Annotated in this window: 47 protein-coding genes and 1 tRNA gene; 22 read left to right on the forward strand and 26 right to left on the reverse strand. The window is 62.3% G+C overall.

All coding sequences use genetic code 11. The annotated features are described in order from the left end of the window. Positions 1-134 precede the first annotated feature (134 nt). Positions 135-860, forward strand: coding sequence for an SDR family oxidoreductase (locus AUR66_RS06795; protein ID WP_058571718.1), 726 nt, complete (start codon positions 135-137; stop codon positions 858-860). On the opposite strand, the gene AUR66_RS06800 is transcribed toward AUR66_RS06795, so the two are convergent. Then, positions 857-1,678, reverse strand: a complete 822-nt coding sequence (locus tag AUR66_RS06800; RefSeq protein WP_058571719.1) for an NAD(+)/NADH kinase — start codon at positions 1,676-1,678, stop codon at positions 857-859. The two genes, AUR66_RS06795 and AUR66_RS06800, sit on opposite strands and share 4 nt — an antisense overlap. 144 nt (positions 1,679-1,822) lie before the next feature. Here AUR66_RS06800 and AUR66_RS06805 point away from each other — a divergent pair, with 144 nt between their 5' ends. Continuing rightward, complete coding sequence (locus AUR66_RS06805) at positions 1,823-2,926, forward strand: KaiC domain-containing protein (RefSeq protein WP_058571762.1); 1,104 nt, start codon at positions 1,823-1,825, stop codon at positions 2,924-2,926. Positions 2,927-3,741: 815 nt separating this feature from the next. On the opposite strand, the gene AUR66_RS06815 is transcribed toward AUR66_RS06805, so the two are convergent. From AUR66_RS06815 to AUR66_RS06830, 4 genes are all read right to left on the reverse strand, one after another. Then, positions 3,742-4,593: a hypothetical protein gene (locus AUR66_RS06815; RefSeq protein ID WP_058571721.1), complete on the reverse strand. Its 852-nt coding sequence runs from the start codon at positions 4,591-4,593 to the stop codon at positions 3,742-3,744. A 156-nt stretch (positions 4,594-4,749) separates the two neighbouring features. Next, the gene (locus tag AUR66_RS06820; protein WP_058571722.1) at positions 4,750-5,421 is read right to left on the reverse strand and encodes a nitroreductase family protein; all 672 of its coding nucleotides are present in this window, start codon (positions 5,419-5,421) and stop codon (positions 4,750-4,752) included. A 130-nt stretch (positions 5,422-5,551) separates the two neighbouring features. Further along, positions 5,552-5,986, reverse strand: coding sequence for a universal stress protein (locus tag AUR66_RS06825; protein WP_058571723.1), 435 nt, complete (start codon positions 5,984-5,986; stop codon positions 5,552-5,554). A gap of 87 nt (positions 5,987-6,073) precedes the next feature. Beyond that, positions 6,074-7,957: an ATP-binding protein gene (locus tag AUR66_RS06830; protein ID WP_058571724.1), complete on the reverse strand. Its 1,884-nt coding sequence runs from the start codon at positions 7,955-7,957 to the stop codon at positions 6,074-6,076. Positions 7,958-8,109: 152 nt separating this feature from the next. Between AUR66_RS06830 and AUR66_RS06835 the strand changes: the two genes are divergently transcribed. Continuing rightward, positions 8,110-8,466 carry a DUF7113 family protein gene (locus AUR66_RS06835; RefSeq protein ID WP_058571725.1) on the forward strand — a complete coding sequence of 119 codons (357 nt, stop codon included), beginning with the start codon at positions 8,110-8,112 and terminating at the stop codon, positions 8,464-8,466. A 1-nt stretch (position 8,467) separates the two neighbouring features. On the opposite strand, the gene AUR66_RS06840 is transcribed toward AUR66_RS06835, so the two are convergent. Next, positions 8,468-9,742: a DNA double-strand break repair nuclease NurA gene (locus AUR66_RS06840; protein ID WP_058571726.1), complete on the reverse strand. Its 1,275-nt coding sequence runs from the start codon at positions 9,740-9,742 to the stop codon at positions 8,468-8,470. A 109-nt stretch (positions 9,743-9,851) separates the two neighbouring features. On the opposite strand from AUR66_RS06840, the gene AUR66_RS06845 reads away from it, so the two are divergent. After that, complete coding sequence (locus AUR66_RS06845; protein WP_058571727.1) at positions 9,852-10,511, forward strand: HAD family hydrolase; 660 nt, start codon at positions 9,852-9,854, stop codon at positions 10,509-10,511. Here AUR66_RS06845 and AUR66_RS06850 read toward each other — a convergent pair whose 3' ends face one another. Further along, a complete protein-coding gene (locus AUR66_RS06850) occupies positions 10,512-10,949 on the reverse strand; it encodes a hypothetical protein (protein ID WP_058571728.1) in 438 nt (145 codons plus the stop codon). 60 nt (positions 10,950-11,009) lie between these two features. After that, positions 11,010-11,456 carry a DUF2240 family protein gene (locus AUR66_RS06855; protein WP_058571729.1) on the reverse strand — a complete coding sequence of 149 codons (447 nt, stop codon included), beginning with the start codon at positions 11,454-11,456 and terminating at the stop codon, positions 11,010-11,012. 129 nt (positions 11,457-11,585) lie between these two features. Between AUR66_RS06855 and AUR66_RS06860 the strand changes: the two genes are divergently transcribed. Next, complete coding sequence (locus tag AUR66_RS06860) at positions 11,586-11,963, forward strand: 30S ribosomal protein S8e (RefSeq protein WP_058571730.1); 378 nt, start codon at positions 11,586-11,588, stop codon at positions 11,961-11,963. A gap of 155 nt (positions 11,964-12,118) precedes the next feature. Here the strand turns inward: AUR66_RS06860 and AUR66_RS06865 are convergent, their stop codons facing one another. Then, positions 12,119-13,120 (reverse strand): phosphate uptake regulator PhoU, encoded by a 1,002-nt coding sequence (locus tag AUR66_RS06865; protein ID WP_058571731.1) that lies wholly within the window; start codon positions 13,118-13,120, stop codon positions 12,119-12,121. 343 nt (positions 13,121-13,463) lie between these two features. On the opposite strand from AUR66_RS06865, the gene AUR66_RS06870 reads away from it, so the two are divergent. The 5 genes from AUR66_RS06870 (at position 13,464) to phoU (ending at position 18,921) form a co-directional block, all read left to right on the forward strand. Continuing rightward, the gene (locus tag AUR66_RS06870; protein WP_058571763.1) at positions 13,464-14,513 is read left to right on the forward strand and encodes a PstS family phosphate ABC transporter substrate-binding protein; all 1,050 of its coding nucleotides are present in this window, start codon (positions 13,464-13,466) and stop codon (positions 14,511-14,513) included. A gap of 62 nt (positions 14,514-14,575) precedes the next feature. Further along, complete coding sequence (pstC, locus tag AUR66_RS06875) at positions 14,576-15,535, forward strand: phosphate ABC transporter permease subunit PstC (protein ID WP_058571732.1); 960 nt, start codon at positions 14,576-14,578, stop codon at positions 15,533-15,535. Between the two features lies 1 nt (position 15,536). Beyond that, positions 15,537-17,165, forward strand: coding sequence for a phosphate ABC transporter permease PstA (pstA, locus tag AUR66_RS06880; protein ID WP_058571733.1), 1,629 nt, complete (start codon positions 15,537-15,539; stop codon positions 17,163-17,165). Between the two features lie 51 nt (positions 17,166-17,216). Continuing rightward, positions 17,217-18,068, forward strand: coding sequence for a phosphate ABC transporter ATP-binding protein PstB (gene pstB / locus AUR66_RS06885; protein WP_058571734.1), 852 nt, complete (start codon positions 17,217-17,219; stop codon positions 18,066-18,068). Between the two features lie 172 nt (positions 18,069-18,240). Continuing rightward, positions 18,241-18,921, forward strand: a complete 681-nt coding sequence (gene phoU / locus AUR66_RS06890) for a phosphate signaling complex protein PhoU (protein WP_058571735.1) — start codon at positions 18,241-18,243, stop codon at positions 18,919-18,921. Between the two features lie 96 nt (positions 18,922-19,017). Here the strand turns inward: phoU and AUR66_RS06895 are convergent, their stop codons facing one another. After that, a complete protein-coding gene (locus AUR66_RS06895; protein ID WP_058571736.1) occupies positions 19,018-21,246 on the reverse strand; it encodes a CDC48 family AAA ATPase in 2,229 nt (742 codons plus the stop codon). 198 nt (positions 21,247-21,444) lie between these two features. Between AUR66_RS06895 and larC the strand changes: the two genes are divergently transcribed. After that, the gene (gene larC, locus AUR66_RS06900; RefSeq protein WP_058571737.1) at positions 21,445-22,899 is read left to right on the forward strand and encodes a nickel pincer cofactor biosynthesis protein LarC; all 1,455 of its coding nucleotides are present in this window, start codon (positions 21,445-21,447) and stop codon (positions 22,897-22,899) included. A 15-nt stretch (positions 22,900-22,914) separates the two neighbouring features. Here larC and AUR66_RS06905 read toward each other — a convergent pair whose 3' ends face one another. The 3 genes from AUR66_RS06905 to AUR66_RS06915 all read right to left on the reverse strand — a co-directional run bounded on the left by AUR66_RS06905 (position 22,915) and on the right by AUR66_RS06915 (position 25,170). After that, positions 22,915-23,319 (reverse strand): VOC family protein, encoded by a 405-nt coding sequence (locus AUR66_RS06905; RefSeq protein ID WP_058571738.1) that lies wholly within the window; start codon positions 23,317-23,319, stop codon positions 22,915-22,917. A 53-nt stretch (positions 23,320-23,372) separates the two neighbouring features. Further along, positions 23,373-24,296, reverse strand: a complete 924-nt coding sequence (locus tag AUR66_RS06910) for an alpha/beta fold hydrolase (RefSeq protein ID WP_058571739.1) — start codon at positions 24,294-24,296, stop codon at positions 23,373-23,375. A gap of 136 nt (positions 24,297-24,432) precedes the next feature. After that, positions 24,433-25,170: a hypothetical protein gene (locus AUR66_RS06915; protein WP_058571740.1), complete on the reverse strand. Its 738-nt coding sequence runs from the start codon at positions 25,168-25,170 to the stop codon at positions 24,433-24,435. Between the two features lie 136 nt (positions 25,171-25,306). On the opposite strand from AUR66_RS06915, the gene radB reads away from it, so the two are divergent. Next, on the forward strand, positions 25,307-25,996 hold the full coding sequence (radB, locus tag AUR66_RS06920; protein ID WP_058571741.1) for a DNA repair and recombination protein RadB: 690 nt from the start codon (positions 25,307-25,309) through the stop codon (positions 25,994-25,996). A gap of 48 nt (positions 25,997-26,044) precedes the next feature. Here the strand turns inward: radB and AUR66_RS06925 are convergent, their stop codons facing one another. Further along, complete coding sequence (locus AUR66_RS06925; RefSeq protein ID WP_058571742.1) at positions 26,045-27,187, reverse strand: CBS domain-containing protein; 1,143 nt, start codon at positions 27,185-27,187, stop codon at positions 26,045-26,047. Between the two features lie 378 nt (positions 27,188-27,565). Here AUR66_RS06925 and AUR66_RS06930 point away from each other — a divergent pair, with 378 nt between their 5' ends. The 6 genes from AUR66_RS06930 (at position 27,566) to AUR66_RS06955 (ending at position 37,028) form a co-directional block, all read left to right on the forward strand. Then, complete coding sequence (locus AUR66_RS06930; protein WP_058571743.1) at positions 27,566-29,674, forward strand: type II/IV secretion system ATPase subunit; 2,109 nt, start codon at positions 27,566-27,568, stop codon at positions 29,672-29,674. Then, the gene (locus tag AUR66_RS06935; RefSeq protein ID WP_058571744.1) at positions 29,664-31,808 is read left to right on the forward strand and encodes a type II secretion system F family protein; all 2,145 of its coding nucleotides are present in this window, start codon (positions 29,664-29,666) and stop codon (positions 31,806-31,808) included. Before AUR66_RS06930 ends, AUR66_RS06935 begins: the two co-directional genes overlap by 11 nt. A 4-nt stretch (positions 31,809-31,812) precedes the next feature. Further along, positions 31,813-34,092 carry a hemagglutinin repeat-containing protein gene (locus AUR66_RS06940; RefSeq protein WP_058571745.1) on the forward strand — a complete coding sequence of 760 codons (2,280 nt, stop codon included), beginning with the start codon at positions 31,813-31,815 and terminating at the stop codon, positions 34,090-34,092. An 11-nt stretch (positions 34,093-34,103) separates the two neighbouring features. After that, a complete protein-coding gene (locus tag AUR66_RS06945) occupies positions 34,104-35,810 on the forward strand; it encodes a hypothetical protein (protein WP_058571746.1) in 1,707 nt (568 codons plus the stop codon). A 73-nt stretch (positions 35,811-35,883) separates the two neighbouring features. After that, the gene (locus tag AUR66_RS06950) at positions 35,884-36,567 is read left to right on the forward strand and encodes a haloacid dehalogenase type II (RefSeq protein ID WP_058571747.1); all 684 of its coding nucleotides are present in this window, start codon (positions 35,884-35,886) and stop codon (positions 36,565-36,567) included. An 89-nt stretch (positions 36,568-36,656) separates the two neighbouring features. Then, positions 36,657-37,028 carry a hypothetical protein gene (locus tag AUR66_RS06955; RefSeq protein WP_058571748.1) on the forward strand — a complete coding sequence of 124 codons (372 nt, stop codon included), beginning with the start codon at positions 36,657-36,659 and terminating at the stop codon, positions 37,026-37,028. A gap of 138 nt (positions 37,029-37,166) precedes the next feature. On the opposite strand, the gene AUR66_RS22560 is transcribed toward AUR66_RS06955, so the two are convergent. The 6 genes from AUR66_RS22560 to AUR66_RS06985 form a co-directional block, all read right to left on the reverse strand. Further along, entirely contained in the window at positions 37,167-38,624 is a 1,458-nt protein-coding gene (locus AUR66_RS22560) for a DUF7282 domain-containing protein (RefSeq protein ID WP_058571749.1), read from the reverse strand. Positions 38,625-39,054: 430 nt separating this feature from the next. Next, positions 39,055-39,129: transfer RNA gene (locus AUR66_RS06965), tRNA-Val, on the reverse strand. A gap of 77 nt (positions 39,130-39,206) precedes the next feature. After that, positions 39,207-39,464 carry a hypothetical protein gene (locus AUR66_RS06970; RefSeq protein WP_058571750.1) on the reverse strand — a complete coding sequence of 86 codons (258 nt, stop codon included), beginning with the start codon at positions 39,462-39,464 and terminating at the stop codon, positions 39,207-39,209. Positions 39,465-39,743: 279 nt separating this feature from the next. Continuing rightward, entirely contained in the window at positions 39,744-39,929 is a 186-nt protein-coding gene (locus AUR66_RS06975) for a MarR family transcriptional regulator (protein WP_058571751.1), read from the reverse strand. Between the two features lie 215 nt (positions 39,930-40,144). Continuing rightward, entirely contained in the window at positions 40,145-40,678 is a 534-nt protein-coding gene (locus AUR66_RS06980; protein WP_058571752.1) for a cob(I)yrinic acid a,c-diamide adenosyltransferase, read from the reverse strand. Continuing rightward, positions 40,675-40,917, reverse strand: a complete 243-nt coding sequence (locus tag AUR66_RS06985) for a glutaredoxin family protein (protein WP_058571753.1) — start codon at positions 40,915-40,917, stop codon at positions 40,675-40,677. The genes AUR66_RS06980 and AUR66_RS06985 overlap by 4 nt, the downstream gene beginning before the upstream one ends. A 145-nt stretch (positions 40,918-41,062) precedes the next feature. Here AUR66_RS06985 and AUR66_RS06990 point away from each other — a divergent pair, with 145 nt between their 5' ends. Genes AUR66_RS06990 through AUR66_RS07000 form a run of 3 tightly spaced genes read left to right on the forward strand, consistent with a single transcriptional unit; the run spans position 41,063 to position 43,946 of the window. Further along, complete coding sequence (locus AUR66_RS06990) at positions 41,063-42,148, forward strand: metal ABC transporter substrate-binding protein (RefSeq protein WP_058571754.1); 1,086 nt, start codon at positions 41,063-41,065, stop codon at positions 42,146-42,148. A gap of 5 nt (positions 42,149-42,153) precedes the next feature. After that, a complete protein-coding gene (locus AUR66_RS06995) occupies positions 42,154-42,936 on the forward strand; it encodes a metal ABC transporter ATP-binding protein (protein ID WP_231727790.1) in 783 nt (260 codons plus the stop codon). Continuing rightward, positions 42,936-43,946 (forward strand): metal ABC transporter permease, encoded by a 1,011-nt coding sequence (locus AUR66_RS07000; protein WP_058571756.1) that lies wholly within the window; start codon positions 42,936-42,938, stop codon positions 43,944-43,946. The genes AUR66_RS06995 and AUR66_RS07000 overlap by 1 nt, the downstream gene beginning before the upstream one ends. A 7-nt stretch (positions 43,947-43,953) precedes the next feature. Here the strand turns inward: AUR66_RS07000 and AUR66_RS07005 are convergent, their stop codons facing one another. Further along, complete coding sequence (locus tag AUR66_RS07005; RefSeq protein ID WP_058571757.1) at positions 43,954-44,607, reverse strand: DUF7504 family protein; 654 nt, start codon at positions 44,605-44,607, stop codon at positions 43,954-43,956. Beyond that, positions 44,604-45,497 carry a GAF domain-containing protein gene (locus AUR66_RS07010; RefSeq protein WP_058571758.1) on the reverse strand — a complete coding sequence of 298 codons (894 nt, stop codon included), beginning with the start codon at positions 45,495-45,497 and terminating at the stop codon, positions 44,604-44,606. Before AUR66_RS07010 ends, AUR66_RS07005 begins: the two co-directional genes overlap by 4 nt. Before the next feature lie 280 nt (positions 45,498-45,777). On the opposite strand from AUR66_RS07010, the gene AUR66_RS21835 reads away from it, so the two are divergent. Beyond that, complete coding sequence (locus AUR66_RS21835) at positions 45,778-45,954, forward strand: DUF7838 family putative zinc beta-ribbon protein (RefSeq protein WP_197409697.1); 177 nt, start codon at positions 45,778-45,780, stop codon at positions 45,952-45,954. Between the two features lie 16 nt (positions 45,955-45,970). On the opposite strand, the gene gcvPB is transcribed toward AUR66_RS21835, so the two are convergent. The 4 genes from gcvPB to AUR66_RS07030 all read right to left on the reverse strand — a co-directional run. Next, positions 45,971-47,392 (reverse strand): aminomethyl-transferring glycine dehydrogenase subunit GcvPB, encoded by a 1,422-nt coding sequence (gene gcvPB, locus AUR66_RS07015; RefSeq protein ID WP_058571759.1) that lies wholly within the window; start codon positions 47,390-47,392, stop codon positions 45,971-45,973. Next, positions 47,392-48,735, reverse strand: a complete 1,344-nt coding sequence (gene gcvPA, locus AUR66_RS07020) for an aminomethyl-transferring glycine dehydrogenase subunit GcvPA (protein WP_058571760.1) — start codon at positions 48,733-48,735, stop codon at positions 47,392-47,394. Before gcvPA ends, gcvPB begins: the two co-directional genes overlap by 1 nt. Before the next feature lies 1 nt (position 48,736). After that, positions 48,737-49,117 (reverse strand): glycine cleavage system protein GcvH, encoded by a 381-nt coding sequence (gcvH, locus tag AUR66_RS07025; protein WP_058571761.1) that lies wholly within the window; start codon positions 49,115-49,117, stop codon positions 48,737-48,739. Next, positions 49,117-49,311: glycine cleavage T C-terminal barrel domain-containing protein (locus AUR66_RS07030; protein ID WP_331456986.1), on the reverse strand; the 195-nt coding region annotated here is incomplete at its 5' end. The genes gcvH and AUR66_RS07030, both read right to left, overlap by 1 nt.

A 49,311-nucleotide genomic window follows, 5' to 3' on the forward strand; every position in this document is an offset into this window, starting at 1 on the left:
GGGGCCAGTAATCGGTCACCACTCGACGCGAACGACCCTCCTTTTCGACCGCCGAACCCGCTGACGTGTGGTTCGTCTGACCTGACTTTTGACGCCTTCACGAAGGTTATTGAGGTTGGCCGCTATGCGCAGGTATGACACGGAAGCGCGGCCGCGTCCTCGTCGCCGGAGCGACGGGTCGGACCGGCCGATTCGTCCTCGACACACTGGCGGAGACGCCGTTCGTCGTCAGGGCGCTCACCCGCGACTCCGACGCGGAAGCGACACTCCGGGCACAGGGTGCGGACGAAGTCGTCGTCGGTGACCTCCTCGACAGAGACGACGCCCGAGAGGCGGTCCTCGACGTCGACGCCGTCGTCTCGGCTGTCGGTGTCGCCTTCGGCCTCGAGACGATTCGCGGTGACCTCGTCGATGGCACTGGTATCGAGAACCTCGTCGACGCCGCGACTGCCGCTGGCGTCCAACGGTTCGTCCTCACGTCGTCTATCGGCGTCGGCGACTCGAAAGACGGCCTCCCGCTGTCGCTCCGCGCGATTCTCACTGCCGCCGGCGTCCTCTCGGCGAAGGCACGAAGCGAAGAGCGACTTCGAGACGCGCCACTCGACCACACCATCGTTCGACCGGGTGCACTGACCGACGCACCGGCGACCGGCGAGGTTCTCGTCGGCGAGGGTGGAGACTCCGTCTGTGGCAGTATCCCGCGAGCGGACGTGGCAAACGTCCTCACGAGTTCGCTGTTCACGGAGACGACGGAGAATCGGACGTTCGAAATCGTCTCACGGCCGGGACTTCGCGGCCGACCGAACAACGTCGTCGATATCCAGTGGCAACCAGTTCCGCGGGTCGAACCCGCCGATTAGTCGAGTTTCCCCAAGGCTTCGAAGAAGTCGGAGGTCGGGCCAGCGAGTCGAACCGGCGAGTCAGACTGTTCGATGCGAATCTCGGTCGGTGTCGAGACAGTTCTGCGCGTCCGTCCATCGCCGACGACGACGGCCGAGTCGGCCTCTGTGACCGTCACGGTCACCGTCGCATCCAGTGGGACGACGAGCGAGGGCATCCCCTCGCGCGCGGCCATCTCGGTGACGACGAGTCCGTCGACCCCGGGGTGGACGAGTGGCCCGCCTTCGCTGAGGTTGTAGGCCGTACTCCCCGCTGGCGTCGTGACGAGGACGCCGTCTGCGTGGCCGCCAGAGTAGAGTGACCCGTCGACGCGAACCTCCAATCCTGCACCACCGCCGTGGCCTCGCCGGGGGCCGTGGACGACGACTTCGTTCATCGAGGGGTCCATCTCCCAGTCGTCGCCACGGGCGACGATGCGGGGCACCTCGCGGACCGACGGCGTGCCCTCGCGGAACGCGGAGACGGCGCTCAACACCTCGTCGATGGCGTCGTCGGGTGAGACGGCGTTCAGGAAGCCGACTTCACCGAGATTCACGCCGAGGATGGGGACGCCGTTCGCCCCTCTCGCGGCGTAGAGAAACGTTCCGTCGCCGCCGATGCTCACCACGAGGTCACACGCGTCGAACGCCTCGACAGGAATCCCGGTGACGTCCAACTCCTCGGCCGTCGCGTCGTCGACGACTGCTTCGACATCGACGGCCGCGAGTGCCTCGCACATGTCTGCGGCGAGGTACGCGGCCCGACTATTGCCCTTCTGCGCGACGATGCCGACCTTCATAACCCGCGGTTCTACGTCACCGGCCAAAAGCCCACCGTCACGTCACCAGGTGACGCAGCCACGGGAAACGTTCATGGGGGCCCCTGCCGACGTTGAAGTGATGGCAGGCACGGGCGTCGACCTTCCGAACCAACGGTGGTCTCCGTGAGCGACGACGACTGGTTCGAGCGGGCGCTCCGCGAGGAGGACGACGCGGAGGCCGAGCCAACCGATGCGGAGACCGAGACACCGGGCGAACCAACCGAACAGGGAGGTGAGTCTGCTGACGACGGTGATACCGAGCACCGCGAAGCCGGCACCGACACGGGCACCGCGTCCGCGAGTAGGTCGTCCGACGACTCACCGGAGGACGACTTCGCTGCCGACGTGAGTGACGAGCCGTTCGCGACGAACTTCGCCGAGGCGTTCGAGAACGCCCCGATGCCGGATATCGACGGCACCGATGGCGAATTCGGCGGCCCCTCGGGTGGCGGAGTAGATGACGACTTCTGGAGTAGTTCTGGCTCGCAGCGACAGTCGCCGCAGTTCGACGACGAGGAGTTCGAGTCGGACATCGACCGTATCGACATCGGCGTCGACGGCCTCGACGAGATGATTCTCGGTGGTGTCCCGAAGCGGTCGCTCATGGTGACCATCGGCAGCGCCGGGACGGGGAAGACGACGTTCGGCCTCCAGTTCCTCTACAAGACGCTTCGAGACGGCGGCAGCGGCGTCTACATCACCCTCGAAGAGAGTCGCCGACGTATCCTCGACACCGCCGACGAGAAGGGGTGGGACTTCAGTGGCTACGAGGCCGACGGAAAACTCGCCATCGTCGACTTGGACCCCGTCGAGATGGCGAACAGTCTCTCCAGCATCCGAAACGACTTGCCGCGTCTCGTCGAGGACTTCGGTGCGGACCGCCTCGTCCTCGACTCGGTGTCCCTTCTGGAGATGATGTACGACCACCCCTCGAAGCGCCGCAGTGAGGTGTTCGACTTCACTCGCTCGTTGAAAGACGCCGGCGTGACGACGATGCTCACGTCCGAGGCGGACCAGACGAATCCCTACGTCTCTCGGCACGGCATCGTCGAGTACCTCTCTGACGCGGTGTTCGTCCTCCAGTACGTTCGCCCGGACGACTTCCGCGAGACGCGACTCGCAATCGAGATTCAGAAGATTCGCGACGCCAACCACTCTCGGGAGACGAAACCGTACGAACTCACCGACGACGGTATCAGCGTCTACCGGCAGGCGAATATCTTCTAATCCACCTTTTTTCACAGGGTCTTCGGCGACTTCGTCGCCTCAAACCCTGCCAAAAAATCTGGACCAAAAAAGGCCGAACCGAGCGAAGCGAGGTTCGGTACAGTACACTCGTCGGTGGTCGGTAGACGCGGCGAATTCTGTTGAAATACTCTGTCGACGACAATCCGTCGAGGTCGTGCTGAATACAGCGCCTGAGTCGGTCATAGAACTTGCCTTGCTCTATCGCCACATACAGCGTGCATCGCCAACAACGAATCCCTGTGTTGTAGGAGCGAACGGAGTAGAAAATCCAGTCACACTGCGAGGTTTTAATGCGATTTAAGCCAGATTGACACTAATGAGCCAAGTGAGTATCCAACAACATTTTTCGAACCGAGGATGGTGGAAGATACTCTTCTTGGTACCCTTACTGTTGCTTCTTCATCAAGTCCTTTTCGTGCTGAACAATTTCGTCGTGTTCGATTATAGCGTCGGTCTATCTGGATACATCATAACTCTCCAAGAGTGGTTAATCATCGCAAACGTTGCTGTTTCCTTTTATTCACCAGTGGTCATCTACCACGACCGTAAATTCCTCGCAGAACACACAGACTGGACGCCAAATATTTTGTACGTCATTTCGTTCATCCCGCTCGTGAATGTGCTGACTGTAAGTGCGTATCTCGTTCAACGTCGCCGGGCTATCGAGCAAGTAAGCACGTGAAACGAACAGCAACCGCGTGCTGAACTCACCCGCTCTATTCAGCACACAATCTCTCTCACCTTTCCAGTATCTCGACAGCGCCACTCGATGCTATCGACGCCCACCAACGCAGTCAGGCCGCCTCCCCTACTTCCTCGGCCACCCGGGAGCGCCTCTCCCGCGGAATCGCGAAGACGAACTTGATGGCGAGCGTCGCGGCGATAGCGGCGGGGAGAATCGTGAACACGGCGACGAGCACCGACACAGTAACCTCGCCTTCGGTGAAGAGGAGGAACGTCGCGAGCGTCAGCGTCGGCGCGAGAACCGCACCGAACACGAGACTGACACCAGCGAGGGTGTAGCCCCACTGTCGGCCCTGCCAGAGCCAGATTCCGCTGACGACGAGTGCCGGAACGACGACAGAGAGGTCGAGGAAGTGCGATATCGTCGCCTGTGGGCCGACCTCCTCGACGAGGAGTGGCGGCGTCCCAGAGAGCGTCGCGGGGATGATTTCGGAGAGCCACAAGAACGCGAGTCCGAGCGCAATCACGAGCAAGAACACACCGTAGACGCGCTCTGAGATGTGTCCCGATAGCTTGTCGTGAATCTCCGTCGCGTCGGTGGTCACGACGCCGCCCACGAACGTGAACAACGAGAGTGAAAAGAGGGCGACGTACCCGAGGAAGAACTCGTTGAACGTCACTTGCAGGCCAATCGACGCCCACATGTACGTCGTGTACGCGAGCGACCCAAGCCACACGATTCGTCCCCGGAGCGACCCACGCATCGTGAACCAGAGTCCGAGTACCAACACGGGGGCGCCAACTGCGAGCATCATCAGGTCCTGTGCGAAGTACGTCGGGAGCAGTGCGGGTGCGTCGTTGTAGTGCCCCGGTCTGAAGAGTCCGAGGAGGGCCGAGACAGTCGAAAGCACGACGATAGCGCTCGTCGTGAGGACCTGCCAGCGTCGAATAGATGTCGTCATCGGTGAACCACCAGTGAGAGATACGTCGAAGAACAGGATAACCCAGTTCGGCGGTCCCCGGAGCGTGAGAACGTCGGCGCAGCGGAGCGGTCCGCTGACGGTGAAATCCGGCTGGAAAAGAGGGTGGGAACGTGTCCGAGGGTGGTGTCCCCCTGCTCAGTCGTCAGCAGGGACGGCAGGTGCCTCGCGCTCCGGCGCGAACTCTTCGTAGTGGACGACTTCGTCGACTGGGCGACGGTACTTGGCCTCGGCTTGCAGTTCGCCGGCATCTTCGGCGGGGATACCCATCGTCATGAGCATCACCGGTTCGTACTGCTCGCCGTCGATGTCGAACGCGTCGAGGACGGCGTCGGGGTCGAATCCACCGATTGGGCAGGTGGCGACGCCTTCGTCCCACGCGGCGTGCATGAGTGCCATCGCGACCAGCGACGTGGAGCGGACGGTCCAGACGCGGCGTTCTTGTTCCGGCAGGTCGGCCATGCCGGCGACGTTTTCGAGGATACTGTCGCGAACCTCTTCGTTCGGGAGGTAGCCCTTTTCGAGCATGTCGTCGGCGACGGTTTCGGCGTGTGCCTCGGGGTCCTTGTTACCGAGGACGATAACCGACGCGGCGGCACCAGTGACGTGTTCTTGGTCGTAGGCAGCCTCGCGCAGGGCCTCCTTGGTCTCGTCTTCCCTGAGGACGACGAATTCCCACGGCTGAAGGTTGTAGCTCGACGGCGCCTGAATCGCGTTCTCGAAGATTGTTTCGAGCGTCTCGTCGTCGAGTGGTTCGTCAGCGTATTCGTGGACCGAACGGCGGGACGTTACGACCTCTGTGAAGTCCATCGGTACCCTCCAAGGACGACACGATAATAGCGCGTTGCAATGCGGGCGAAACCGCCGATTCCAGTGTGCTCGCAGCCCTCATTCCACTGATTTCACCTGGTGACACTCGTGTCACTTGGGCCGGAGAGCTTCACCGGACAATCGTCACTGGAACCGGCGCGCGACGGACGACTTCTTCGGCGACGCTCCCGAGGACGATTCGCGAGACGCCAGTCCGTCCGTGACTCCCCATCACGACGTGGTCGTAGTCCGCATCGTCGCTACTCAACACGTCCACGATGGTCTTCGCAGGATTCCCAACGTCGATGAGGTCGGCGACCATCCGGTCGTCGTCGACGAGGCCGACTTCTGCTTTTACCTCGGCGAACGTCTCGCGCGCCTCGCGCTTCTCGTCTTGGTACCACTCCTCGGACCCGCTGAGTGCTCGCTCTCGATAGTCGGCGTCTGCGGGGTTGATGACTTTCAAGAGCGTGAATCGGGCGTCCGGCCACTCCGAGACGGCGAACCGAAGCGCAGCGACCGACTGCGGCGACCCATCGACGGGAACGAGGACGTGTTCGGCCATATCTTCGCCTACTCGGTAGGAGGACAAAAACCGCCCGGCGAAACGGGTACTGAATCGCTGCCACGGGGACGCGGCGTCGTTCTATCGTCAGTCTCCGTGCCTCGTCACACAGGTCGACAGTCCCTTCAGTTCGACCGGTTCGGAGTTATCGGGCGAGTAGACGACCATCTGGCCTTTCTCCATGTACGGCACTTTGTCTTCGAGGTTCGGCGGGATGTTGACGCTCTTGATGGCGTCTTCGTCGCCGAGGTTGAGGACGACTTTGGTGTTGATTTGCTTGAACACGGAGTCGGCGATGTCCTGTGGGTCCTGCGTGATGAGGAACAACCCGAGTCGCTCTTTGCGGCCCTGTTTGGCCGCCTCGGTGAACTTCTCGATGACCTTCCGCGCCTGCACGGTGTCGGCGTTGGTCAAGAAGTTGTGCGCCTCGTCCATCCCGAGGACCAGCGGCGTCTCCTTGATTCGTTCGCTGGTCGGGTCGTTCGAGAGTTTGTCGTCGATGAGGAGTGCGGAGACGGCGAGGACGAACAGTTCCTTCGCGCGACTCGACGAGAGGTGGTACGTCGGAATGACCGTCAACCCGCCGGGGCGGACGAGTTCGTGGTCGAGGTCCGTGATGGGTCGCGCATCCTGGTCGAACACGCCGTTCGGGACGCCGCGAACCCGGCGTTTCACCGCGTCGAAGGTGGCCTCGTGGACGCGACCCGATTCGTCGAGTTCCTCTTTGAGCGCGGGGTCGTCGAGGAACGTCAGGAACTCGCGGTAGGTTCCGCTGTCGCCGTAGTTGCGGAAGAAGCGATTGAGGAGTTCGAGCAGTGCCGGGTACTGGTTGTCGTTGAGGCTACTGCCGGCGACCAACCACGGGAGGTCACGGGCCATCGAGAAGGGGATGGTGAACTCCAACTGCTCCGCCCTGTGGTTCGACCCGGGATACGACGACCCGGCCATCTTCGGGACGAGTGCGAGCGTGTCGTCGTGCCCGCCGTGGACGATACCTTCGCGCTCGTAACGTCGGGCAGTTTCGTCGTCCATGTCCGGGTTGTCGTCGTGCATCTGGGCGTACTCGTCCTGCGGGTCGAACTGGACGACTGCGGTCTGGACGTCGCGTCCATCGTCCATCTCGTAGGTGCGCTCCGCCGAGAGGTACTGCCGAAGCATGTTCTTCGACCCGTGAGTCTTCCCGGACCCCGTGCCACCGGCGACGAGTGTGTGCCGGAAGACGAGTGGGTCGCCGTCGGTGTAGTCGTCTTTCAGTCGGTAGTCGATGGTCGGCGGTTGTGCTGCCGTCCGGACCTTCTCGCCACCGACGGAGAGGTGGCCGAGGAAGACACCCTCCTCGGGAATCTTCAGGCCCGTCTTGATTTGCGTCGCGTCGTCTGCTTCACCGACCGTCGCACCGGGTTTGGGGACGCGGTCGACCATCCGGCGCTTGAGGTCACCGCGGTCCGAAAAGAGGACGGCGATGGGTTCGAGTTCGGCCATGAACTTGTAGTCGCGCTCTTCGAACTCGTCGGATGGGCGGCGCATCGCGCGCCGCGCGTGAATCTCGGTTGCGTCGTCGGCCTGGAACTCCTGGGCGTATTCGAGGCCGACGATGCGGCAGAACAGCAGTTCGTCGTCGGGGTAGGGGACGATGAGGTACTTTCCGAGACGGACGTGCTCGCGGTTTCCAGCCGTGACGAACGCACGGAGCGTCGTCCGTTCGTGGTCTTCGGAGACGCGAAGACCCTGTGAGACGGCGATTGCGCCGACACCGCGTTCGGTGCCGACGGGGTCGGCGTCGTACTCTTCGAACTGGAGGTCACTGCCAGCGTCCGCGCCTGCCTCGGCAGTGGACGACGCGGACTCGCTGTCCGTCTGGTGGGTCTCGGTGTCGTCGTCACCCGAGGGGCGTCGGCCCTCGCGTTCGTCTCGGTCCGTCCCGTCGGTGTCGTCGCCGACGTAGTCGTTGAAGTCCCCCAGGTCGGTCATGTTCCAACGCTTGCAGGCGGTGTGTAAAAATCCTCACGTCGCCGAGGCGGCCCGGTCGCGTCGCGCGTTCGACCCCCGGTATCGACGTGCACTCTCGTGATTGTGTCACGTTCCCGCGGACGACTTTTCTGTGTCGCCCACCTAGAACGCCTATGCTTCTCGTCCGCGGTCACGGTGGTGGGACAGCGCTCACCGGAACCATCTTCGAACGAGGTGAGGAAGCGCCGACCTACCGCGGTGCACCCAACGAAGATGCGCCCTACGTCTGGGTCTGCGACGAGTTCTACCAAGTCGAAAGCGGTGGGAGTGAGACGGTCATCGACGGCCAGACCATTCGGGTCGCGTTCGACACGCCACTCCCACGCGGGTTCGATACCCGCGAACAAGCGCTCGTGGCCGCAAAAGAACACATTCGCACCCAGTTCGCACGCGTCGGCGTCGACAGCGACGCCGTTCGAATCGAGGTCATCAGACCCGACGAAGAAGGGCGACCGGAGGAGACGACGTGACTTACTCGTCTTCGTCCACCCAGCGGATGTTGTCGTAGCTTTTCATCTGGTCCGACCCGAGTTTCTCCGAGAGTTTTCGTCTGAGGGCGGCCTTCTCGCCGACGCTCACCCGCGCCAGTTCGTCGGCTTTCTCGACTGCGAGTGGCGGTCCACGCGTCGCCGCGACGTCGCGGACGACGTGGCGCATCAGTTTCTCGCGCATGGCTTCGTCCTTGGTGAACGCGTAGGGTGCTTCGACGCGGTAACAGACGTCGGTTCGCGGGTCGTACAGCACGAAGAACGTGACCGTGTAGTCTTTCGGGTCGAGGTGTCGTTCGACGCCGAACGCGTCCCCGTCGGCGCTCATCTGGCGGTCCGACCCGCCGCGAGAGACGAACCAGTTCGTAAACGTCAGCGCCTCGGTCCGCCTGTCGTCTCGGTCTGGCCCCTCACGTCGTTCGAGGAGTCTGACGAAGAACGAGGCGTCGTCGACCCACGGCACGTCGCCCGACCCGTTCTCGCGGAAGTGTCTCTGCACCGTACGGACGATGTGTTTCGCACCGGGGTTCTTGACGAACCCAGTGATGGGAACGTCGCGTTCGACGAATCGCTCGACGAGGCGGACGTAGTTCTCGACGATAGCTCTCGGTTTCGCGTCGCGGGCGAGGTCCTTGAGTTCCGCGTCGCGGTCCCGCCAGTTCAAGAGTTGCTTCGGATAGAGTGGGCCGTCGAGGACGAGGAGGTCGGACACCTCGTCGGCGTGTTCGAGTGCGTGGGCGCTCTCTGCGAGGTACAACGAGAGCGCGTGGACGACGCCCTCGGCGTAGCGGTTGACGCGGGGTGCGCGGAGAATGCGCCTGCGGGCGTACCCCTCGTCGGACTTGTGCCACCCGTCGGTATCGAAGACGGACAACGAGTCGCGGGTGTGGACGGTCATGACGATAGACCGCGAGCGGTGGAGGTCGAGGTCGGACGGTTCGGCCGCCATCGCGGCGTGGGCAACGTCGAGGACGAGGCCGTTCTTGAACGTCGTCGGGTTGATAGTCCCCGAGTCGAGGCCGTGGACCGTCGGAAACGGTGCGTCGACGAGTGCGACGTCGTCGATGGCCGCCGCGTGGAGGCGTTGCTCGCCGACCGGTTCGACGATTGGATTCTCACCATCGACCGGCACGAGTGGGTCTAACCACGATTCCCAGACCGTCCGTGCGAGGTCCTCGTAGTCGGTGTCGTCGACCGAGTCGGCGATGGAACTCGCCATGGAGGCGATGTCGTCCACGTGGACGGGGTCGAGAGTCATACCTCGGCGTCGTCGCCGACGGTGAAAAATCCGCCCGTCTTCTGACCTGTGGGACGATAGCTCGGTCCCGGCACGCTCATATCACTTCGTTTCCAAGCTTTCGGTGACGATGTCAGTCAGCGCGGTCGGGTTCGACCTCGACTACACACTCGCTGTCCCCACGAGGGACCGCGAGACAATCCTCTCTGAGGCCGCGGCAGCGGCGGGTGCACCGCCACTCTCTCGAGAGGCGTATCTCCGGGCACACCAAGAGAACCTCACGCGCGAGACGCGCGCGCCGATTTTCGAGGACTTGCTCGCCGAACACGACTCTCCCGTCGACCCGGAACACGTCGCGACGGCGTACCGTGAGCGCATCACGGATGCAGTCGTCCCTGTCGGCGGCGTCGAAGCGATGCTCACCGGCCTTCGGACGACCTACCGGGTGGGTCTCTTGACCAACGGCCCAGTCGTCGCACAGGAGGACAAAATCGACAAACTCGGGTGGCGCGACCACTTCGATACGGCGCTCGTGACCGGGGCACTTCCCGCGGGGAAACCGGACGTTCGGTCCTTCGAAGCACTCCTCGACGGCCTCGATACCTCACCCGAAGAGACCGTCTACGTCGGCGATAGCGTCCACCACGACATCGCCGGCGCACACGACGCCGGGATGCTTCCGGTGCAAGTCGTCGGTGAAGACTGTGACGACCCGGACCCGCGGGCTATCGCACACATCCCGCGTGACGCACTGCCGACCAGACTCCCAGAACTCCTCGCAGACCTGTAATCACGCCGGTTCGGCGTGGTCGGTATCGCTGTCTTCTCCCGTCTCGTCGCCGTCACCGTTCCCTTCGAGCGCTGCGACCAGCGCGCGGAAGGCAGGAAGCGTCCACTTGACCTGCGCGCCGTCTTCGACGAACACGAGCGTTCGCGGCGGGCGGACGGCCTTGGGTCGAACCCGAAGGCCCTGTTCACCGGCCGCCTCGGCGGTCACGTCGGGGTGCGTCATGAATTCGATGCGTGCCCGGTCGGGTTGGACGTACACGTCGGCGACGCGCGTGTCGTTCGCTGCAACCCCGTACGCGAAGGCACCGTCGTCTGTCGGTTCCACGTCGGGGTCGGCATCCACCACCGAGAGCATCGCGAACGTCTCTTCGTGGCCAGTCAGTTCGGAGGCGAGTAGTTGCGCGATGCGTGTCCCGTCGGCGAGTCTGTCGACGACCATACGCCTCGTTCGGCGGCGAGTGGTTTCGGGGTGTCGCTTCGAGAGCAGTGTAACGCGCGGCTATTGGGACAGTCCGCGCTTCGCCTTCGACGCCGCTTCGTCCACGTCCACGTCGTTCTCGCGGGCGAAGAGGACGGCGGCGGCCTCTGCGGTCACGCCGAGGTTCGACTGGCGTTCGTTGATGCCGGCGACGGCCGCCTGCTTTTCGATGCCGGCGGCGACGCAGGCGTCGAGAATCTGCTCGAAAGCCGACTGCTCGCGGAGGACGGAGGCGTCGGGTTCGAACTCTTCGGGAATCTGGATATCGGCGGGGTCGAATGCTGCGACCACGTCGCCGTCGTCGCGTTCGACGAGGCCACGGCCTGCGGCGAGGTCGATGAGGCGCTTGGCCTGGTCGGGTGAGAACCAGTCGCGGTCGAGGGACAGGGCGACGACGAACTCGCCTTCGCCCAGTCGAGTCGACCCGTGCTGACGGAAGGGGACGGCGACGGTGACGTCGAGACTCATCGGTTCGACGGCGGGCGCGGGCGAACTAAACGGTTTGTGTTGCTCGCGGCGGTCTCAGCGCGTGCTGTGGCACCACCTGACGAGAGTTGATTCGAGCGATTCAAGTAGTCACCGAGGTTTTTACCCCGTATGAAGGACCAAGGACGCTCCAAGCGGAAGCGGACCGGTGGACGGCTCAAGCCGTCTTCGAACAAGAAGCGCTACCAGCTGGGTCGAGAACCCGCCGCGACGACGGTCGGCGAACCCCGATTCCAGGTCATCGACTCCCGCGGTAACAACGAGAAGCTCCGCATGCTCTCGACCAACGTCGCGCAAGTCGCCGACGGTGCCGAGGTCACGGAAGCAGACATCGAAGGCGTCGTCGACAACCCGTCGAACGTCAACTACGCTCGCCGGAACATCATCACGAAGGGCTCCATCATCGACACGAGCGCCGGTCGCGCCCGCGTCACGTCCCGCCCCGGACAGGACGGTCAGGTCAACGCAGTTCTCGTCGACGAAGCGTAATCCTCTTTCACCGCGTCGAGATTCGACGCGGCCCCGTTTTTTCTGGCAGAGCCACAGCCATGTCTACACATGGTGTCTGTGGGGAGGACGAACGGATAACGCAGTGAAAAGAACGGACACCAAACCGAGGTGCCGTGGGGAGCTGTGGCGCCTGTTCAGGGCGTCGGTGCGGCCTTCTGAAGTGCCGTCTCGGCGATGTTGCCACCGTAGTCGGCGCTCCGGGAGACAGAGTCGACGATGAGGCCGAGCAGTTGGGCACGGGCCGGGTCGAGGTCACGGAGCAGTTCGTCGATTTTGCGGGCGCGTTCGTCGATTTCTTGAACCGACTCGCGGGACTCGTTTGCGAGCCGAGTCGCCTCGTTGCTGTCTTCGGCGAAGAGTGCGTCCATACCGCCGTTGACGACTTTCTTGGACTCTTCGAACAGTTCCTCGATGGCCGCGATAATCTCCTCGCTCACCGGTTGTTCGAAGTTCAACGAGAGGTGTGCAATCTTCGTCGCGTGGTCGCCGATGCGTTCGAGTTGGCGCGCCGCGGACTGGTAGTCGAAACAGACCTCACGGGGGAGGCCGAGTTCCTCGGCGGCCTTCGGGGTGCGGAGCGTCGCACGGAAGATACGGGAGACGACCATCCAGAGGCGGTCCACGTCGTCGTCGCGTTGGATGACGTCGTGGGCGAGGTCCTCGTCCATCTCCGCGATGGCGGCGATGGCGTCTTCGAGCATCGAGAGGGCGATGAGTCGCATGCGCGTGACTGCGTTGTGGATGGAGAGTTCCGACGAGTCGAGGAGGTCACGGATGACGACGCGGTCACGAGTCTCTTCGAGGACTTCCAGGCCGACGAGGCTCTGGGTCGCCTCACGGATGGTCCGGCGCTGGTCGGTCGTGATTCGTCCACTCTCCAGCGCGATGATGTCGAACCCGCTGACGTACATCGTCATGACCGCACGCGTGAGTTCGTCGCCTTCGAGGTTCGAGATGTCGAGCGTCCCTTCGGTTCGTTCCTCTTCGGACCGTGGCGTCAAGAACAGTGAGTCGCCCTCGGGATAGAACTCGACTTCGCTCCCGGCGGAGACGCCGTTCTCGGTCGCCCAGTCTTTGGGAATAGAGACAGTGTAGGTGGAACCGCCCGTCACCTGCACCTTTCGGGTTTCGACCATGGGCGTCTCTGGACCTCATCACACAATAAAACTGTCTATACCTATATACTGTTTGAGGTGATTACCATGAGAGTGAGGGATCGGCCGAAATAGACCGACAAATCCCCGCTGTACCGACGACTCTGGAGTCGAACGTGCTCCTTCATATCCCTCGACAGAGGCACGTGCGACACCGACAGTGATGGCAGTTCACACTCGACACCCCGGTATATTTCGGGCCGCGACGACTGGCCCACCTACGGACTGACTGGAGACGTTTGCATCCGTGCCACACATATCAGAACATACCACTATATATTTGTCATAGCAGGGTATTTACCCACAAATCGACTCGAAATCGATGATGACGAGCAACACGGATGATGTCCTGTCTCGGCGTAAATTCCTGATCGCTTCCAGCGCAGTCGGCGTCGCTGGCCTCGCTGGATGTACCGAGAACAACTCCGGCGGTTCGGAGGGCGGCGACTCCGGTGGGTCGGAAGGCGGCGACTCCGACTCCAGTGGCGACGGGAGTGAGGAACTCTCGGGTGCCATCGACATCGCAGGCTCTTCGACCGTGTTCCCGCTCGCAACCGCGATGGCCGAGCGCTTCCAGAAGGAGAACTCCGGCGTCAACATCAACATCCAGTCCACTGGCTCCGGTGGTGGCTTCGCGAACTACTTCTGCCCCGGTGACACCGACTTCAACAACGCCTCGCGCCCAATCAAGGGCGAAGAGGAAGACCAGTGTGCGAACAACGACATCACCCCCGTCGAACTCAAGGTCGCGACCGACGCGCTGACGGTCATCGTCAACAACGACAACGACTTCATCGGCGAGGGACTCACCGTCGAGCAACTCCAGACCATCTTCTCTGCCGAAGAAGCGCCCACCACGTGGTCTGACGTGAACTCCGAGTGGCCCGACGAGGAAATCGAAATCTTCGGTCCCACTGACGCGTCCGGTACGTACGACTACTTCATCGAGGCCATCATCGGCGAGGAAGGTCCGGGCCACCGCCAGGACTACTCCGCGACCGAACAGGACCGCACCATCGTCCAGGGTGTCGAAGGCTCTGAGTACGCGATCGGCTACCTCGGCTTCGCGTACTACAGCGAGAACACGGACTCCGTGCAGGCCGTCCCCGTCGAGAACGACGAAGGAAACTACGTCGAACCGTCGCTCGACACCGCGCTCTCCGGCGAGTACAACCCGCTCTCGCGCCCGCTGTTCACGTACCCCGCACAAGAGTCCCTCGCCGAAGAACACGTGGCTACGTTCGCCCGCTACTGGATGGAGAACTCCACGAGCAAGGAAATCGTCGCCGACGAAGTCGGATACGTCCCACTGGGTGACGACGAACAGCAGGAGATGCTCGACAAACTCAACGCGGCCATCGAAGAGGCTAACTGAACCTCTATTGGCAGAATAGACTAACGAAGCGTTTTTTCATAACCCACGATTCATACAATCCAATGAGCACAGATGACCTCGAAACCGACCTCACGCGGAAGACGGAGAATTCGCCGCGTGAGTTGCTGACGCGGTCGTTCTTTTTCTTGTGCGCGGCGTTGTCCGTCGTGACGACCATCAGCATCGTCGCACTCCTCGTCACCGAGGCGGCGAAGTTCTTCACACTCACCGCCCCACTGATGGGTGTCACGGGAGAAACGGCCTCGATAGTCGACTTCCTGACGGGAACGACCTGGCAAATCCACAACAAGGAGTTCGGTGTGCTTGCACTCGTCTCGGCGACGCTGATGATTACCATCGGGTCGGCAATCATCGCCCTCCCACTCGGTGTCGCGACGGCGATTTACCTGAGCGAGTACGCGAGCAAACAGGCTCGCTCAGTTCTCAAGCCCGCCCTCGAAATCCTCGCCGGTGTCCCCACCGTCGTGTACGGCTTCTTCGCGCTCATCTACATCACGCCCGCGATTGGTGTCGTCTTACCCGGCATCGGGACGTTCAACATCCTCTCGGCGAGCATCGTCGTCGGTATCATGATTATCCCCATGGTCGCGTCCATCAGTGAAGACGCGATGTCTGCCGTCCCCGACGACCTCCGTCAGGCAGGGTACGGCATGGGCGCGACGAAGTTCGACGTGTCCACCGGCATCGTCGTCCCCGCCGCACTCTCCGGTATCTTCTCGTCGTTCATCCTCGCCCTCTCGCGCGCCATCGGTGAGACGATGGCCGTCACCGTCGCCGCGGGTGCGCAGGCGAAGTTCCTCAACCCCCTCGACCCCTCGTCGTACCTCGAAGGTGCACTGCCGATGACCGCAGCGATGGTCCAACTGCTCACCGGCGACATCACCGGTGGCGGTCTGGCCTACCGCAGTCTGTTCGCAATCGGTCTCGTCCTCTTCGTAATCACGCTCATCATGAACATCATCAGCGACTACGTCGCACAACGCTACCGGGAGGCGTACTGAGATGGCAACCCAAAGCGACACCGACCAGATACAAGGGTTCGGCCAAGTCAGCCGAACGACCGGCGTCATCTTCCGGTACCTCCTCATGGGCGCGACGATGTTCGGTATCGTCACGCTGGCCATCCTCCTCGTCTACGTCGCCAACGACGCGATTCAACCGCTCACCGCGGACGCTGGATGGTATCTCGTCTTCTTCGTCACGTTCGTCGCTCCGACGACGCTCGTCGGCGCGTATCTGTATCGGACGAACGTCGACGCACTCAAACTCGGCCTGTTAGTCGTCGGGATGCTCGCGGTGACGCTGATGTTCAGCGGTGGCGTGGCCATCGTCTTCGTGGACATCGTCCCGCCACTCGTCAGTCTCTCGTACGCGATTGGACTCCTCGTCCCCTTCGCCGCCGTCGTCCTCATGACCAAGTACGAGGACGCGATTCCGTTCACTGCGCGCGTCGCGGCGACAGGCGCCATCTTCTTCCTGTCGCTGTTCGGGATTCCGGGCTACTACCACAGCATCCCCGAGATGGTCCAGAAGATTCCTGTCGTCCCGACAGAGTGGGTCATCATCACGCTCGTCTTCGGCGGCGTCGTCGCTGTCGTCGTCGGCCAATACTTCGCCCGGATTCGTGAGAACACCCGAGCAGGTGTCGTCGCTGGTGTCGCCGCCCTCGCAGCGACTGGCGCCGCCGCAGTATCCGGGATGTTCACCGGCGTCAACCCGACTGCACTCGCTGTCGTCGCGGCCGGTGCGTTCGTTCCGACTGCCGCCTACGCTGGCGGTGCAGCACTCACCCGCGAAGAGGAGCGAATCGGTCTGCTGCTCGCTGCCGTCGTCATCGGCGGGTCTCTCGTCGGTGCCGGTATCGTCGACGTACTCGGCTTCGCCGGCCCACAGTCGTGGGTCGACTGGCAGTTCCTCACGAGTTCGCACAGCGGAACCGCCGAGAACGCGGGACTCTATCCCGCTATCGGTGGGTCCATCCTTCTGATGGTCACCGTCGCGGCACTGTCGTTCCCACTCGGCGTCGGTGCTGCGGTGTACCTCGAAGAGTACGCCCCGGACAACGTCTTCACGCGCTTTATCGACGTCAACATCTCGAACCTCGCCGGTGTCCCCTCTGTCGTGTACGGTCTGCTCGGACTGGGTGTGTTCGTCACCTACCTCGGCCAACCGACGGGGACAGTCCTCATCGGCGGTGCGACACTGGCACTGCTCATCTTGCCTATCGTCATCATCTCCTCGCGCGAGGCGATTCGCTCCGTCCCACAGGACATGCGGCAGGCGTCCTACGGGATGGGTGCGACGCGGTGGCAGACCGTCAAGAACGTCGTCCTCCCCGAGGCGTTCCCCGGTATCCTCACCGGGACCATCCTCGCACTGGGTCGGGCAATCGGTGAAACCGCGCCGCTCATCATGATTGGCGCACCGAACGTCCTGTTCAACTTACCGACCGAACTCAGTTCGAAGGTCAGCGCGATGCCACTGCAGGTGTACGCGTGGTCGAGTCTCTTCGCCAGCGAGGACTTCTACACGAAGGCCGTGCCGGCGGGTGTCGTCGTGTTGCTCGCGGTCTTACTCGCGATGAACTCCGTCGCTATCGTCCTCAGGAACAAGTTCGAAAGCGAAAGCTAATACAAGTACATGAGCCATAAAGAGAACACAGCAGAGGTTGAATCTTCAAACATGACCGGGACAGAGGACCCGACGAACGACGAGATGCTCGTCCAGACGGACGTTAGCGATGGCCTGTCGGCGTCGACGTCGGTGTCGGAGACGACGAACGCGGAGACGATTATCCGCGCAGACGACATCAACGTCTGGTACGGTGACGAACAGGCACTCCAGAACATCTCGATGGAGATTCCCGAAAACAGCGTGACCGCGATGATTGGTCCGTCGGGATGTGGGAAGTCGACGTTCCTCCGGTGTATCAACCGGATGAACGACCTCATCGACGTCGCTCGCGTCGAAGGGGAACTGACGCTCCGCGGCAAGAACGTCTACGACGACGACGTGGACCCGGTCGCACTCCGCCGCCGTGTCGGGATGGTCTTCCAGAAGCCCAACCCGTTCCCGAAGAGCATCTACGAGAACGTCGTCTACGGCCTGAAGATTCAGGGAATCGAAGGCGACTACGACGAAATCGTCGAAGAGTCGCTCAAGCGCGCCGCACTCTGGGACGAGGTCAAAGACCGCCTCCACGAGTCGGGCCTCGACCTCTCCGGCGGCCAACAACAGCGTCTCTGTATCGCCCGCGCTATCGCGACGGACCCGGAAGTCCTCCTGATGGACGAACCGGCGTCCGCGCTCGACCCGGTCGCAACCTCGCAAATCGAAGACCTCGTCGAGGAACTCGCCGAGGACTACACCGTCGTCATCGTCACGCACAACATGCAGCAGGCCGCGCGTATCTCGGACAAGACCGCCGTGTTCCTCACGGGCGGTGAACTCGTCGAGTTCGACGACACCCAGAAAATCTTCGAGAACCCCGAGAGCCAGCGCGTCGAAGACTACATCACCGGGAAGTTCGGGTAACACCTCGGACCCACCTGTTCGTCGGCCTTGGTCCCGGCCTTCGGACCTCTTTCTCCCGTCATCTGTCTGTCACCCTCGATAGTGAACGTCTCGACACTGTCTTGCGTTTGGCTGACGCCGTGTCACTTGCACCATCACAAGGAATTTGATGGTTCCTCTCGGAGAATTAGACATGGCTAGAACCGAGTACCAAACTCGACTCAAGGAACTCGAAGAAGACGTCTCTTACCTCGGTGAGTTGGCGGCAGAGCGCGTCCGACACGCGCTCGACGCCCTCGACGAGAAAGACGAAGAACTTGCACAGCGCGTCATCGAGGGCGACGGTGAGATAAACCGCCTCTACCTCGACCTCGAACAGGACTGTATCGACCTGCTCGCCCTCCAGCAACCGGTCGCAGGCGACCTCCGGTTCGTCGCCGCATCGTTCAAAATCATCACCGACCTCGAACGCATCGCCGACCTCGCGGTGAACCTCGCCCAGTACGCCCTCGACGCCGAACAGGACGTGTACACTGAGGTCGACATCCAGCGTATCGGTGACGCCGCCCTCGACATGGTCGACCAGGCGATGGACGCCTACTCGACCGAAGACTCTGACCTCTGTCGCTCTGTCGCCTCCCGTGACGACGACCTCGACACGATGTGTGACGAGGCGTCCCAGACCATCGTTCGGGACCTCATCACCGGTGGCGACTTCGAAGGCGACGACGAACTGGACGCCGAAGAGTCCCTCGTCGACGTGCGTCGTCTCCTCCTCACCGTCCGTGACCTCGAACGCATCGGCGACCACGCCGTCAACGTGGCGGCGCGGACGCTCTACATGATCGACAACGACGACGAACTGCTCTTCTAATCGGTAGACTGCGGTTTCTTTTCGTCCATTGTCGTTTCGCACTGCTCGCCGTGGATAGCGACGCGATAAAATACGTCCGAGACGACGGTTCGCGGCTTACTGGAAGCCGAGACGGCCGTCGCGGGTGTCGGGCGAGAGACCCTCGCGGGCACCACCCTTGAACTGGTCTTGAATCTGTTCGTAGTAGTTCATCAGGTCCTCGGTGATGGTCGGACGGACCGACTCCATCGCCTTGCGGAAGTGGCGCATCTCTATCTCCTCGGCGTCGCCGTTCTCCCGGAGTGCCTCGATGGCGGCCTCGCGACAGATGGATTCGAGGTCAGACCCGACGTAGCCGTCGGTAATCTCCGCGATTTCGCGGAGGCTCACGTCGGGCGCGAGCGGACTGGCCTGCGTGTGGATGTCGAGAATCTGCTCGCGGCCCTTCTCTTCGGGTTGGCCGATGAGGACGAGACGGTCGAAGCGACCCGAACGGATGAGGGCGGGGTCTATCATGTCCGGGCGGTTCGTCGCCGCGATGACCATGACGTTCCCGGCGTCTTCGAGGCCGTCTAACTCCGTCAGGAGTTGGTTGACGACGCGTTCGGAGACGTTGTTACCGACGTCGTTGCCGCGGGCGGGCGCGAGTGCGTCCAACTCGTCGAAGAAGATGATGGTCGGCGAGACTTGCCGCGCCTTGCGGAACGTCTGCCGAATCGCCTTCTCCGACTCACCGACCCACTTCGACAGCAGTTGCGGCCCACGCACCGAGATGAAGTTCGCGTTCGTCTCGTTGGCGACGGCTTTGGCGATGAGGGTCTTCCCCGTGCCGGGCGGACCGTAGAGGAGGACGCCTTTCGGTGCCTCGATGCCCATGCGCTCGAACTTCTCGGGCGTGGTCAACGGCCACTCGACGCTCTCTTTGACCTTCTGTTTGGGGTCTTCGAGGCCGCCAACGTCGTCCCACGTGACCTTCGGAATCTCGACGAGCACTTCGCGCATCGCCGAGGGTTCGACCTCACCGAGCGCACCGCCGAAGTCGTCGTTCTTGACGACCATCCGGTCGATGAGGCTCGGTGGGATGTCCTCCCGGTCGAGGTCGATTTCGGGCAGGTAGCGCCGCAGGGCCTTCATCGCGGCCTCTTTGGTGAGTGCCTCGATGTCGGCACCGACGAACCCGTGGGTGTCGTCCGCCAAGTCGTCGAGGTTCACGTCGTCCGACAACGGCATACCGCGGGTGTGAATCTGGAGAATCTCCTTGCGGCCTTCCTCGTCGGGGACGCCAATCTCGATTTCACGGTCGAACCGGCCGGGGCGACGGAGCGCGGGGTCGACGGAGTCGACGCGGTTCGTCGCCGCGATGACGATGACCTGTCCGCGCGCTTCGAGGCCGTCCATCATCGTCAGCAACTGGGCGACGACGCGGCGTTCGACTTCGCCCGTCACGTCCTCACGCTTCGGCGCGATGGAGTCGAGTTCGTCGATGAAGATGATACTCGGGGACTCCTCTTTGGCGTCCTCGAATATCTCGCGGAGTTGTTGTTCGGACTCACCGTAGTACTTCGAGATAATCTCCGGGCCAGCGATAGAGAAGAAACTGGCAGACGTCTCGTTGGCCACCGCACGGGCGAGCAGGGTCTTCCCCGTCCCCGGCGGACCGTGGAGAAGCACCCCTTGCGGCGGTTCGATGCCGAGTTTCTTGAATATCTGCGGGTGCTTCATCGGCAGTTCGACCATCTCGCGGACGCGCTGAATCTCGTTGGTCAGGCCACCGATGTCCTCGTAGGTGATGCCGCCGCCGGTCTTCTCGAATCCGGAGATTGGCTCTTCGCGGAGTTCGACGTCGGTGTCTTCGGTGACGAGCGCGACGCCGTCGGGTTTCGTCTCGACGGCGATGAGCGGAATCGCCTGTCCAGGCGACCGCATGAATGGGTGGTTCGTACTCGACATCACCGGGACGATGTCGCGTTCGACCACCGGACGCTTGAGAATCTGGCGCTTGACCATCCCGGCCGCGTCGGACCCGAATTGGACACTCGCCTCTTCGGGCGGTGCCAACACGAGTTTGTCGGCCTTCTTGGCATCCGCTTTGCGGATGGTCACACGCTCGCCGATGCTCACGTCGGCGTTCTGCCGCGTGAACCCGTCTATGCGAACCGTATCAGTGTTCCAGTCTTGCCGGTCTGCCCGCCACACCTTCGCGGCGGTCGTCTTTCCTCCCTCGATCTCGATGATGTCTCCCGGCGAGAGCTTGAGATGGAGCAAGGTGTCCGGGTCAAGACGGGCGATACCGCGCCCCGAGTCGTTCGGGTACGCTTTCGCCACTTCAAGTTGGACTTCGTTCATATGAATTACCTCGCGGGGATGCTGATACCTGTGGGAGGCCACCGGATAAGTCCTTCCCCGGTCTGTCCGGGGCGGCGTCTCCCGCAGGTGACAGCTTAGCACACAGTAGGGCGGGCGGCTACTAATCCCTACCGACTAAACTGATTCCGTCGCGTCGATGGCTGGCGTTTTTACCTTCGCGTGCCGACGAATACTATCATGAGACTTCTCGCGTTCGACGGGCGGATGGGTGCGAGCGGCGACATGCTCCTCGGAGCCCTCGTCGCCGCCGGTGCCGACCCCTCTGTTCTCACCCCCGTCGAAGACGCCCTCGACGTCGAGTACCGAATCGACGAGGTGGACAAAAACGGCATCGTCGCCACCAAAGTAGACGTACTCCTCGCGGAGACGGACGGCGGTGACCCCCGCGGTGAAGGTCACGACGACGACCACCAGCAGTCTCCCGACCAACACACGGGCGACGACGAAGACGACAGTGACGACGAGAGTCCAGCGCACCGACTGCGCGGGGACTTCGCTCTCGGCCACGCCCACGACCACGGTGATGGCGACGGTCACGGTCACGACCACTCCCACGCACACGACCACGCTCACTCGCACGACCACTCCCACGCACACGACCACGCTCACTCGCACGACCACACTCACGCCGAAGGCCACGGCCCACACCGAACGTACCCCGAAGTCGTCGAACTCGTGGAGTCGATGGACCTCCCGTCGAACGTCGAGGCCGACGCGACGGCCATCTTCCGCATCCTCGGCGAAGCGGAGGCGAAGGTACACGGCACGGACCTCGAAGCGACACACTTCCACGAAGTCGGTGCCGACGACGCCATCGCCGACGTGGTCGGGACCTGTCTCCTCCTCGACGAACTCGGCGTCGAACGAGTCGTGACCGGTCCGGTCTCCGTCGGCGGCGGCGAGACTACGATGAGTCACGGTACCTATCCGATTCCGGCACCGGCAGTCCTCAACGTGGTCGAACAGGCCGACTGGTCCATCCGTGGCGGCCCCGTCGAAGCCGAACTCCTCACCCCGACGGGCGCGGCGATTCTCGCGCACGTCGCCGACGGCGTCGAGACGCTCCCCTCGCTGTCTGTCGAATCGTCGGGCTACGGTGCTGGCGGATGGGACTTCCCCGACCACCCGAACGTCCTCCGCGCCATCGTCGGCGACGGCGGGTCGCGACTCGTCCGCGACGAGATTTCCGTGTTGGAGACGAATCTGGACGACGCGTCGCCCGAGATTCTCGGCAGTCTGCAAGAGACACTGAAAGACGCCGGCGCGCGGGACGTCTCCATCATCCCGACGACGATGAAGAAGTCCCGACCCGGCCACCTCGTCAAAGTCGTCGTCAAGCCCGAGGACGTCGAACGCGTCGCCTACAAGCTTGCCGTCGAAACCGGGACGCTCGGCATCAGAGAGCACGGCGCTGGCCACCGCTGGACCGCCCACCGTGCGTTCGAGACGGCGACCCTCGACATCGACGGCGACTCCTACGACGTGACAGTCAAAGTTGCCAGCGACGCCGACGGCATCGTCTACGACCGGAGCGCCGAGTACGACGACGCCCTCGCCGTGGCGAAAGAGACGGGTCTCGCAGTCAGAGAGGTCATGCGTCGAGCGGTTGACGCAGTCGCGACAGACGAGTGAGGGGTCGGCCCTCGCTCAGTCGTCGGTGAGTTGCGGATACGCGACTTCCCACAGGTGGCCGTCGGGGTCGGAGAAGTAGCCAGAGTACCCTCCCCAGAACACTTCTTGCGCCGGCTTGACGACGCTCCCGCCGGCCGCTTTCGCTTCTTCGAGTACCTCGTCGACGCCCGCTTTCGTGGAGACGTTGTGTGCAATCGTGACTCCCGAAAACCCTCCACTACCCTCGTCGGGAACAGTCGCGTCTTCGGCGAGCAAGTCTCTCGGGTAGAGTGCCAACCACGTCCCTTCGAGCGTGAAGAAGGCGATGTCGCTGTCCGGTTCGCGGTCCCGAAGCGGCAGTCCGAGGCCGTCACGGTAGAACTGAATCGACGCGTCGAGGTCTGAGACGCCGAGGGTCACGACTGTGATGCGAGGGTCCATTCAGAAGCAGTCGCTCGGACCGAGCATAAACACGGTGTGGACCACTCTGTCCCTCACAACTCCTCGAGGAAGTCTCGAACGAGGGGAACGAGGTCCGAACCGAACTCCTCTTGCACGTAGTGGCCGACGCCGTAGAGCCGAACCGTCGAGGAGTCTTCGAACAACCCTTCGAACGTCCGGAGTTCCGCCGGCCGGAACGCCCCGTCGTCCATCCCCCAGATGAGGCGCGCCGGGATGTCTGCGATGTGGTCGCGACGCTCCCAGAGCGACGAGAGCCACGCCTGTGACCCGACGATGGCCTGCGGGAAGACGCCGGTTCCGGTTCGGTCGCCCTGATTCGCCATCCGGTACTGCTCGCGCGCGGCCTTCGTGAATTTCGAGCGGTCGGCGAACCCCATCGGCATCACGACGCGGGTGAACAGGTCGTAGCGCTCGCAGAGTTCGCGCCCGATTCGACCGCCGAGGAGGCGTGAGAACCGCGCGAAGTGCGGGTCGTCGGTCACCGGCCACATCCACGTGTTCATCACGACGACGCCGGCGACGTTCTTGGGGTGGTCGAGAGCGTACGAGAGACCGATTGGTCCACCCCAGTCTTGCACGACGAGGACCACGTCTTCGAGGCCGAGTTCGTCGACGAACTCCTCGACGACGGCGGCGTGGTCCTCCGGCCGGTAGGAGAAGTCTGACGGACGCTCCGAGAGACCGAACCCGAGGTAGTCGAGGGCGACACAGCGATACTCGTCACGCAGGCCGCGAACGAGATGGCGATAGAGGAACGACCACGTCGGGTTCCCGTGGAGCATCAGGAGCGTCGCCTTCCCGCCGTCTGCCGGCCCTTCGTCGACGTAGTGGACTGCACCGGCGGAGAGGCCGAGACACTTCGATTCGAACGGGTACGCCGAGCGGTCGACCCACTCCGACCCCGTGTGGGCCGCCGAGATGGACTCGTCGAGCGCGCTCGTGCTGAGAGAGGTCATAGGCGAACTACGCGCGCTGTCGGCATAAGTCGGGGCGGCAGAGAATACTGGGAACGCCGGGTAGGACGCTTTAACGCCTCATTTACGCGCTTCTCCCCGACTGAGACACGACGACCGGAGACACTCGACCAGCGACTTACTCTTCTTGGGCGCGGTGTTCGTCGAGTGCCTCGTCGATGCTCAACTCACCGCCGGCGACTCGGCGCGCGAGAGGGTCGTCTATCGCCCGGTTGTCTTCGGACACCTCCCGGGAGCGAGCTTTGATTCGCTGGAGTTCTCCCGCAGTCGGTTCTATCTCCCGGGATTCGATTCGCTCACCGCTCATCCGGGCGATGTTGACCGCCGCGAGGACGTCACCCATCCCACGCGCGCCGGACCCGAGATACGGCGTCGTCCCTGTCTCGTCGACGAGTTCGACTGCGACGCCCTCGAGTTCGTTGATGAGTTTCGCCCCTTGCAGACGGGCACCGTCGCCGATGCGAACGACTGGGTCGACGGCGTCCTGTGTCTCGCGCCGAATGACGTCGACTGCGTCCGCGAGGGGGACGTGGAACGCAGCGACGACAGTCTGCCCCGAGAGCACCGCGATTCCGGGCCGTGTTCCCGGGTCGACACCGACGATTGTCTGGCCGCCACCGCCGCGGAGCGTCGCGAGGGCTTCGTCGACGGCGCGACGCGCGTCGTCGCCAGTCGCGGTCACGCGCGCGACGTGCTGGTCTGAATCGACGTCGTCGTCCGGACTCGTGATGAGGACGCGGGCCTGCTCGGGGAGCGAGTCGCCCGGTTCGATGGTGGTAAACGTGACTCCGCGACTTCGTAGTTCAGCCACGGCTTCGTGGTACAGTTCGAAGTCCGCGGTGGCGACGACTATCACGAGTGGGGGTTAGCGGTGGTGACGAATAAATCGTGTTGCGTCGGGTGGAAGTCGACCATCGCCGTGTTGCGCCGGTCGACGGTCCGCCGCCGGGTGGACCGAGGACTTTTTCGGTCGGTGGCGCGCACTTCCGTCCGTGACAGAGCCAGTCTCCACCGGATGTACCTCGCTCGACGACCTGCTCGACGGTGGGTTCGAACGCGGCACCGTCACGCAAGTGTACGGACCACCGGCCGCAGGGAAGACGAACGTCGCTCTCTCGGCGGCGGTCAACGTCGCCGCCGCGGGCGGGACCGTCGTCTACATCGACACCGAGGGGTTGTCCGTCGACCGCTTCCAGCAACTCGCCGAAGCGGCCGCCCCCACCGACGTGGAGACTGTGACCTCGCGATTGATGATAAGCGAGGCCTACGACTTCGAAGACCAGGAAGAGGCCGTCCGCGACGCCGAGGAGTTCGTCGAACAGGCGGACCTCATCGTCGTCGACTCCGCGACGGGCTTTTATCGACTCGAACGGACGGCCGAGGGCGACGGCGGTGAATCACTCCGGCGCGTCGCGCGACAGGTGACGCACCTCCTCTCACTCGCTCGGAAACACGATTTGGCCGTCGTCTTGACGAATCAGGTCTACTCCGACCCCGAAACCGACCGAACACGCGCCCTCGGTGGACACACGCTCGAACACTGGACCGGGACCGTGCTTCGACTCGACCGCTTCCGCGGTGGCAACCGACGAGCGACACTCGAAAAACATCGGGCCAAACCGGCCGGTGAGACGGCGACGTTCAAGATAACAGACCGCGGCCTCGCCAGCACCGAATTCTGAGAAAAGAGGTCGACGGGGGTGGGCCCGTGCCACCCCGGAGTGCGTTGCTTACAGTTCGTTCAGCTTGCGCAGCAGTTGGCCGCGGTAGCGCTCGTCTGCTTCGAAGCCTTTCACTTCGAGGACGTTGCGCTCGAGTTTGTCCAGCGCGACGTGGAACGCGTGTTCAGAGCCGTAGCCCTCGCCGCTGCCGGCCAGTTGTCCGTGGCTGGTGCGGAGGCGAATCTGGCACTGGATGAGGGGCGTGCCGCGGAGTTTCTCTTTGTGTTCGTGGAAGCGAACGTGGGCGTGGTGGACGTTCATCCGCTGGTACTTGTCTGCCACCTCGGTGATGGCCGAGACGATGTCGGTGCGGTCGAGCGTCTCAAGCAGGCCGATGTTCGTGACCTGCACGTCCATGTGCTCTTCTTCGGTGAACGTGAGTGCGCGGAGCACGTCGGTCTTGGTCAGCACGCCGAGGACTTCGCCGTCGTCGTCTTCGGGGGTGACGATGAGGCCAGCGATGTCGTTTTCGAGCATGCGAGCGACTGCGTCACGCACGCTCTCTCCGGGCGTCGCGGTGAGCGCGGGACTCGTCATCAGGTCGTAGACCGGAAGGTCGAGCATCCGGTCGGTGTCGCCGCGACGGTCCTGCTTGCCCTGTCGCCCCTCGTCGCGAACCATGAACTCGACGAGGTCGTAGGTGGTCAGCACGCCAGCGAGGCGCCCGTCACCGTCGACGACCGGAAGGCGCGAGATGCCGTGTTCGCGGAGTCGGTTGATAGCCTGTCCGAGGTGGTCGCGTTCGCCGATGGTGACCACGTCGTTGGTGTAGATTTGCTCGACGGTCAGCGCGTCGAGGTTCTCGAGGACGGCTTCGAGGATGCCGTTCTGCGTGATGATGCCGTACTGCGTCGCGCCCTCGTAGACGGGGGCGACTTTGGTGTCTCCCTCGACGAGCATGCGTGCGACTTCGCGCACGTCCTCGTGTCGGTCGATTTTCGGGACCGCTTTCGTCAGCGCAGCGGCTTTCGTGTTGTCTTCGACGTGCGAGTTGATGAGTTGCTTCTCACCGATGACACCCGCGTAGTCGCCGTCTTCCACGACGATGATGCCCTTAGGGTTTTCCCGCTCGAAGATAGAGCGGACTTTGCCTAATCGCTCGTTAACGTCGACCTCGATGAAATCAGGAGTGGCGATATCAGCAATATCCATAATACATCTTGATATACAACGTGTCCTCTCTTGAAACTTCGTCCCGTTTCCACCCCACAAGAACCACCGAAATCGCAAGGCGCCGGCGAGTCTGAACGGTCGAATTCTGACGACTGACGGCCTGTGTGTATCGTTACCACACTCTCGGTGGTTGAAAGATGATTGTCGAGAGACACTCTCGTCGGACAACCACTACGCTGGTCGTGCGCGCCGACGACCGACCCCCGGCAATTTTGGTCCGATAACGAACGTAAAACCGCATCTGCTCCGAACGAACGTTCTCCTAATTCGGAAGGTAGGACTGTCATAACTCCGGAAATTCAGATATCTAGTCGCTCCATACTTACACGCTTTCCGACCGTTCAAGTTTTCAAGAGTATGGCGACTCCTGACAAGAACACCCAGACCGACCGCCACGGAGGCGAGGAATCGTACCGAGCAGATGGCTCGGGGCGCACCGAACTGGTCCCGACGACGGGGCCTGACGCGATGGCCGCGCGTGCGAAGGAGCTTCCAGTTCCAGCAACGGCCCGCATCGAGTACGGCCCCGGCGACATCGGCTCCGAAGCCGAGCACTCCGACACAGAAGAGGGAGAGACGCCGGAGACGCTCCGCGAGGCGGTGCTCCGCGAGGTCAAAGCCTTCTTCGCCGACGTCGACGACGAGACGGCGTTCGCGCCGGCCCCGTCGGACGAATTCATCGAAGAGAACTTCTTCGACTTCTCGTTCCTCGAGGGGGTCGAAGACGTCGAACACTACTGGGTGAACAAGCCCTTCGCGTTCGTCTCGATTCTCTACGACCACGAGCAGCGAGAGCACAGATACCACGTGAGCGAACCCATCCTCGACCCCTTCGAGACGTTCGTCCGCGACGACCTGACGAAGATTCTTCGCAACAGCCTGCTGTACCGTGACCTCGACCACGACGGCGACCGCGAAGACGTGTTCGACGACGAGGCACGCGACATCATCTCCGAACACGCTGCGACGGTCGAAGACGGGTCTCTCTGGAAGTTGTTCTACTTCTTACTCCGCGACTTCATCCACTTCGGCCGTATCGACCCCGTGATGCGCGACCCGGGAATCGAGGACATCTCCTGCGACGGTGACGGCGTCCCGGTGTACATCTTCCACGGCGTCTACCGAGACATGCCGACGAACGTCGTCTTCGACGACGGTGACCTCTCGTCGTACACCATCCGCCTCGCGCAACGCGCGGGCAAGCAGGTGACTGTCTCCGACCCACTCGTCGACGCCAGCCTCCCCGATGGTTCTCGCGTGCAGTTGACGCTCGGGTCCGACGTGGCGACCCGGGGGTCGAACTTCACCATCCGCAAGTTCGCGGACGAACCACTCTCGCCGGTCGACCTGGTGCGCTGGAACACCTTCAGCGTCGAGCAGATGGCCTACTTCTGGTTGGCCATCGAGAACAACCGTTCTCTCATCTTCGCCGGCGGAACGGGATCCGGAAAGACCACCTCGATGAACGCGGTGTCGTTCTTCGTCCCCGGTCACGCGAAGGTGGTCTCCATCGAGGACACCCGCGAGATTACTCTGCCCCACGAAAACTGGATTCAGTCGGTCACGCGCGACACGTTCACGGCCGATGGCCGCGGCGAGGTGTCGATGTACGCACTGTTGCAGGCCGCCCTGCGCCAGCGCCCCGAGTACCTCCTCGTCGGTGAGATTCGGACGGAAGAACGCGTCGCGCTGACGTTCTTCCACTCGATTGCGACGGGCCACACCGCGTACACGACGTTCCACGCGGACTCCTCTGAAGGGGTCGTCCACCGCATGCGGAACGAACCACTCGGTGTGCCCTCGCAGATGCTGTCGGACCTCGACATCATCTCCGTCCAGAAGCAGATTCACCTCGACGGCGACCGGACGCGCCGCAACATCGCCGTCACCGAAATCGTCGGCGTCGACGACGACGGCGAAGTCGAACTCCGCGACGTGTTCGAGCGAAATCCGACCAACGACGCACACGAACGGGTCGGCGAGTCGAAGATTCTCGACGAAATCGCAGCAGAGCGTGGGTGGACCCAGGCTGAACTCCAGTACGAACTCGACGTTCGTGCCGACGTCCTCCGCTACATCGCCGCACAGGGAATCGAGGACTACCGTGCCGTGTCGGCGATGATTCGGCGGTTCGAACGTGACCGTGAGAGCCTCCTCGCCCACGTCTACGCAGAAACCTCGCTCGCGACTGTCGAATCCGACGAAGACGACGCCCCGGGCGGTGACGCTGTCGAATCTGACGCTGGCGAACCGCTGGACGACGTCGAACTCGCCGAAGAAGCAGAGGAGATTCTCTCGGACCTGTTCGACATCGAAGTCGGCGGCCCCGAAGACGATGACGCCGCCGCCGAATCTCCCGAGGCAGACGACACGACGGCCGACCACACGTCCGAGGAAGACGCCGAGGCGTCTGCTGATGACGACGTGACCGACGAGACCGATTCGGAGGCCGACGATGCCCGCTGATTCCCCCTCTTCGGTCCCCCTGCCCGACTACGAAGTCGAGCAGTACTTCCCACGCGAGCACTTCGACGACTCGCCCGAAGACGTTCGTCGCCTCCGCGAGCGCTACGGATACGTTCGTACGTACTTCAAGCGCCACCCCGCGGGGCACCGTGACCTCCAGCGCTGGCTGAACCAGACGCGTATCGGGATGACCTACGACGTCTACCTCACGCAGTCGGTGAAGATGGCGCTCGTCGCCGCGGCACTCGGGTCGCTCCTCGGCCTCGCTGTGACGCTCGTCCTCACCCAGATGGGTGTGCTGGCGAACGCGTCGAGTCCGGTGCGAGTCGGCGTCGGGTACAACCTCGTCGCGCTGTTGCTCCCGTACAAAGTCTTCATCCTCGGGACGTTCCTCGTACTCCTGCTCGGCGGCCTCTCCGGTGCTGGGACGTACTACGCGCGGTACTACATGCCACGGAGTCGTGCCGAGATGCGCGGCCGCAGCGTCGACGTCCTGCTCCCGCACGCAATCGTCTACATGTACGCCCTCAGCCACGGTGGGATGAGCTTCCTCGAAGTCATCCGCTCTGTGGCCGACGCGCCCGACTACGGCGAGGTGTCTCGCGAGTTCGAGATGATAGACCGCGACATGGAACTGTTCGGGAACGACCTGTTCACGGCGCTCCGAAACGCGCGGAACTTGACTCCCTCTATCAACTTCGAGCAGTTCCTCGACGACCTACTTTCGGTCCTCGACTCCGGTGGCGACGTCACCGCGTTCTTGGACCGCGAGTCGTCGACCTACCTCGAAGAAGCGCGTGACGAGCAAGAGGACTTCATCGAGACGCTCTCGATGCTCTCCGAGGTGTTCGTCGCGGCGTTCGTCGCCGCACCACTGCTGCTCATCGTCACCCTGATGGTCATCAGTTTCCTCGGCGGCAACACGCTCGTCCAACTGTACGCGCTGAACTACCTCATCTTCCCGCTGGGGATGGCGTTGTTCTTGCTCCTCATCGACGTGCTGTCGGCCCCGTACACACAGGACACGGTCCGAACGAAACACGACACCACTGTCGTCGAAGAGATTTGGGCGACCCTTCGAGAGTTCGCCGCCGTCGTTCGGCGTGAAATCGAACGCGCCCGTGAGGAACGCTGGGGCGATTCCGGCGAGACTGCGTCCACCGGTGTCGCGTCTGACGGAGGCGTCGTCGACGCTCGGTTCGACCACTACCGACGTGAGAACGTCGTCAGCAACCTCCGCGAACTCGTCGGCGACCCGGTCGATATCATGCGCCGCCAGCCCTACCTCTCGGCGTTCGTCACGGTTCCCATCGCACTCGTCGCGCCCATCGCCGCCGTCGTCCTCGGCCTCGCGACGCCGAGCATCGACGCGATGCTGGCCGACCCGTACAACACGACTGTCTGGTTGGTCGTCCTCCCGTTCGCCATCGTCGCCATCCCACTCACCGTGTTCCACGAACTGCGAACCCGCCGCGAGCGAACCCTCGAACGGCGCTTCCCCGACACGCTCAACCTGCTGTCGAGTGCGAACCAGATGGGTATCCCGCTCGTCGAAGCCCTTGCGCTCGTCTCGCGGTGGTCGAGTGGCGCACTCGCAGACGAACTGCGCGCGCTCCGCAACGACATCCGCTGGAACTACGACGCCCACACGGCGCTCATGGCCTTCGCCAGTCGCCTCGGCGTCCCGCAACTCTCGCGGGTCATCCGCCTCATCGCCAGCGGTGGCCGGACGAGCGGTGACCTCTCGCGGGTCCTCAGCGTCGCCGCCGAAGACACGCGGAATCGGTACAAACTGGAGAAGTCCCGCCGTCGCGCGATGGGGTCGTACATCGCCATCGTCGTGATGGGATACCTCGTGTACCTGTTCGTCATCCTGATGCTGGGCGCGAGTTACCTCGCCCCCCTCGCCGAGATGACCGCTCCAACGACGGCGTCGAACGGGCAGGAACTCCCCATCGGAATCGCGTCCGTCCCGCTCGCCAACTTCCACGTGGTGTTCTTCCACTCCGCGCTCATCCAGGCGGTCGGTAGTGGGCTCCTCGCCGGGAAATTGGCCGACAACAGTGCTCTCAGTGGCCTCAAGTACGCCCTCGGACTGTCCGCGCTGGCGCTCGTCGCCTTCGCATTGGTGTAAACCCATGACTCAGAAACAACCCTCCAAACACACACATTCGCCACTCAGGCACGTCTCGCGCGGGCTCGCCGCACGCTTCGGACCGGGTCGCTCGCACCTTCGACCCGACCAGCGAGGCGCATCGGCCATCCTCGGCACGATGTTCGCGTTCGCGCTCGTCGTCTCCGTCGTCGCCATGGTGCAGGTCTCGGCCGTTCCCGCGTGGAACCAACAGACCGAATTCGAGCACCTGACCGAAGTCGAACGCGACTTTGGGGCGCTCGACGAGAGCGTCGCTGCCGCATCGATGGGGACGCAAAGCCGCGCCTCTGTCGAGGCCGGCGTCAACTACCCCACCCGTGCGTTGTTCCTCTCGCCGGCGGGAGGTGCTGGCACCGTCCGAACGACTGCCCCAGCGACTGCGACGGTTTCGAACGCCGTCGCCACGACGAGTGGGACCGCCGAGCACTGGGACGGCACGGACAAGACGTTCGACGCTCAGTCACTCACCTTCCAGCCCAACTACGAGTACCTCCAGTCGAGCCCTGTGTTCACGCACGAAGGGGTCGCCCAGTACACGGCGTACTCTGTTGGGGCGAACCAGTCGGAAGTCGGCGCGACGCAGTCGCTCGTCGACGGGAACAGAATCTCGCTGGTGCTCCTCGAAGGTAACATCGACACCGCATCCGGCGAGGCGATGACGCTCGGCGTCACCCCGCTCAGCGCGGGGACTGACTACATCACGGTGACCGATGGCGACGGACCAATCAGTATCTCCGTCCCGACCCACCTCTCGAACGAGACGTGGCACGAACTCCTCGAAGACGAACCGAACGTGCTGTCCATCTCGTACGACGACAGCGTCGACCCACACGTGGTGACGGTGACGCTCGTCCCCGGAAAGGAGTACGACCTCCACATCGCCCGTGTTGGCATCGATACGCAAGGAACCTTGCAGGACCCGGTCTACATCGTCGACATCGCCGGTGACGACGCTGTCGTCCCTCCCGGTGCGACCCACCGAGCAGTCGTCGAGGTCCGTGACGCACAGAACAACCCCGTTCCAAACGCTGTCGTTCGCGTGAACGACGCTGGAACTGACGGTGACGTTCGGGCGCGCGACGGTGACAGCACCAAGACCAGAACTGACGCGAACGGTCGCGCTACGTTCCTCTACCACGCACCCGACAGCATCTCGAGTCTCTTCGGTGACGACGGGACGAACGGCATCGTCGAAGACCAATTCGACGTCGAGGTTCTCGACGAGAACCTGACCACTGTCGATAGGGTCACCTTCGACATCGAACTCCGCGAAGGGAGTTCGTCCACGACTCGTCGCGGCCTCGTCGCGGCCGTCGACGATCCCGGATTCGCCTACGACGATAAGAACAGGAATGGGCTGTACGACGGCGCAGACACGAAGGTTCTGCCTAAGACTTCTGGGCCACACGGTTCGGACATCACCTATAAGGCAACAGACGGTGTGCTTGTCGTGCCACCCAGCGTTGGAACCATCAACACGAGCGGCTCGATAGAATTCGTCGGAAAGGGTGTTTCCCTCCACACCGACGCGGTGTCGACCGGTGGGAACATCAAAGTCGACGGCGGCAGCGACAAAGTGAACGCTATCGGGGTGAGTCTCACTGCAACTGGTGGTGACGTCACCGTCGAGACGACGGACAGTACCGTCGACATCACCGGTGCTTCGCTCTCTGCGGACGGTGAGGTGACTATCGACGGCAAACGCGGCGTCGACCTCGCGAGTGCCGGGGTGACGAGCTACGAAACCGGTGGAAACAAGGGTATCAAAATCCACTCCGACGGCTTCGTCGACGGACTGAACGCAGACCTCTCGAGCCAGAAGGACATTTACGTCGATGGCGAGCAAGGTCTCAGCTTCGCTGGCGCAGGTCTCTCGACCGCGCAGTCCTCGTCGATGATGGAACTCGTCTCGAACAGCGGGGGTGCGAACCTCGATGGTATCGTTGCGCTCGCCGACGGACACATCAGCGTGTCCACGGACAGTGGTATTTCCCTCGTCGGCGCAAACGTCGCGTCGACGAAAGGACAGTCCATCAAACTCGTCTCGGATAACGGGAAGATTTCCGGAAGAGAGGCCGCAATCGTCACGAGCGGGAACACTGGACACGTCACGATCAAAGCTCCGACATCGTACATCAGCCTTCGCCACTCAAACATCGAAGGCGGTGGTAACGTCGTCATCGAGGCAGGGACGTCCATCGACCTGACCGGTGCGTCCTACCCGGCCGACGCCGATATCGACCCAGACCCGGTGGAGGAATAGGAGGACCAGACATGTCATTCCACGCTCTGTTCACCCGACCGTTCGACCGAACTGACCGCGGCGTGTCCGAAATTCTCGGACTCCTCTTCGCGTTCGGACTGGTCGTCTCGGTCATCGCAGTCGTTCAACTGGCTGGGACGCCCGTGTGGACCGCGGGCGACGAAGCAGACCACCAGCACCGCGTGCAGACCGACCTCACGAGTCTCGATGGAGCAGTGTTCCGGACCGCCGGCATAGACCCAACCGGTAGCGTGGCCGTCGAGACGGACACGACGTACCCAGAACGATACCTGGTCGTCTCGCCACCCGAGGCGACTGGCACGTTCACGACGACTGACAGCGGTACGGTGACGCTCAGTAACGTCACTGCAGTCGGCAACGAAGCGGCGTATTGGAACAATTCGACTCACGTGTTCGGCAACGCGACGACGCTCGTCTACAGCCCCGACTACACCGAGCGCGAGTCACAATCGCTCGTCATCGAATCCGGCGTGTCGTACCTCGATGCCGACGGTGAGACCGTCGTTCATCGTCAGTCGCTCGTCCACGGAACGACCGTGACGCTCGTCGTCCTCGAAGGCGACCTCGACGGACACACGACCGCTGGTGAAACCATCAAACTCTCAGCTGTCTCCGTCCGGAGCGAACCACTTCCAGTCGTCGACGACGGGACGCCGATTCGGATTTCGGTCCCGACTCGCCTCGACGAGTCGGACTGGTCTGACCTCCTCGCCAGCGAACCATACGCCGCTGTGGTTACCGGTGACCCCGATGGCGACCCGTCCACGGTCACCATCGAACTCGTCTCGGGGAAGACGTACGACCTCCGTATCGCGCGCATCAGCGTCGGCACGGCAGTCGAACCGACGCCCGCGACGTACCTCGTCACTGACTCAGGTGACTACGAGTCGGTCCCAGTGAACGGAAGCCAGACGCTCGTCGTCCGTGTCTTCGACGAGTACGGGGCCCCTGTCGCCGGCGAGGAGGTCGACTTCACTACGACGACCCCGCTCGGTGGGAACGTCACACCACTCGATGGTCCGGTGGCCGTCACTGACGAATCGGGCCGTGCGTACCTCTCGTATCGGGCACCGAGTGACGTCGTCCACATCAAGCGTGACACGGTCGACGTCAGCCTTCCCAACTCGAGTGCGCCAGGTAATACGACGACTATCCCTCTCGAAGTTAGAGGGTCGACCGAACCTGCTCGGTTCACGATTAGTGGTGGAAGCGTCGTCGCAGAGACGGACTTCGGTGGTGACTTCGACGTGATTGGCAGCGCCATCAAAGACGGAGATGGGAACGATATTCCAGTCGATATCACACTCAAGGTCGGCGGAAAATCGCATCAACCGTGGGCCAACATCAACGACGGCCAGAACCACACGTTCGCTGCCGTAGGTGCAGATAGCGATGCTATCTCTATCACTGCCAAGGCGGAATTCGACGGTGGGTTCACCGTTCGGTCTCACGACACTGATGACTCGGACCAGGTTCTCGTTCTCCGCGACGGTGACGACGTCCCCACGGTGGAAGGGTACAATGGTCAGGAGGACGCTGCGGAGTTCCTCGAACCGTACATCGGTGACGATGGTTCCATCACCCTTGACGACAATCAGGCAATCTTCCTGTTCGAACTCGGGACGACAGACGAGACCAGTCCGGCGTTCGACAGACAAGACGCCGTCATCCTCGTGACGCTCTGGAACACCGAGTGAGTCGAACGCGGGGCTACTAGCCCCTCACACGACCAGCACAGAGTTAACAAACCCCACACCGTACCACCCGGCCATGGCGTTCGACCCAGACCGCGTGTCGACTGTTACGTTCGACTCCTACTCAACCCTCGTCGACGTGGATGCCGCCGAGAAGGCACTGGCAGACCGCGTCGATGACCCAGAGCCCGTCTCGAAACTGTGGCGCGCCCGGTCGCTCGAATACACGTTCGTCGGAAACCACGTCGACGAGTATCGACCCTTCTACGAGGTGAACCGTGCAGCGCTTCAGTACGCATTGGACGCCCACGGCGTAGACGTTTCAGCGACCGAGCGCGACGAGATTCTCGCCGTCTACCACGAACTCGACGTGTTCGACGACGTGCGAGAGTCCATCGAACGACTCCGGGACGCAGGGTACGCCTGCTTCGTCGTCTCGAACGGCAACCCCGAGATGCTGGATTCGATGGTGGACCACGCGAACATCCGTGACCTCCTCGACGGCATCGTCAGCGCCGACGAAGTCGAGGTGTTCAAACCAGACGCGGAACTCTACCGCCACGCCGCCGCCAGAACCGGCACTGCAATCGACGAGATTGCCCACGTGACCGCCGCGTGGTTCGACGTGATGGGTGCGCAACACGCGGGAATGCAAGGGGTGTGGGCCAACCGGAAGGACAACCCGTGGGAACCGTTCGGCCCCCAACCCGACCTTACCGTTCCAGGGATTGCGGAGTTCGTCGACGAACTCGGCGTGTAAGTGTCTGTCAGTTGTTTGTCCTCTCTCCCAAGAGAGGTTCGTGACAATCAGTAACAAGACTATTCGTGTCGGAGAGGGAATGTGTTTACATGGAAAAGCGGCGAGTCAAAGGCGGGTTCTTCGCAGTCGTCGGGTTCGTCCTCTCACCGCTGTCGTGGTGGAACGACCTCGTCGTCAACCTTCCACTGGCGTACGCGTTCGGTATCGTTGTCGCCCTCTTCTCGCGGGAGTTGTTCCTCCCGGGCGTCATCGCGGGATACTGGTTGACGAACGTGGCCGGATTCGTCTTACTCCACAAGGGTGCAATCGACATCGTCTCGGGCGAACCAGAACCGTATACGACCCGCAGTTTCGCCAAGGACTTCCTCATCTCCGTCGGGTATACGGTGCTCGTCGTCCTCCTCGTGAACTTCGGTATCTTGACCGTCCCCGACGAAATTTTGTCTGCACTCGGACTGTAACCCAACGACTCCAGTCCGACAGGATTGGCGACCTGGTTCAGTCGTCACTGTCAGGAATCGAGACGCAGTGAAAAAATCGGCTGCAACGTGTCTGTGCCTCTCGCGTGGACAGACCGGTGCAGTTTCGTATCTACGTGGTTAGGCTTCGGCCGAACCGCCCGACTCTGTCTGGGTTCCCTCTGCTGGTCCGCCCGACTCAGTCTGGGTTTCTTCTTCGGCTGGCGTTTCTTCTTCAGTTGGCGTCTCGTCTTCAGTCGGGGTGTCTTCTTCAGCTGGCGTCTCGCCGTCGACGATGGTTATCTCTGCAGTGTCGGTCACTGGTTCACCGTCCGCGGTGTATGGTCCATCTTCTGCACCATCAGACGTGATGAAGTCGAGTTCTTGGTTGTCGTTGGTGTCGAGGTGCGGCATCGCAGTCAGCGTGGCATCTTCTGTCAGCGGTTCATCTAGCCGCACCGTGACATCTGTTTGGTCTCCCGCTTCAAGATACTCGGACGCTCCGATCACAGACCCATCTTCAGCGTGGATTGCGATGAATCCGCCATCAGAGAGCGACACACTCGACACAGACACTACAGTTCCATCCGACTCTTGGTCGTCGATCGAGATGGTTGCAGTCGGTTCTTCGGTTGGCGTTTCAGTCTCGTTTGTCGGAGTCTCGGTCTCGTTAGTTGGCGTTTCAGTCTCGTTAGTTGGCGTTTCAGTCTCGTTAGTTGGCGTTTCAGTCTCAGTTGTTGGCGTCTCGGTCTCGTTGTCGGTTGGTTCCTCAGCTTCGATGGTCACTTCTGCATCGTCAGTGACGGGCTCTCCGTCCACCGTGTACGGACCATCATCGGTTCCGTTCGACGTGAGGAAGTCGAGGACCTGGTTGTCGTTGGTATCTTGATGCGCCTGCGCGGTGAGTGTCGCATCCTCGGTCAACGGTTCGGCGAGGTCCACCGTCACGTTCGACTGGTCGCCGGGTTCGAGGTACTCAGTCGCTCCGAGGACCGACCCGTTCTCGTCGAGAATCGCGATGTACCCCCCTTCGAGCAGAGAGGCGTTCGCAACTGTCACCGAGTTTCCGTCGGTCGTCTGGTCGTCGAACTCGATAGTTGCCGGCTGTTCACTGCTCACAGTGAGGGTGGTCACTTCACCCATGTCGCGCGTTTCGACACCGTGGATGTAGGTACCCTCTTCGAGGCCTTCTGTATCGACTTCGAAGGTAATCGTCTCAGTCTCGTTCGGGTTCAGTGCCCATCCTCTCCGCTCGACGACGTCACCTTCGAGGCGGAACTCGACGCACTGAACGAGTGGTGCGTCGTTCGGGTTCGTGATGTCCGCCGTCACCGTCACCGTCTCACCGGGTTGCACCGACGATGGTGCAGAGAGGTCACTCACGTCGTACGATTCGAACGACTCGTTTACCGGATATGGACACTGTCCCGTCTGTTGTTGTTGTTGAACCTGTGCGTACTGCGCTCCGACTGCCTGTGTGCTTGGCCCACCGACCGCCTGTGTTGTTCCAGCAGGGGCGGCGAAGCCGACACCTGTCGCCGCCACTGTGACGAGTGCGGCGACGGCAAGTATCCCTGCGATGTGTGTTCGGATATTCATGTGTCTGCGATGACAACGTACCGAATCGACCGACAAAAGGTGACGAGATTGTTTCAGTAATCCGTTGACGTGACTATCAATTTACGTGACTGTATTATGAGGTTAGTCTGTCTTTGAGGCCGGTCTGGGTGGTTGATTTCGGCGAATTCGAGATAGTTCAGTCCCCACGATTGTTTTCTTCTGACTGTTTCAGTTAACTGTCAAAGAATTGTTTCACTATCGGAAGTTGATAGTCTGTCGTCTCCGTTTTGAGACTGTCCTGACAATTAGATGGATGCGTTTTGGAGACTGTTCTGTTGGTGTTGCTGTGTCTGGGTTATTGGGGCAGATTCGAACTCTGGTGGGGGACTGGAAGGAGTCCGCTGACTCCCGTCTTGCTTCGCTTGGCGAGGATGCCGACCTGCTCCTTCGTTTGCGTCGAGAGAAGTGATGGGTTGGGGCAGATTCGAACTGCCGACCTGCTCCGTGTGAAGGAGCCGTCATAACCTGGCTAGACCACCAACCCGGCTACGAACGTTCGTTCCCTGCGCCACCAATTAAGACTTACGTTGTGCCGCAATTACGGGGACCGCACCGACCCATTCAGGGACTGGTTCGGCCAACGCGGCGTCGAACCTTCCCGGCCGCTTCTCTGCTGCGAGTCGCTGCACGGCGTGCTTCGTATTCGACGCGCTCGCGACGCGTCTGTGGTCCGACTTCTTCTTCCTCGGCTTCGGGTTCACGGCCTAAGCGCTCCATAAGCTGGTGGCGGAACGGTTCTGTCTCTTCGTCGATTCCTGCGTAGAGGTGCTCGAACCCCCGTCGGAAGTAGTACCGTGCGTCGGTGAAGTGTCGGTTCATGACCTCAGATAGTCTCGGGAACGAGAAAACAATTATGTTAGTTGATACCGAATGTCACATCTCTGCGAACGAGCGACACTTTTTTGTAATTCTTAGGCGTACCTAAAACACGGGCAAATCGGCTACGTCCGTAGTCGGAGCCCCGTCTTGCGTCTGTCCTTCCGGGACGGTAGAACCGTGGGCACGTTTCGCCCGTCCTGGAATTCCCACGACTTCGAGCCACTGGTTCGTCGCGAGCCTCACCGCTGGAGGCGCGAAGGCCCTGTCTTGGCGCTCTCGTCATCGGTCGTACACCCCACAACTCGTGGTCGATATCTCCCCGGCCGCGACGAGGTGTGAGCAACACGCCTCGACGCGAACCGGGTGTGTGCCGACTCGTGCAGCGAGGTCGGTGACGTGTAATGGTCCGTGGCGTTCGAGCACGGCGAGGACGTCTGTCTCCAGTTTCGTGGCCTCAGTCCGCACCTTGTGGCTCCCACCACGGACAGTCGGTACATCGGTCGATTCCTGTCACAGTCGAGGTTCCCTCGCCGCACTCGGGACACGGTGGTCGTGTTCGCATACGAATCCGGTCGGGCGGCAGTCGATAGGAATGGGTACCCAACCATAGTCGGGTTCGGGTCCCGAACCATCGGTGGATGGTGGGGAACGCGCTCCCCTCCTTCACCGAGACCAGGCCGTCAGTACGTCGGCGAATCTTCTCGGACACCGTCGCGTTTGTTGACCAACCGAGCGAAGACGAACAGTGCGTCCGACAGTCGATTGAGGTAGGCGACGACTTCGGTGTTGACTGGCTCCTCTGCTGCGAGTGAGACCACTCGCCGTTCGCCACGCCGGGAGACTGCACGGGCATGGTGAAGTTTGGCCCCCGTCTCACTCCCGCCGGGAAGGATGAACGACGTAAGCGGGTCGAGTTCCGACTCTGCGTCGTCTATCCACGCTTCGAGGTCGTCCACGTGTTCGGCCCGAATCTGCGGGTCGTCTTCGTCTGGGTCAGGGTTCGCGAGGTCCGCTTGCACGATGTGGAGGTGGTTCTGCACCGCTTCGAGAACCTCGTCCACGTCGTCGTACCCCGTCGGCCGGACGGTTCCGACGAGTGCGTTCACTTCGTCGACCGTTCCGTACGCTTCGATTCTGCTGCTCGTCTTCGACACACGGGTCATGTCCCGCAGGTCGGTCATTCCCTCGTCGCCGCGGCCTGTGTATATCTTCATCGTGCGAGTGTGTTCTCGATGTACTGGCTGATGTTTTCACTCTCGTTCATCGTCACGCCGCGTTCCTCGTCGACGAGGACGGGGACGACACGCTGGCCGCTCACCCGTTTCACCTCGTCGCGGTCGGAGTGAAGCGGTTCGACCCAGTGTGTCTCGTACTCGATGTCGGCGTCCGTGAGGGCGTCGTGGACCCGTTCACAGAACGGACACCCATCGAGCGCATACAGAACGATTCCCATACCCCGTCGTTAGGAGCGACCGAGCAAAGAGATTTGGACACCGGACGGTGTGTCATCCTCCGTCGACCACTCTAATTTTGATACGTCTAAATTCAAACTTAGAGCAATACATCTATATGTTTGCTCCAGCCTATACCAGATAGTAATGACCAACGAATCTCGTTTCGAACGAGAACGAGCGGTACCTCGACGGCGCGTACTCGCCGCCGGAACCGGTCTCGTGACTGCTGGCCTCGCCGGATGTCTCGGCGGAACTGGCGGTGCTTCAGAGAGTGATTCGAACTCGAACGCTATCGAATCTGACGACGGTCCCGTCGTCGTCGCGTCTTTCTTCAGTTTCTACGATTTCGCGCGAAAGGTTGCGAAGGACACGCCAGTGACGCTGAAGAACTTGATTCCCACGGGCCTCCACGGCCACGGGTGGGAACCCGACGCGAGTGTCACCCGCGACATCATCGAGGCGGACGCCTTCGTCCACGTCGGCGAGGACTTCCAACCGTGGGCCGACCGTGCGATTCAGACACTGAAAGACGACGACGTGGACACGCAACTCATCAACGTCCGCGAGGGCGTCGAACTCGTCGAACTCGCCGCCAGTCTCGACAGAGACGAAGAGGGCGTCGGCGAAGGCCGCGGAAGGGACCCCCACTTTTGGCTCGACCCCCGGCGCGCGAAGACCGCTGTGGACAACATCACCGAAGGCCTCGTCGAACTCGCACCCGAGTACGAAGACACCTTCCGCGACAACGCCGCGACGTACAAGACCGAGGTTCTCGACCGAATCGACCGCGACTACCAGCGTATCTTCGACGAAGCGGACCGGAAGGTGGTCCAGTTGGCCGCTCACAACGCGTTCCAGTACATCGGTGTGCGCTACGGCGTCGAGATGCGCCCGCTCGTCGTCAACCTCGCGGCCAGTGGCGACGTGAAACCCTCGGACATCACCGAGGCGAAGCGTGTCATCGACGAGAACGACATCAAGTACATCGGTGCCGGCGTCTTCGAGACGCGAAAGCCGGCAAAGCAGTTGATTGCCGAGACGGACGTCGAAGCCTACTACCCAGTGACTCCCTACGCGGGCGTCCGCGAAGACTGGGTCGAGAACGACTGGGGCTACGAGGAAATCGCCTACAACATCAACATGCCGACGTTCGAAGTCGTCCTCGGGAACAAGACGCCCGACGAAGTCGGCTACGACGGGTGGGGCGACGAGTGGAGGAACTTCGAATGAGCACGATGACCGCTTCCGATCGGGGGTCCGAAGGGCGTACTGCGTCGCAGTCCGACGAGGCAGTCGTCGAACTCTCGAACGTCGAATTCGGCTACACCGCGAGCCCTGTCGTCGAAGACATCTCACTCCGCATCGACCCCGGCGAGTACGTCGCCGTCGTCGGACCGAACGGGTCTGGGAAGTCGACGCTGATGAAACTCATGCTCGGCCTCCTCCGACCCGACGAGGGAACCGCGACCCTGTTCGGCGAACCGTCGCACGTCTTCGACGACGGTGCACGAATCGGCTACGTCGCCCAGCACGCGAGTGCCTCCAAAGAGATGCCCATCACGGTGCGCGAAGTCGTGCGCATGGGCCGGTTCCCACACGTCGGGTTCGGCCGCCTCTCTGCCGAAGACGACCGAATCGTCGACGACGCCCTCGAAACCGTCGGCATGACGGCGTTCGCCAACCGGCGCGTGACGAAACTCTCCGGTGGGCAGCGCCAACGAGCGTTCATCGCACGGGCACTCGCGAGTGAAGCAGACCTGCTCGTGCTGGACGAACCGACGGTCGGTGTGGACGCAGAATCGGTCGACGCCTTCTACGACCTGCTCGAATCGCTCAACGAGTCGGGCATCACCATCCTGCTCATCGAACACGACCTGAGCGCAGTCACCGAACACGCAGACCGGGTCGTCTGTCTCAACCGTGAGATATACTTCGACGGCCCGACCGAGGAGTTCGTCGAGAGCGACGCACTCGCTCGGGCGTTCGGGACGGCAGCGACCTTCTTGGGAGGGAACTGATGACCGCAGCCCTCCTCGTTCCGCTCCAAGCAGGCCTCTTGGACACGCTCCTCGCGCCGATGTACGGTATCCTCGAGTTCTGGTACTGGTTGTTGACCCAACTGTACTACCTGACTGGCCTCGAACTCATCAGCCCGCAGTACAAGTTCATGCACCGTGCCATCCTCGTCGGCCTCTGCATCGGCGTCATGGCCCCTCTCATCGGGACGTTCCTCGTCCACCGACAACTCGCGCTCATCGGTGACGCCCTCGCGCACACAGCATTCGCCGGTGTCGCCGTCGGATTATTCCTCAACGGCGTACTGAGCCTCGGCGTCTCGCCGTACCTGACCGCCGTCGTCGTTGCGGTCATCGCCGCACTCCTCATCGAACTCATCTCAGAGGCGACGGACGCCTACAACGACGTGTCGATGGCTATCGTCCTCTCGACGGGGTTCGCACTCGGGACGGTGCTCATCAGCCTCAACGCCGGTGGTCTCGCGGTCGGCATCAACCAGTACCTCTTCGGGAACCTCTCGACCGTCTCGGCGGAGAATGCGGCGATTCTCCTCGTGCTCTTCGCTATCATCGTCGGGACCATCGCACTCACACGCAACCAACTCCTCTACGTCACCTTCGACGAGACGGCGGCGGCAGTCTCCGGTCTCTCGGTTACGTGGTACAACCGCGTGATGGTCATGCTGACCGCACTCGTCGTCGTCGGTGCGATGCAGATTATGGGCGTCATCCTCGTCGCCGCGATGCTCGTCGTGCCCGTCGCCGGTGCGGCACAGGTCTCACGGAGTTTCTCCGAGTCGCTCCTCGTCTCCGTCGTCCTCGCCGAACTCGCCGTCCTCCTCGGTATCGGCCTGTCCTACTACGGCGAGGCGACGGCGGGCGGCGTCATCGTCCTCGTCGCAGTCGGCATCTACGTCGTCTCCGTCGCTATCGGAAAAGTCCAGGCGCGCGTCCGTGAGGACACGGCACCAGAACTCGGGAGCATCGATGCAGGCGACGCCGGCGACGCGTAGCCAATTGTTAGAGCGAGACGGTGACAGTCTCGTCGACTCCGGAGAGCCCCGAAGTAGTGAGCGTCGCCTCACGCCGGCCGGTCTTTTCGACTTCGATGCACGCTTTGAACGAAGTCTTCATCCCGGCGACGACGCTGCTCACGCTCGCGCCGATGTCGCTACTCGTGTCGAGGGCACAGACACCGATTCCGTCACCACGTCGGAGTTCCGACAGGAAGTTCGAGTTCAGCAGTCGGTAGACCGAGCGTACGTCGTCAGCCTCCGCACAGATGGTCGAACAGAGGTAGATACCTGTCCGGAATCGAGGTGTCTGCTGCTGTGTCTCTGAGAGGTGCATCGAGAGGTTCATTCCGAGTTTCGTGAGGTCCCCAAGGTCGTCTATCGTGTCGATGTCGGTCCCGCTGGCACCGGTTCCGGTCAACACGGAGGACCGAGACCCGGCCCCGCGGACGGCCCGGTTGAGGGCGCGCTGGACGCCTCGCCCGCTCTCGTCCGTCGCGACAACGACGCTCCGTTCGTCCTCTTCTGCGGCGACGAGGCGGTAGAAGACGGACTTGAGTGCGTCCGAGTCGTCACCGACGAGCAAGATGCTCGTCCCACTATCTATCGCGTCGAGTCCCATCGAGTCGGCGGTGAACGATTCCGAAGAACCGAGACTCATTGGACTGCCTCCATGGTTCGCATTCCACGCGCACCCTGTCTGAGTTCCAGAATCTCCATCGCCGTCTCGGCGAACTGCTGGAGTTCGTGTCGCTCTTCGGCGTCGTACGTGCGCACTTCGTGGTCGATGAGACACACCTGCCCGATGACGTGGCCGTCATTGGTCGTCATGTTCGCGCCCGCGTACGAGCGGATGCCGAGGTTCGCGAGGTGAGGGTTCTCGCTAAACCGCTTGTCTTCGTTGAGGTCTTCGACGACCATCACGTCCTCTTGCAACATGCTGTGGGTGCAGATGGTCTCTTCACGCGTGAGTCGGTCCCAGTCGCCGCCGTGACACGAGAGGATGTTCTCTTCGTCCGCTTCGACCAGACCGATGAACGCGATGGCCGTGTCGAAGTGACTCGCTATCAAATCTGTGAGTCGGTCGAAACTCTCCTCGATAGGGAGGTCGTCGATGTCGTACTGTGCGAGTGCGTCCAGTCGTTCCTGCTCGTCGTCCGGTTTCAGGAAACTGACCTGCGCGCTGTGGTTGATGACGTCGTCGACGACGAACGTCAATCGGTCGTACGCGTCGGGTAAGTCGCGGTTGATGTACTCTAAGAGCACCTCCTCGAACGATGCCGTGTCGATTTCTCCCGGCGACACGTCGGTGAACAGCACACACGGTGTCTGCGGTGCGGTCTGTCTAATTGCCTGCGCGATTTCGAGTCCACTCCCACCGTCGAGTTCGTATCCCGTAACCACACAGACGACGGCCCGTTCGTCCAGTATCGTTCGGGCATCTTCGACAGACGTCGCTTCGACTGCCTCGAACGTCTCTTCGGCATCTATGGCGGCCGACACCTCGTCAATTCGGTCCGCTGTATCGACGCACAAAATTGTCCGACTCATTGTTCACTCGAAAATTAGTGAATGCGTGTAAAGTTCTATGCGCCAAATTATCACCCTCGATATTCAGGCTGTTTAAGCCGTCTATGGGTTGGTCTGCGAAGACCTTCTGTCGAACCCTTCGACGGATGGCGACAGCGACTCTGAGCGCTCGCTTTTTGCACACTCGCAGATTCTATATCGCGTTATGTAGTTTACGACGGTAGAATACGGGTCCTCAGCCTGTACGCGCGACCAGCCACGAACCAATATCTTCAACAACGACCACGACGGATTCGCTCTCATGAGCGACCTCGAAATCGAACGCGAATGCCCGGTCTGTGGCAACGACACGTTCTACCTCGCCGCGAGCATGCAGGTCCACCTCGGGAAGAAGACCAAGTGGCACTGTACGAACTGCGACTACGGTTACATCCACATCACGGACGACGTGGAGACCTACGCGAAGGCCGAAGCGTAAGAAAAATCGAGTTTCGTTATTCTTCGTCGCCGAGCGACTGCCAGGAGAGTCGCGGGTTGCGTGCCGCGGACACCTGGTCGATACGTCGAGCACTCGTCTTCGAGGGCGCGGTTTCCAGCGCCTCGTCGGAGTCGGCGTACGCGGCGTTGAACGCGTGTGCCAGGTCGTCGAGTGACGCTTTGTCCTCGACTTCCGTGGGTTCCGTGAGCATCGCCTCGGGGACGAGTTCGGGCCACTTCGTCGTCGGCGGGTGGACGCCGTAATCGAGCATCCGCTTCGCCACGTCTGCGGCGTCGCGGTCACCCGACGTGGCCGCGAACTCGTGGTGGAACGGTCCGTACGGCACGTCGAGGTCGATTTGCGAGGCGAGGTAGTTCGCGTTCAGCACGGCCTTCGCGCTGGCGTCTGCGAGGCCTTCGTCGCCGAGACGGGCGATGTAGGCGTACGCCTTCACGAGCACCAACCAGTTGCCGGCGAACCCGTGGACTTTCCCGATGGACGATTCGGGTTCGTACTGTTCGTACCCTGCTGCCGTCTCGCGGACCATCGGACTCGGGAGATACTCGGCGAGTTCGTCGACGACACCGACCGGGCCAGCACCCGGGCCACCGCCGCCGTGGGGCGTCGCGAACGTCTTGTGGACGTTGTAGTGCATGATGTCGAAGCCCATGTCGCCGGGTCGGGCGCGTCCGAGGAGTGCGTTGAAGTTCGCACCGTCGTAGTAGAGCAGTCCGCCTGCCTCGTGGACCATGTCCGCAATTTCGACGATATCGCGTTCGAACAACCCGAGCGTGTTCGGGTTCGTGAGCATGAGCGCGGCCGTCTCCTCGGAGATGGCGGCGTCGAGCGCTTCGATGTCGACACGGCCGTCCTCGTCGGACGGGAGTTCGACCACGTCGTACCCCGCCATCGCGGCGGACGCGAAGTTCGTTCCGTGGGCGGACGCCGGGATGATGATCTCCGAGCGGTCGTCGTCACGGGCCTCGTGGTACGCCTTCGCGATGAGGATGCCGGTGAATTCACCTGCGGCACCGGCCGGCGGTTGGAGCGTCACCGCGTCCATGCCGCCGATGTCGGCGAGGTACTCCTGCAGGCCGTGGAGTAAACCGAGCGTCCCCTGAACCGTTCGGTCAGACCGGTCGGGATGGACTGCCGCGCGCGGGTCGCCAGCGACGTCCTCGGTGAACGATGGGTTGTACTTCATCGTACACGACCCCAGCGGGTACGGACCCAGTTCGACGCTGTAGTTCATCTGCGATAGGCGGGTGTAGTGCCGCGCCAGTTGGGGTTCTGAGAGTGCCGGCAGTGTGAGTTCGTCACGCGTCAGGTCGTCGGGGAGGACGCCGTCGGCGTCGACTTCGACGGTGGTGCTGTCCTTTTCGGACAGGAGCGGTTCGTACACGTCGTCACGGCTGAATCGGGCTTGGTCGAAGTTCATCAGGCTACCTCCTCGAAGGCCGCGACGAATTCGTCTGCGGCGTCGGCGTTCGCCTCGGTGATACAGACCTGGATGTGGTGGTCGTCGAGTGCGTGGACCGCGAACCCGCGACCTGCGAGGTCGTTCGTAATCGCCGGTGCGGGTTGGTCTGTGTAGACGACGAACTCACGGAAGTGGTGCCGGTCGTGGACCGGGGCCTTCACGCCCGAGAGGTCGTCCAGACGCTGAGCGAGGGCACGTGCCTCGGTGACGGCGTCTTTCGCGATGCCGACGAGGCGGTCCGGACCCAGCCACGCGATGTGCATGGCGGTTCGGAGCGCCACCCACGCCTGATTCGTACAGATGTTCGACGTGGCCCGCTCTTTGCGGATGTGCTGTTCGCGGGTCTGGAGCGTCAGCGTGAACGCTCGCATGTCTTCGGAATCTTCGGAGACGCCGACGAGGCGGCCCGGAACCTGTCTGAGGTACTCTTCACGAGTCGCGAAGATACCGAGGCCCATGCCGTAGGCCGACCCGATGCCGAGTGCGCCTGCTTCGCCGACGACGACGTCGGCACCGACGCTCGCGGGTTCTTGCAGGAGCGAGAGGGCGACCACGTCGCTTCCGAGACAGAACAGCGCGTCGTTCTCGTGGGCGATGTCGCCGATATCGGCGAGTCGCTCTTCGATGACGCCGCGGACGGTCGGACTCTCGGCGTAGACCATCACCGTCTCGTCGTCGACGAGGTCAGAGAGGGCGTCGACGTCGACAGCGCCATCGTCCATCGGGTACTCGCCGATTTCCATGTCTGCGCCGTCGAGGTAGTTTTCGAGGACGCCCAATCGGCCTTCGTGCAAGTGCTCGGGGACCAGCACGCGGTGTCCGCTCGCACCGCGTCGGAGGCGGTTCGCGAGCAGTGCGGCCTCGGCGAGGGCCGTCGCAGCGTCGTACATCGAGCAGTTCGCCACCGGAAGGCCGGTCAGTTCGACCAGCATCGACTGGTACTCGAAGAGGACTTGCAGGAAGCCCTGCGCAATCTCCGGTTGGTACTGCGTGTAGGACGTGAGGAACTCCGAGCGACGCGAGAGGTCGTCGACCAGTGCCGGCACGTAGTGGGCGTGGTGGCCGCGGCCGAGGAACTCGGTCAACTCCTCGTTGCGGGCGAAGAGGTCCGCGAGCGACTGTCTGAGTTCTCGCTCGTCGGTCGAGTCGATACCGAACTCGTCGTCGAAGCGCACGTCGGCCGGGATGTCGAAGAGGTCTTCGACGGAGTCGACACCGATGGCGTCGAGCATCGCGGCCTCGTCAGCGTCTGTGTGAGGGGCGTACGGGCTTCCGACCCGCCGTCCGTTTCCAGCCGTCATCTCACTCCGTCTGCTCGCGGTACTCCTCGGGAGAGAGGAGGTCGTCGAACTCGCTTTCGTCCGCGGGTTCGAGTTCGAGCATCCACCCGTCGCCGTACGGGTCGTCGTTGACGAGTTCGGGCGCGTCGAAGAGGTCTTCGTTGACGGCGACGACCGTGCCCGAAATCGGGGCGTAGAGGTCGGAGACCGCCTTGATGCTCTCGACGACGCCGAATTCGTCGCCGGCGGCGAGTTCGTCACCCTCGGTGGGGAGTTCGACGAACACCACGTCGCCCAGTTCGTCCTGAGCGAAGTCGGAGATGCCGACACGGACGGTGTCGCCGTCGGTGGTAGTCCATTCGTGCGATTCGAGGTACTTCTTGTCGTCGGGAATTTCGAACATTATCGGTCGATAAAGGGTGGTGTGACTATCTCTGCGCGCTTTTCTCTGCCGCGGACGAGGACGTGCAGGACGGTCCCCTCCTCCGCGTACTCGGTCGGAACGTAGCCGAGGCCGATGGGTTCCGACAGTGTCGGACTCATCGTCCCACTGGTCACCACGCCCACGACGTCGCCGTCCTCGGTGGCGATGTCGTA

Source organism: Haloferax profundi, assembly GCF_001469865.1.
GTDB classification, from domain to species: Archaea; Halobacteriota; Halobacteria; order Halobacteriales; family Haloferacaceae; genus Haloferax; species Haloferax profundi.

Coding starts and splice junctions, on each gene's coding strand:
- AUR66_RS06825 (WP_058571723.1), bottom strand. CDS start 5,986: ATGGCCGAACACGTCCTCGTTCCCGTCGATGGGTCGCCGCAGTCGGTC.
- larC (WP_058571737.1), top strand. CDS start 21,445: ATGAGACTTCTCGCGTTCGACGGGCGGATGGGTGCGAGCGGCGACATG.
- AUR66_RS06830 (WP_058571724.1), bottom strand. CDS start 7,957: ATGACCGACCTGGGGGACTTCAACGACTACGTCGGCGACGACACCGAC.
- gcvPB (WP_058571759.1), bottom strand. CDS start 47,392: ATGAACTTCGACCAAGCCCGATTCAGCCGTGACGACGTGTACGAACCG.
- AUR66_RS06935 (WP_058571744.1), top strand. CDS start 29,664: ATGCCCGCTGATTCCCCCTCTTCGGTCCCCCTGCCCGACTACGAAGTC.
- AUR66_RS06950 (WP_058571747.1), top strand. CDS start 35,884: ATGGCGTTCGACCCAGACCGCGTGTCGACTGTTACGTTCGACTCCTAC.
- phoU (WP_058571735.1), top strand. CDS start 18,241: ATGGCTAGAACCGAGTACCAAACTCGACTCAAGGAACTCGAAGAAGAC.
- AUR66_RS06980 (WP_058571752.1), bottom strand. CDS start 40,678: ATGAAGATATACACAGGCCGCGGCGACGAGGGAATGACCGACCTGCGG.
- AUR66_RS06845 (WP_058571727.1), top strand. CDS start 9,852: ATGTCAGTCAGCGCGGTCGGGTTCGACCTCGACTACACACTCGCTGTC.
- AUR66_RS06945 (WP_058571746.1), top strand. CDS start 34,104: ATGTCATTCCACGCTCTGTTCACCCGACCGTTCGACCGAACTGACCGC.
- AUR66_RS06910 (WP_058571739.1), bottom strand. CDS start 24,296: ATGACCTCTCTCAGCACGAGCGCGCTCGACGAGTCCATCTCGGCGGCC.
- pstA (WP_058571733.1), top strand. CDS start 15,537: ATGGCAACCCAAAGCGACACCGACCAGATACAAGGGTTCGGCCAAGTC.
- AUR66_RS06870 (WP_058571763.1), top strand. CDS start 13,464: ATGACGAGCAACACGGATGATGTCCTGTCTCGGCGTAAATTCCTGATC.
- AUR66_RS06800 (WP_058571719.1), bottom strand. CDS start 1,678: ATGAAGGTCGGCATCGTCGCGCAGAAGGGCAATAGTCGGGCCGCGTAC.
- AUR66_RS06955 (WP_058571748.1), top strand. CDS start 36,657: ATGGAAAAGCGGCGAGTCAAAGGCGGGTTCTTCGCAGTCGTCGGGTTC.
- AUR66_RS06990 (WP_058571754.1), top strand. CDS start 41,063: ATGACCAACGAATCTCGTTTCGAACGAGAACGAGCGGTACCTCGACGG.
- AUR66_RS06970 (WP_058571750.1), bottom strand. CDS start 39,464: ATGAACCGACACTTCACCGACGCACGGTACTACTTCCGACGGGGGTTC.
- AUR66_RS06850 (WP_058571728.1), bottom strand. CDS start 10,949: ATGGTCGTCGACAGACTCGCCGACGGGACACGCATCGCGCAACTACTC.
- AUR66_RS06795 (WP_058571718.1), top strand. CDS start 135: ATGACACGGAAGCGCGGCCGCGTCCTCGTCGCCGGAGCGACGGGTCGG.
- AUR66_RS21835 (WP_197409697.1), top strand. CDS start 45,778: ATGAGCGACCTCGAAATCGAACGCGAATGCCCGGTCTGTGGCAACGAC.
- AUR66_RS07000 (WP_058571756.1), top strand. CDS start 42,936: ATGACCGCAGCCCTCCTCGTTCCGCTCCAAGCAGGCCTCTTGGACACG.
- AUR66_RS06835 (WP_058571725.1), top strand. CDS start 8,110: ATGCTTCTCGTCCGCGGTCACGGTGGTGGGACAGCGCTCACCGGAACC.
- AUR66_RS06840 (WP_058571726.1), bottom strand. CDS start 9,742: ATGACTCTCGACCCCGTCCACGTGGACGACATCGCCTCCATGGCGAGT.
- AUR66_RS06820 (WP_058571722.1), bottom strand. CDS start 5,421: ATGGACTTCACAGAGGTCGTAACGTCCCGCCGTTCGGTCCACGAATAC.
- AUR66_RS06930 (WP_058571743.1), top strand. CDS start 27,566: ATGGCGACTCCTGACAAGAACACCCAGACCGACCGCCACGGAGGCGAG.
- AUR66_RS06895 (WP_058571736.1), bottom strand. CDS start 21,246: ATGAACGAAGTCCAACTTGAAGTGGCGAAAGCGTACCCGAACGACTCG.
- AUR66_RS06860 (WP_058571730.1), top strand. CDS start 11,586: ATGAAGGACCAAGGACGCTCCAAGCGGAAGCGGACCGGTGGACGGCTC.
- pstB (WP_058571734.1), top strand. CDS start 17,217: ATGACCGGGACAGAGGACCCGACGAACGACGAGATGCTCGTCCAGACG.
- AUR66_RS06815 (WP_058571721.1), bottom strand. CDS start 4,593: ATGACGACATCTATTCGACGCTGGCAGGTCCTCACGACGAGCGCTATC.
- AUR66_RS06865 (WP_058571731.1), bottom strand. CDS start 13,120: ATGGTCGAAACCCGAAAGGTGCAGGTGACGGGCGGTTCCACCTACACT.
- gcvH (WP_058571761.1), bottom strand. CDS start 49,117: ATGTTCGAAATTCCCGACGACAAGAAGTACCTCGAATCGCACGAATGG.
- AUR66_RS06905 (WP_058571738.1), bottom strand. CDS start 23,319: ATGGACCCTCGCATCACAGTCGTGACCCTCGGCGTCTCAGACCTCGAC.
- pstC (WP_058571732.1), top strand. CDS start 14,576: ATGAGCACAGATGACCTCGAAACCGACCTCACGCGGAAGACGGAGAAT.
- AUR66_RS06855 (WP_058571729.1), bottom strand. CDS start 11,456: ATGAGTCTCGACGTCACCGTCGCCGTCCCCTTCCGTCAGCACGGGTCG.
- AUR66_RS06925 (WP_058571742.1), bottom strand. CDS start 27,187: ATGGATATTGCTGATATCGCCACTCCTGATTTCATCGAGGTCGACGTT.
- AUR66_RS06985 (WP_058571753.1), bottom strand. CDS start 40,917: ATGGGAATCGTTCTGTATGCGCTCGATGGGTGTCCGTTCTGTGAACGG.
- AUR66_RS07010 (WP_058571758.1), bottom strand. CDS start 45,497: ATGAGTCGGACAATTTTGTGCGTCGATACAGCGGACCGAATTGACGAG.
- AUR66_RS07005 (WP_058571757.1), bottom strand. CDS start 44,607: ATGAGTCTCGGTTCTTCGGAATCGTTCACCGCCGACTCGATGGGACTC.
- AUR66_RS06995 (WP_231727790.1), top strand. CDS start 42,154: ATGACCGCTTCCGATCGGGGGTCCGAAGGGCGTACTGCGTCGCAGTCC.
- gcvPA (WP_058571760.1), bottom strand. CDS start 48,735: ATGACGGCTGGAAACGGACGGCGGGTCGGAAGCCCGTACGCCCCTCAC.
- AUR66_RS22560 (WP_058571749.1), bottom strand. CDS start 38,624: ATGAATATCCGAACACACATCGCAGGGATACTTGCCGTCGCCGCACTC.
- AUR66_RS06940 (WP_058571745.1), top strand. CDS start 31,813: ATGACTCAGAAACAACCCTCCAAACACACACATTCGCCACTCAGGCAC.